Here is a 56636-nt window from a genome sequence, read left to right on the forward strand (position 1 = left end):
GGTATATGATGCCTAGTACCATGCGCTTAATAAGTACGCTAAGAAGCACGTTATGCGTGATCATAGCACCGGCTGAGCAACGGCGTCATGCCGCAAGCGTTCGAGACTGATAGAATCACGCTTTTCAGCCGAGTAATGGCATGCAGCATACTTCTCGACCAGTGGTTTCTAATCAGCCAGGCCCACATCAGGATCTCGCCCGACGAGTGAGCCGAGCGTTAACGCATCCGCTACGTAAACCAATCGCCGAACACACGCAGCGCAGTTTCGCCCTGGCGGCAGAGTGGTTCGTGGGCCGTCAGGCACCGTTGATACTCGATTCGGGCTGTGGCGTGGGGATATCGACCCGCCAACTGGCGGTGCAGTTCCCTGCCCATGCGGTAATCGGCGTGGATCGCAGCGAGGATCGTTTGGGGCGCGATCACGGCCAGTTGCCTGACAATGCGCTGCTGGTAAGAGCGGATCTGGTCGACTTTTGGCGCTTGGCCTATCAGGCTGGCTGGGCGCCAGAGTATCACTTTCTCCTTTATCCGAACCCTTACCCCAAGGCGGGGCACCTAAAAATGCGCTGGCATGGCCATGCGGTTTTACCCACACTGTTGGCGCTTGGCGGGTGTCTTGAGTTGCGCTCCAACTGGTTCCTCTACGTTGAAGAGTTTGCTTTGGCAGTGGCACAGGTAACCGGCAAACAGGCAGCGGTGACTGAAATTGCGCCTAAAGGGGACTATTTAACCCCTTTCGAAGCTAAGTATGCTCAGAGTGGTCAGGTTCTGTGGCGTTTATGCGTTGAGTTGGAGCGAACATGACGTTTGTCTATTTGGTGTTGGCGATTGTGGCCGAAGTGATCGCCACGAGCGCCTTAAAAGCCTCCATGGGCTTCACGCGCCCGCTACCCAGCGTGGTGGTGGTAGTGGGTTACGGGTTAGCTTTTTATTTGCTCAGCCTGGTGCTGCGCACGCTGCCGGTAGGGGTTGCCTATGCGATTTGGGCAGGCCTGGGCATTGTGCTGGTCACCTTGGTCGGCATAGTGGTATTCGGTGAAAAGCCTGATTTGCCGGCGGTGATAGGAATTAGTTTGATAGTAGCAGGCGTGGTCATGCTGCAAATGTTTTCAAAAATGAATGTGCATTGAGGAGCTGTAATGGGGTGTTTTTTTGCTGTTAAGCGCATGCAGCGCTGGTCGCTGGTGACAGGTGTAGCCACACTGGCGCTGTGTGCCAGCACCAGTCTGTTCGCCGATTTCAATCGCCTGGGCCAACTGCAGAGCAAAGGCTTTTCGATTAGCGCGGAAGCACGCCTTTTGGATGCCGATGCAGGCGCCAATGCGTTGTTGGGCAGCATCACCCCGGATCGACAGCTGTCGCCCGCTTCGGTCACTAAAGCCTACTTGTCGGCGGCGGCGCTAAACCGTTTTGGCCCCCAGCACCGCTTTACCAGCCAACTGGTCAGCTCCGCTAGCATTGAAAATGGGGTGTTACGCGGTGACTTGGTGTTTGAGGGCGGCGGGGACCCGGGCCTAACCACTGAGAACCTTTGGCGCTTGGTGCAGCGTTTGCACTTAGCCGGGGTGCGTGAGGTAGAGGGGGCGTTGGTGGTCAGCCAGTGGCGCTTTGGGTCAGTGGACTGTATTACCACGGACCGCTGTAATGCCCTGACTCGGGTTGCCAATGCCTATAGCGCGCCGCTCTCCTCAGCTGGCGTTAACTTTGGTAGCTGGTGCGTTAATGTCGCACCAGCGACGAACGCGGGTGAGCCCGCCCAAGTGGGGCTATGCGATAGCCAGACGTCGCTGATCACCATTGATAACCAAGTAATCACCCGCCCCGCCAATAGCGGTACTGAGATTAGCGCTGAACGAATTACCGATGAGCGTGGCGACGTGATGCGCTTGACGGGGCAGATCTCCACCAATGCCACTGCACGCGATGTCTACCGTGGCGCAGGGGATGCCGCCGAAACAACCGCGCAAGTCCTAATGGGCATGTTGAACCAGGCGGGTATACAGGTGCGCGAAGCGTGGCGCGTTAGCTCGTCTCAGCCGCCTAGCAGCGCCCAGCGTCTGGCGGCGGTGGACAGCCAGCCACTGCAAGAGCTATTGCTGCGCATCATGAACTACTCCAATAACTATATGGCCGATGTGCTGGCGCTGGATCTCGTCGAGACACCCCAGGCACAGCTACGCCAGGCGGGCCAGGCGATTGAAACTTACGCCCACAGCCTGCCCGGGCACGGGCCGTTAACATTGTATAGTGGTAGCGGACTGACCACTGAAAACCGCACATCGGCCCAGGGCGTTAACGTAATGCTGGAGGACATGTTTCGTCAAAGTAGCCTGTTTCCCAGCTTTGTGGCGGCCTTTCAGTCACCCGCTAACGGGGTAATGCGCTTCATTCGGCGAGGTTCCTCCACGTTTCAAAACAATGTCATGATCAAAACCGGCACGCTTAACCAACCTTTTGCAGTACGCGCCGCGGCGGGCTATTTTCGCACTGCGCAAGGGCGCTGGGGGGTGTTTAGTGTCATGGTCAATGGTAACGGCAGTACGCCTTATTTAAGCTGGACTGAAGTGCTGGATCCGTTGTCACAGGATCTAGAAGCAATGATGTTAGCGAATTGAACAAACTCTACGCTCACAAGGTGAGGCGATCTGCATGAAACCTGGGCATACCGGTTTAACACATTTGGTTCACTCCACACGCTATTCGTGGAAAGGCCTGAAAGCGGCGTTCAGAAACGAGGCGGCTTTCCGTCAAGAGGTCGGCATTACGGTAGTACTGCTGCCGCTTGCCTGGTGGATCGGTGAAGGACCTATCAGTTGGCTACTGCTAGTGGGTAGTCTGTTTTTTGTACTGATAGTGGAGCTGCTTAATAGTGCGATTGAGAACGTGGTGGATCGGATTGGTACCGAGCACCATGAGCTTTCAGGGCGGGCCAAGGATATTGGTTCGGCGGCGGTGATGCTGTCGCTGATCATGGCCGGGCTTACCTGGGGGCTATTGGGCTGGGAAAAATTCTTTAGCTAAGCAGGTAATTGAAAGCGAACGTTTTTGACGCGCTGTCAGCGAGGTAGTTATGCAAGTGAACGACGATTTCTTACCGTTGTCGACGCTGCCAGCGTCGTTACATACCGCCACCCAATCCGCCTGGAAGCGGCTACGCGAGGCGCTTGCTCAAGCCGATAATGTCGCCGAGATGACCAAGCAGGAATTGCCTTCCAGTAATTGGCAAGGGCTTTCGGAGCAGCGTCGCGAGGCGCTTGCTAAAGTATTGACCATCTCGACCTTCGCGCTGGATACCTTGGTTCGCTACCCCCAGTGGTTGGCCGAGTTGGATATTGCCGGTGAGTTGGACGTAAACCCAGGTCGAGATGAGCTTGCTAGCTGGCTGAGTGAGTCACTTGAGAGTGCCGAAGACGAAGAGGCGATGCAGCGGGTAATCCGCCGTTTTCGTCGCAAGCGTATGCTGGGGATTATCTGGCGTGACCTTAACCGTGCCTCTGGCCATAGCATGTGGAGTACCGCCACGGCGGTGTCTGAGCTTGCCGAAATATGCTTGGAAGCGGCATTAACCTGGCTTGAACGTTTTTACGCGCCGCGTTGGGGCTTACCTGCCCCACGTAAAGACGGCACGCCCCAGCGTCTGGTGATTCTGGGTATGGGCAAACTAGGTGCTGGGGAGCTGAACCTCTCTTCCGATATCGATCTGATCTTTGCCTTCCCTGAAAAAGGTGAGACGCAAGGTGGGCGCAAACCGTTAGAGCACCAGGAATACTTTACCAAGCTGGGGCAAAAGCTGATTGCCGCCCTGGATGCCATGACCGCCGATGGCTTCGCCTTCCGTGTCGATATGCGCTTGCGGCCTTTGGGCGACGGCGGGCCGCTGGTGGGCTGTTTTGCCATGCTCTCTAGCTACTACCAGGATCAAGGCCGCGAATGGGAGCGTTACGCCATGCTCAAGGCGCGCCCGGTCGCGGGGGATCTGGACGCGGGCGATGAGCTGTTGGCCGGGCTGCGCCCCTTTGTGTATCGCAAATACCTGGATTTTGGCGCCATTGAGTCGCTGCGTGAACTGAAAGCGATGATCAACCGCGAAGTGAAGCGCAAAGGCATGCAGAGCAATATCAAACTTGGCTCCGGCGGCATTCGTGAGGTTGAGTTCGTCGTGCAGGCGTTCCAACTGATTCGCGGCGGCCGCGATACGGAGCTGCAGGTGACATCGCTAAAAACGGCGCTCAATCGTTTGCCCGAGCTGGGCCTGTTGCCGCAGGAAGTGGTCGATGAGCTGCTGCCTGATTATGCTTTTCTGCGCGATGTCGAACACGCTCTCCAAGCACTGGAAGACCGTCAGACACAGACCTTGCCCAGCGATGATGCTGATCGTGAACGGGTAGCCTTCGCCATGGGGCATGAAGATTGGCCGGGGTTGATAGCCCAGCTTGACGAAGTGCGCGAGCGGGTGCGCCAACACTTTGATGCCGTGATTGCCGACCCCGAAGAGGATGTCGATGAGGCCAACGATGATAGCCAGCTTGGCTTGGCTCAGTGGCGGCTTATTTGGCGCGGCGAGTTAGAAGTGCAGGAGGCCAGCGCGTACCTGGCCGAGGCGGGTTTTAACGAGCCAGAAAAAGCCTTGAAGCGGCTGCATAGCCTTTATCATTCTCGGCAAGTGCAAAGCATGCAGCGGATTGGCTTCGAGCGCTTGGATGCGTTAATGCCGCTGCTGTTGGATGCGGTGGCGGGCAATGAAGCACCGGATACCGCGCTTGAACGGGTACAGCCGCTGATTGAGGCCGTACTGCGGCGTACAGCTTACCTTGCGCTGCTGCGCGAAAACCCCCAGGCGCTCGAACACCTGATGCGCTTGTGCGCCGCGAGCCCCTGGATAGCTGAACAGCTGTCGCGTTATCCCATTCTGCTCGACGAGCTGCTGACGCCAGAAACGCTGTATACCCCCGCCGATAAAGCGCGCCTTGCCGATGAGCTGCGCCAAACGCTGAATCGTTTGCCAGAGGATGATGAAGAGGCACAGCTAGAGGCATTGCGCGTTTTTAAACACGCTCAAACCCTGCACATAGCGGCGTCGGATATCGTGGGTACTCGGCATCTAATGAAAGTAAGCGATTACTTAACCTATATCGCCGAAGTCATTCTCGATGCCGTGTTGGCGATGGCGTGGAAGCATATTACCCGCAAGCACGGTGTTCCTGAGGGGCTGAATGCCGGGGAAGCGGCTTTTCTGATCGTTGGTTACGGCAAACTGGGCGGCATTGAGCTGGGCTACAGCTCCGATTTAGATCTTGTTTTCCTTCACGATAGCGATGGTCAGGGCACAACTGATGGTCCACGACCCATTGATACGCCAGTGTTTTTTACCCGTCTGGGACAGCGTATTATTCACCTGCTCACCGCGGTAACGCCCACCGGCACGCTGTATGAAGTGGATATGCGCCTGCGGCCTTCGGGTAATTCAGGACTATTGGTGACATCGCTTAAAGCCTTTGCCGAGTATCAGCGTCAGAATGCCTGGACCTGGGAGCACCAGGCATTGGTGCGCGCCCGGGTGGTGGCGGGTAGCGATTCGCTGGCCGAGAAATTCAGTCAGTTACGGGGCGATATTCTAGGTGGTGAGCGAGATAAAGCTGCACTGCGCGAAGAGGTGGTCAAGATGCGTCAGAAAATGCGCGACCATCTGGGCAGTAAAACCACCAGCAATACCTTTAACGTCAAACACGATGCGGGCGGTATGGTGGATATCGAGTTTCTCTGCCAATACGCGGTGTTAGCGCTTGCTCACCAAACGCCTGCGTTACTTACCTACAGCGATAATATCCGCATTCTAGAGAGCCTGACCGAGAGTGGGCACTTACCAGCTGAAGAGGCAGAGCGTCTTCGCGAGGCTTATCTGGCTTATCGCAGCGCTACGCACCGAGCGGCGCTCACCGGTCAGAAAGCACTCAGCGATGGTGAGGAATTCCGTGCGCATCGCGATATAGTCACCGCGCTCTGGCAGCGCTTTCTTGAACCTTCCACCGCCGATAACCGCTAGTCAGACGGTAACCAGGACGCAACAGTGATAACAAGGAATAGGGCTGGGCGGCCCGTATGATTGGACATATTCTGGCCACGCTATTGCCAGTATTTTTAATCGCTGGCTGTGGCGCAGCCTATGGGCGCTACCGTACACCGGATATTCGCAGTCTCAATACCCTCAACATGGAGCTGTTCGTTCCGCTATTGGTGTTCGCCGTGCTGGCTGACCGGCAAGCGCCGTTAGCTGAGTACGCCTGGCTGGCCACGGCAGCGATAGCAGTAGTGCTGGGGTCGGGGCTTGTACTTTGGCCGCTGGCAAAGTGGCTAAAGCTGGATAGCAAAATCTTCCTTCCGCCGATGATGTTCAACAATGCGGGCAATATGGGCGTACCGCTGCTGGTGTTGGCATTTGGTGCTGAGGCGCTTCCTGCGGCGGTGGTGGTGTTTATCGTTGAAATGCTGCTGCACTTTTCGGTGGGGCTTTACATGCTTAACCCGCGCACTTCGCTATGGCGAATGCTGCGCATGCCAATTGTACTCGCGAGTCTGGCGGGTTTAGCGGTGAATATCAGTGGCCTGCCGCTGCCTGGCTGGCTGCTGGAGGCGATGCATATGCTAGGCGGGGTATGTATTCCGCTAATGCTGTTTGCGTTAGGGGTGCGGCTCTTGGAGATCGACTTTAGCGATTGGCGTATGGGGATACTGGGGGCGGTGCTGTGTCCGATTTCCGGATTAGTAATTGCTTTGCCGTTGATGTGGCTACTGCCACTAAATGCGCTTCAGGCGGCGGTGCTGCTGGTATTTGCGGCACTGCCGCCTGCGGTGTTGAATTACTTGGTCGCAGAGCAGTATAAGCTGGCGCCACAAAAAGTGGCTTCGCTGGTGCTGATTGGTAACCTGGGCAGTCTGGTCGTTATGCCGCTGACCTTGGCCGCGGCATTTACCTGGGTTTACGCGCCGCTGTAACAAAGTATACGGCACTAGGTGGCGCGAAAAAGTGACTAACGGGTTAATTAACGATCATCTTTAACTTCATAGCTGCCTTCCAAGACATCCTGATGACCAGGACGGTTTTGCGCAGACGTATGCGGGGAAGCATGTCCGTGAGAATGCCCTTGAGAATATCCCCCACCTATATCCTGTGCCTGCTGGGCGCGCATCTGCTCCATACGCTTTTTCATTTTATGGCGCATAAACGGCATCATTGCCCAGCCAATCAGCAAGAAAAACAGGCCGAGTACCACGCCGACTATCATTAACGCGCCAAACGCCAGCCACGTGAGCAGCAGCTTCAAGCTGCCCGCCACTCCGCTGGGTTGAGTTTGCGCAGCACGGGCGCGCCATTGGTTAGCCGCTTGCCATGCAGCGTTGCGTTGGTCGCGATTCATCTGTGGCATGAGAGCCTCCATCGGTTATTCGCACCCATTGGAACACAGTAGCTCTAGCAAGTTCACTGCTTGGCCACAGTGCGATTAGATTTTTCAACTGTTACCATTAAGCTGTACAAGGCAGGTTTAGTTGTACAAGCATGCGCTTAATACGCAGTGCTTACCTAAACAGAGCTCATTTAACAGGACGGTTATATGGCTAATCATGGAGGCAAGTCGGTATTCATCGCATCGGTGGTGATTATTTTTGGCTTGGTAGTTGTTGGGGCGTCATTTCCTGAAGGATTTGCCAACGTTGCAGAGGGCGCACTGACTACTGTTACCGGGCTATTCGGGTGGTTTTATCTATTTTCGGTTTTTGGTTTTGTCATTTTTCTGTTTGGTCTGGCGCTAAGCAAGTATGGCAAGGTGCGCTTAGGCCCCCAGGACAGTCGACCCAACTATACATTCTTTTCGTGGATCAGCATGCTGCTGGCCGCAGGCTTTGGTGTCGGACTGGTCTTCTATGGCATGGCGGAACCCATGTTTCACTTCATTGAGCCGCCCTATGGCGACAGAACCGCCGAAACCGAAGCGGCCGCCCGCTACGCTATTCAATACAGCTACTTTAACTGGGGGATACACCAGTGGGCAGCTTTCTCGATTGTCGGTTTGATCATTGCCTATTTTCAGTTCCGCAAAGGGCAGGCAGGACTGGTGTCGTCCGTACTGTCATCGATAACGGCTAAGAATCCTAAAATTCGTCCTTACGCTTCCTGGCTGGATGTATTTGCCGTAGTCGCCACCGTAATGGGTGTGGCTACCTCGTTAGGGTTAGGTGTGCTGCAGATGAATGGCGGTTTAAACGCTGTGTTTGGCCTGCCGGAGAACGGTTTCTGGCAGTTTGTGATTCTTTTCGTGATGTTCTGCGCCTATATGGCTTCCACCTGGTCGGGTTTGGATAAAGGCATTAAACGCCTCTCTAACCTTAATATGATTTTATGCATCGGGTTGATGCTGTATGTGCTGTTCACTGGCCCAACCGTGGCGATATTAGAGACCATCACGGTGGGGATTGGTGACTATCTGCAGAACTTTATCGGCATGAGCCTGCGCATTTCTCCCTATGGTGATAATGAGTGGGCAAGCAACTGGACGATTTTCTACTGGGCCTGGGTGATTGCCTGGTCGCCGTTTGTAGGTACCTTTATTGCCCGGGTATCACGGGGGCGTACCATCAAAGAGTATGTGTTTGGGGTGCTGTTCGTACCGCCGCTGCTGGCCTGTTTATGGATTGGCGTATTCGGTGGCGCGGCGCTTCACATGGAGTTGAACGGTACCGATATCGGTCTTGCTGCCGCAACCCAGGATAATATAACCGTCGCACTGTTCGAGATGTTTGAGTTGATGCCCTTTACCGGCGTGCTGTCGGTCGTTGCGATGCTGCTGATCTTTATTTTCCTGGTCACCTCCGCTGACTCGGCCTCGTATATCGTGGCGCAAATGACCGATAATGGTTCGATCAATCCGCCGCTCTATAAGCGCGTCATTTGGGGTGTGCTGATCGCCGCTATTTGCCTGACGTTAATTGCCTCAGGTGGCTTAACGGGGCTGCAATCGGCTTCGGTGCTGTCGGCACTGCCGTTCACCTTTATCTTGTATATGATGGTGTTTGTATTAGTTCAGGAACTACGCGCCGACCGCAAGGCGATGCTAACGCAGCTTTATCGCCGCCATGGCGAAACGCCGGTGGGTGCGGACGCCTTTGAAGCCGAGCTGTTAGGTGAAGAAGAGCGCTTGCGCCGTGCACCGAGTGTGGTCAATCGGCGCATTAATAGTTAGCATCAGTCATCAGCACTAATAAAAAGTAACCAAGCCTTCGATTGCGGGGCAAGGTAGTTGGGGAGCAGCGACACATGAAGCGAAAATGCTGATGGCGCGGCAAGGGCGCCATGGAGCGACACGACGGCAGGCTAAAGGAGTTGCTTTCGATCGCTGGCTAGATAGGGTAGTCACAGTAGCGGTGCTAACGGCGATGATCATTGGTCTGGCTGCTGTGGCCGCTCACTGGCTGCTTTAAAGTACCAGCTCTGTGCAATATGTGTGCTTAACGCCCGGCTTTATGCCGGGCGTTTGCGTGTTTCGACCCGGTTTCGGCCCAGCCGTTTGGCGTGGTAAAGGTGCTGGTCGGCACGCTCAATCAGCGCTTCAGCACTAATTGATAAGCCGGGCGACATGCTGGCAACACCCATGCTAACGGTAAGCTCTGAATGGGTGCTTGAAAAAGCATGAGGAATGGCCAGTGACAGCACTGCTTCGCGCAAGCAGTTGGCAACGCCCACAGCGTCGTCATGATCCTGACCTGGCAGTACACAGACAAATTCTTCGCCGCCGTAGCGGGCGAGTAAATCCCTGGCGGGGGCAATGCACTGATTGAGCGCTTTTGCTACGGCGCGCAGGGTGTCGTCGCCCATGGCGTGCCCATAATGATCGTTAAACTCCTTAAAGTTATCGATATCGATAAAAATCACCGATAGCGGCTGCTGGGTTTGCTGCGCCAAGTGCCAGTGTTGTTGATAAAACTCATCGAAGTGGCGTCGGTTCGCCACGCCCGTCAAGCCATCCATATTAGAGAGATGATGGAGCTGGTCGCGCTGCTCCAAGCCTTGCTGAAACGCGTTTAACAAATGATCCAAACTATCCACCAGATGCCCTAACTCATCATGCTGATGTCCTCGCAACATTGGCTTGGGCCACTGGCCGGGACGATTGGGATCGGTTTGGGCAATAGCTGCGTGTACCTTGAGCAATGGGCGAGTAATAAATAGATGAAAAAAAGCGATCACCACTAGGCTTAAAATAAACGCCTCTAAAATACTCACCCCGACCACCGTGTAAATACGCGCGAGGAACTGCTGGGTTAAGTAGCTTTCTGCCAGCATCAGCTCAATCTCGCCGACGACCGCTTCCGGCATGTCGCTGCCCATGTAGTAGGCGAGGTCGGTTTGGTGGTGCAGTATATCGCCAAATAAATATTGGCTGAGCCAAGTCGAATCAGCCTGTTTTGGCCTCTCAAATTCAGCCAGAGCGCGCCCAAAATCGTCACGAATCGACACCCATGCGACCTCGTCAGCATTAAATAGCCCATAGGCGATTTGGTGGGCGAGGTCGGGGTTAAGCTGGAAAGCGGCCTCTGCTGCGGCGCCGTTAACGACCGCCAACTGTTGAGTAATGCGTTGCTCGGTTTCCTGGCGCATATTGGTAGCGTGGCTGAGAAGTTCAATACTTCCTGCTACACCACTAATCAGCATAGCAATGAGCAGGGTGAGTAGCGCTTGCTTAGTGGTCAGGCTGCCTTTTTTAGGCGCGACGCCAGTGGTCAACATAGGAAAGCGAGGGCGGGGACTTATCACTGGCTCTCCCCCTGCAGGGCATCCAGCTGGGCTTGCAGTCGCTCCAGCAGTGCTTTCGAAACGTTGAGGTGGCAGGCGAGATAAAGCGGTGCGCGATAAAAAGTAAATAAATGCGCTAGCGCGATGTCCTGTTCATGTGCCATAAATTCACCGGTTGCTTTGCCTGTCACAATCACATCTAGTAGCCCCGCCTTTAAACGCGCGATATTTTCTCGCTCCGAAGGAGCAAGTAGCACATTAATGCCGCTATCAGCGACGTAATCGCCTATGGCATCTTCCCTAAAACTGCCCACTCGCCAAGCGTTCAGCCCGGAAAGTGAATCAACATTGAGCCCACGCTCGGCTAAACTGAACGCTGCCCATTCATTGACGACCAGTGGCCCCACCCAGTGAAACAGCGCTTCACGCTCAAGGGTGCGGGTGGTGGAGTAGACGCAATGGTTCTCCCTTAAGCGTGCTTCGGTGTAAGCGCGTGCCCAAGGCAGCAGCCGAAAATTAGCCTCTATGTCAGCTTGGCGAAGCGCATCACGTAGCAGTCGCGTCGCACTACCGATTATTTGCCCTTGGTCGTCCGAATAATTGAACGGTGGATACTCTTCGGTATTGATCGTCAGCGGCATCGCATGAAGTGGCAGACTGCAGCTACCGATAACGGTGATCAGGGCAACGCCCATGCAGTATTGCCATCGGCGAGTTAGGTCGTTAGCCATCGTCAACTACCTCTCGACTCGTCCCGCTTGCACCCTGTTTAAGGCCTGCTGCATCAGCGCTACCAGACGTGGATCCGTGGCTTTGTTGATGGCAAAGTATAGCGAAGATTCGCTGAGGGTGTGTGTGGGGGTTAAAATATCTTTAGGATAACCTTCTGACTCCGCTATCCAGCCAGCCACATTCTGACTGTAAGCCCATAGGTCAACTCGCCCGCGGGTTAGCATATTGAGTGCGCTTCGGTTATCAATAGCGGATACGAGTAAGTGCTCAGGATAGCCAGCTTCCAACAGTGCCTGGGCACCGATATCTTCCCGAATGACCGCTACGGTCAGGCCGCGATCAATCGCTTGAGCCAAAGAATCAACCACAATCGGTGCGTCGCGGTGGGCTAGCAGTACGACCCGGTCTTGAGCAATCGGCCCCACCCAGTGGAAATTGACCTCTCTTGAGGGCGTACGCGTAGTGGAAAATAGCACCGTATTAGGTTGGCTGCGCGCTAGCTCATAGCCGCGAATCCAAGGGTAGTGACGGACGTCATTACGGCTTAATGGTGTTTCTGTCGCTGCAAAAATAGCCTCCAACAAATCAATCGATATCCCGGTTAATTGCTGATTATCGATATAGTTATAGGGCGGGTACTCTTCAGTAATAAAGGTTAATGCCGCCAAGGTGTCGGGCTCATCAGCCTGTCCGCTTGCGACGATTGCCAGCCAGAGGCATAGCGTGGCCATCAACCTGGTTAAGGGTTGTCGGTACACTGGCCGTAGAGATGGCTGGGCTAATCCCATCGCAGTTCTATCCGTATTACTGATCAATCAATCAAACTTAGAGCAACGCTGGTCGGCTGTCATCTCTAATCTGCCAACGCAAGCCGTGGCGCCTTGGCGGTTCTATCTGCTAGCCTTACGGCTTCCCCTGTGAGAGAAAACTAATGCTGCCTGCTAACACTGCTAAGGCGACGGATGGCTACGCATCGCGTCGAGAAATTTTCGGCTGGGCGATGTTTGATTTTGCCAACCAGGCCTACACGCTTTTGATTATTACCGTGGTATTTGGCGAGCTTTTCACCACAGTCATTGTGGGGGATCGGGGCGATAATTTCCGGTTGGCCAACTTTTTGTGGAGCCTGGCCCTGGCGATTAGTTATCTAATGGTGGTGATTACCGCGCCGTTGTGCGGAGCGGTGATGGATTACCGGGCGGAGAAAAAACGCTTTCTGCTGATTAGTTATCTCGCCACCGTGGTCACTACGGGCATGCTCTACTTCGTTGAGCCGGGCTATGTCGTTATCGGCTTGTTATTGATCGTGCTGTCTAACTACGCGTACTCCATGGGGGAGTCATTTATTGCTGCATTTTTACCTGAACTTGGGCCGCCGCAGTCGCTGGGCAAAATTTCTGGCTTTGGCTGGGCGCTCGGCTACATCGGTGGACTGTTTGCGGCAGGTTTTACCCTGGTGGTGCTAGGCGAGGCCAGCGCGGAAAACTTTGAGCGCATACGCTGGGTGGGGCCCTTTGCGGCCGGCTTTTTTCTGATTACCGCTATTCCTACGTTTTTATGGCTAAAAGAGCGTGGCACCCCTCAGCCCCGTGGCGTCTCTTATCGGCATATTGCCCTGAACCGCGTCACCACCACCCTTCACGAGCTGCGCTATTTTAAAGATCTGACGGTATTTTTGATTTCACTGCTGTTCTCGATGGCCGGCGTCTACATCATCATCGCGTTCGCCTTTATTTATGGTGCTCAAGTGATCGGCTGGGATGAAAGCGTACGTAATATCATGTTTATTATTGTCCAAGTGACCGCTGCAGCAGGGGCTCTGGGGTTTGGCTGGATACAGGATCAGCTAGGTGCCAAGCGAACGTACCAAATGACCCTGGCGCTATGGGTGTTGGCGATTATTGCTATCTGGGCAACGCCGGAGATGACGCAGTGGGTAAACGGGCAGTTTGACCTGCAGTGGCAGGCACAGTACGTATTTTTGATAGTCGGCTGCCTGGCGGGGCTTAGCCTGGGTTCCAGCCAATCTGCCAGCAGGGCTCTGGTGGGGCTATTTTCACCCTTGGAGAAATCAGCCGAGTTCTTCGGCTTCTGGGGGCTGGCGAATAAGTTGGCAGGGGTGTTGGGGATCGTCATGCTGGGGGTGTTGCAGACGCTGGTTGGTTTGCAAGCGTCTATTCTATTATGTGTTGCCCTGTTCGTTATCGCGATGCTGATTTGCGCCAGGGTCAACGAGCGCCGTGGTCGGGAGGCGGCGCTCGCCTGGGAAGCCAACAGCTATAGCAACACTAATAACGCTAACGAGGCATCCTTACCTCAGTGAGGTGGAGCATGGCAACGCACCTGGCAGGTCAAACAGCGCAACGCGGTGGTATCGTTATGATGCTGCTGTTTTGGGTGCTGTTAATGGCGGTGGGCACTTGGTGGATTCACGGTGGTCTCGAAGAGATGATGCGCCCGAACGCGAATATTGTGCATACGCTACCTGCAGGTGAGCCGGTTACCTTAAAACGTAACCGGGCAGGGCACTTTGAAGCGCCGGGACGCATCAACGGCACGCCGGTGACCTTTTTGCTCGATACTGGCGCCACCTATGTCGCCATACCGGTCGATTTGGCTAGCGAGTTAGGCCTAAAACCGGGACGCCGCGCTTGGTTCAATACCGCCAATGGTCGAGTTGAAGGTACTTTAACCGAACTCGATGAGGTTTCTCTGGGCGGTCTAAAAGTGCAGAATGTGCAGGGGTCTATCAGCCCCGGCATGGAGCGTGACACCGTTCTACTCGGCATGAGCTTTTTAAATTTATTGTCGATTGAAATACAGTCGGGTGAGATGGTGTTGAGCCTTCCCGAGCAGTGAGTTCGGCTTGTGAATGTGCCACTGATATGATTGTCTAAATTAATACGAGTGCCAACATGCTAAGGAGTTGCTATGGGCATTGAAGTAGGTGGTTTATTAGGGCTAATTTGGCTCATCATTGTGATCTGGGCCATTGTGAAAGTAGCCAAAAGCGGCGCGGGTGGTCTTGCTAAGCTGATATGGATCCTGGTGCTGCTGTTTTTCCCGTTAGTCGGCTTAATTGCATGGTTTCTGTTTGGGCCCAAAGGGTAGCCGCTGAAAAGCAAAGCTGTTGAAAAGCCCGCCTCGTGCAATTGCGTCAAAATGTGTAGTCGAAAAAAGTAGTTGTAAAAAAGTAGCTAAGTAAAAAAGGCAGGCCACTGGTGGTCTGCCTTTTTAAGTATGCTTTAGCAATAGATATACTTAACCAAACATTACTCAATGGTGTCGTTTTCTTCCCCTGGCGGCGCCTTGTAATGCCCTGGGATTTTTAACTTCTCCCCATTGGGCAGGTCGCGCACTTGGGCTGGAACGTAAACACGCTTAATGACACTTTTCGTTTTGCTACTTCCCATGGCAGGTTCCTCCTGTCAAATTGTCGACAGTTCGCGCCTTAACAGTAGCTTCCGCAGGTGCGAGAATCAAGTATCGGGCCTTGTCTACCGATCAATGCGCATGATTGTAACGACAGAAGCGGGTGTTTTGATAGTTTTGAGTTATCCTGAGTGCCAATCATAGGGCGCCTGCGTTGGTATTGGGTGAGCGGGTGAAAAAATAAACAGCCTAAGCGGAGTGCATAAAGAGGATGGTAGATCATTTGGAACAGCAATTTCAGGCGCTTGAGTCGCAAGAGTCTGTAATGCCTGACTATCCTGATCAAGATCATGTCCTGATCATTGAGGATGACCAGCGTTTAGCCGAGCTGACCCGTGATTACTTGGAAGCGAACGGCTTCCAAGTAACGCTGGAAGCTGACGGTGCGAAAGGGGTCGACCGTATTTTAACCCTACAGCCCGATCTGGTGATTTTAGACTTAATGCTGCCGGGGGAGGACGGCCTGGCGATTTGTCGTCGTGTTAGACCCAATTTTGCCGGCCCGATCATGATGCTGACCGCTCGCACCGATGATCTTGATCAGGTCTTGGGGCTCGAAATGGGCGCCGACGACTACGTGCCGAAGCCGGTTCAACCGCGGGTGCTATTGGCGCGTATGCGCGCGCTGCTGCGCCGTGCCGACGGGCCGGCACCAGACGGCGAAATGCGGCTGCGTTTTGAAAACCTGGAGATCGATAACGCCACTCGTGAAGCCTGGCTTTCAGGCGAGCGAATTGACTTAACCAGCGCTGAGTTTGACCTACTTTGGTTACTGGGCCGTAACGCTGGCCGAGTACTCACCCGCGAAGAGATATTCAGCGACTTACGGGGCATTAAGTACGACGGCCAAGACCGCTCGATTGATGTACGCGTATCGCGCATTCGACCCAAAATTGGCGATGATCCGAATCAGCCTCACCGGATCAAAACCGTGCGCAGCAAAGGTTATCTTTTCGTCAAAGACAGTTGATCATTCAGAGGGATGGCATCATGCGGCGGGTGCTCAGTAACGGCTCGTTTTTACGCTTCTATTTGCTGTTGGGCATCGCGCTATTAGTGGTTTTTGTGATCGCCTTAGCGGGGCGCTCCTTTATCGAACAGGTGCGCCGTGAAGACTATCGTGAGCAGCTCGCCGCGCTGCCTATGTCGTTGATGACGCAACAGCTCGCCGACGCACCGGTTGAACAGCGAAATGCTCTGCTTGAGCATTTTTCGGAACAGCTCGATTTACAGCTGACCCTGCAGCCTATCGGCGATGCGGATTTGGGATTTTTCGAACGGTCGCGCCTGGAGCAGGGCAAAATACTGGTCGCTGAAAGCCCCTGGCTACTGCAACAGCGTTTGCCCGGCGACACCTGGCTGCTGCAAGCACGACTCGATGACTGGAGTGAGCACCAGTGGCATGGCAGCATTGAGTTGCTTGGTGGGTGGCTCGCGGCAGCGCCCGCGGCAGAGCGTGATGGCCGCATTGCCCAATTGCGTCCAGGGAGTTGGCCGTTGCAGCTTTTGCCTTCGTTGCCTGCGGGACTAACGGCGGCGCAGCAGGCTCAGCTGGTCAGGGGCAACGTCATCACCCAACTCGTTTCTGATAAGCTTTCAATTACGCTGCTCTATCAGTTGCCAGGCGAGTCACAATGGCTGCAAGCGGGGCCTATTTCCCGCGGCGACACCTTACCGCTGAATTTGCACTTACCCCTTTTGATGGGGCTGATGATCGTTCTCAGCCTGATTATTTATTTGATTATGCGCAGTATCGAAGCCCGCATGGCGCGGCTGGAGCTGGCTGCCACGCGGATTGCCAGTGGCCGCCTGGAAACCCGGGTAAAGGTAGAGAGCGGCGACTTTTTAGGCCGCTTGGGGATGGCTTTTAATGGCATGGCCAATCAGGTGCAGAGCCTGCTGCGCGGTCAACAGGAGATGATTCGGGCGGTTTCCCACGAGCTGCGCACCCCGGTCGCGCGTATTCGCTTTGCCGTGCAGATGGTCGAGGATATGACCGATCAACCCGCCATTCGCCGCCAGCTTCAGGGGATCGATGCGGACATTGCCGAGCTCGATGAGTTAGTTGATGAAATTCTCACCTATGCACGACTGGGTGGAGAAACGGTTAACGGCGCTGAGCTTGAAACGGCGCTGGTAGAGTGTCGGGCCATGGCGGAACGGGTGATTGATACGCTGTCGCCGCTGCATAGGGGCTTAGCGTTGGCGCTTGCGCCTGGTCCTGAAATCGAGCTGCTGGCGGAGCCGCGCTATCTTCAGCGTGCGGTGCAGAATTTAGTCGGCAACGCCTGCCGCCATGCTAAGTCCCAGGTGATGATTCACCTCTGGGATGAACCCAATCTGGTGCGTATTGACGTTGAAGACGACGGCCCCGGCATTCCGCCGGAAGCGCGGGCGGATATTTTCAAGCCGTTTGCCCGTCTGGACGACAGCCGTGCTCGCAGCTCTGGTGGCTACGGGTTAGGGCTTTCGATTGTGCAGAAAATCATGGCCGGGCACGGTGGTAGCGTGACCATCGATACCAGTCCCACTTTGGGCGGCGCGCGCTTTACGCTGCTGGTTCCGCGTCGCGATCCGCAGGCTTGACCCCGGATAGCACTGCAAAGGAGGTCTCCCGCGCCGTGCGTAAAAAATCCTGCATCCATGGCGCTTCGCGGGTCTCTTCGCGAATCGCCGCATACAGCGTGCTCCATACCCCATGCTCGCCTAGCTTCACCGCGCTAACGTAATCGCGCTCTAAATACTCGGTGAGTGCCCAGTTGGGTAGTGCACACACGCCACGCCCGCTGGCCACCAGCTGCATCATCATAATCGTCAATTCGGCGGTACGAATCTCCTGAGGACGCACGTTCGCCGGTTGCAAAAACTGGGTGAAAATATCCAATCGCGACTGCTCAACGGGGTAGGTAATCAACGTTTCCTCAGCCAGTGCCTGGGGCTCTATAAACCCCCGGCCAGCAAAAGGGTGCTGGCGGGCGACGGCCAGTAACCCTTCATAGCGAAACAGCGGGGCGTAGTGAATGCCCTCAAGGGGTTGGGGGTCAGCGGTGATCACCAGATCCAGCTGCTCTCGGGCAAGCGCCGGAAGCGGGTCAAAGTGGTGTCCACTGGGAATGTCGATTTCCACTTCCGGCCAGTGATCGCGAAAATAGTCCACTGTGGGCATTAGCCACTGAAAGCAGCTGTGGCACTCAATGGCCATATGCAAACGCCCCTGCTCGGTGCCTGCCAGGCGCGCCAAATCACGCTCCGCCTTGCGTACTTCAGGCAGTACCTGGTCGGCTAGGGCGAGCAGCCGCAGCCCCGCGCGGGTGAATTCCACCGGGCGGGTTTTACGCACAAAAAGCGCGCTGTCCACGCGGCTCTCAAGATCTTTAAGCTGGTGCGAAAGCGCCGATTGGGTCAAATGCACGCGATCGGCAGCATCGACCAGGGAGCCGGTTTCGCGCAGAGCCAGCAGCGTGCGTAGGTGTCGTAACTCAATCATGTAGTGGCTCAATCATCGTGAGTTTTTTTCATCTTTGCTATTAGAAACTTTAGTTTGATTCATCAAGGCCTGGTGCCCAGACTGTGTGAATTATTTCACGTTGGTAGGGTTCATCATGACAGTTTCTCATATTCTCGGCTATCCCCGCATCGGCGCTCAGCGCGAGCTAAAAAAAGCCACTGAAGCATACTGGAAAGGCGAGTGTACGCGTAGCGAGCTGGAAAACACCGCTCGCGAGCTGCGTTTGCGCCACTGGCAGGCACAGCAGGACGCGGGTTTGGATTTCGTTAGCGTGGGCGATTTCGCATTTTACGACCAAGTGTTGAACGTTTCAGTGGCGCTGGGGGCTGTGCCTGCCCGCTTTAACGCCAATAATGAAGTGGCAGGTGGCGATATCGATCTCGACACCACCTTTCGTATGGCCCGCGGTAGAGCCCCCAGCGGTGAGCCCGCCGCAGCCTGTGAAATGACCAAATACTTCGATACCAACTACCACTACCTCGTCCCCGAACTGCACGAAGGGCAAACCTTTACTCTGGCATCCAACCGGCTGTTTGACGAAGTGGATGAAGCGTTACGTGCGGGTTTTACCCCGAAAGTAACGCTGACGGGGCCGCTGACTTGGCTATGGCTTGGCAAAACCAAGGGCGGTGATTTTGACCGCCTGACGCTGCTCGACAGCGTACTCGACGTGTATGGCGAAATATTAGCGCGGCTTGCCACCCAAGGCATTGAGTGGGTGCAACTGGATGAGCCTGCGCTGGTGCAGGATCTGCCGCTGGCATGGCAGCAGGCCTATGAGCGTGCCTATCATCGCCTTCAGTCTGCGCCGCTAAAACTATTGCTAGCCACTTACTTCGGCGGCTTGGGCGATAACCTATCATTGGCGACCCGTTTGCCCGTGGCAGGGTTGCACATTGATGCCGTGCGCGCCCCCCAGCAAGTCGAGGGTGTGATTGACCGCCTTGGCCCCCATCAGGTGCTATCGGTGGGGTTTGTCGATGGTCGCAATATCTGGCGGGCCGATTTGGCTGCCTTGCGAGAACGCCTGCTGCCGTTGAAAGTGCGCCTGGGGCAGCGGCTTTGGTTGGCACCCAGCTGCTCGCTGCTGCATGTGCCGGTGGATTTGGCCCAGGAGACGGAGCTTGGTGATGAGCTGATCAGCTGGCTGGCTTTCGCGCGGCAGAAACTTGACGAGGTGGTCACCTTGGCGCGCTTGATCGATAACCGCGCCACGCCTGCCGATGAGCAGCGACTGGATCAGGCCACACGGGCGCTGGATGCCCGGCGTGAATCAACGCGTATTCACCAAGCTGAGGTCAGTGAGCGTTTGGCGGCGGTTCGCCCCGCCGATAGCCAGCGCCGGGCGCCTTATGGTGTGCGTTCTGAGGCTCAGCGTCGCGCGCTTAAGCTGCCGCTATTCCCCACCACGACGATTGGTTCTTTCCCGCAAACCGATGCGATTCGTGCCGCCCGGCGCGCTTTTAAGGCTGGTGAGCTGGCGTTGGCCGACTACGAAGCCCGTATGCAGGTTGAAATTGCCTACGCCGTTGAACGCCAGCAGGCGCTGGGGATCGATGTGCCAGTGCATGGCGAAGCCGAACGTAACGATATGGTGGAGTACTTTGGCGAGCAGTTGGAAGGCTTTGCGTTTACCCGTTTTGGCTGGGTACAAAGTTACGGTTCACGCTGCGTGAAGCCGCCGGTGATCTTCGGTGACGTATCGCGCCCCGCCCCGATGACGGTGCGCTGGAGCGAGTACGCCCAAACTCTGACCGATAAGCCCATGAAGGGCATGTTGACAGGGCCGGTGACGATTCTACAGTGGTCGTTTGTGCGTGATGACCAGCCGCGGGAAACCACCTGCCGCCAGATTGCCTTGGCGCTGCGCGATGAGGTGTTGGATCTGGAAAAAGCCGGGATCAACATTATTCAAATCGATGAACCGGCGCTACGCGAAGGGTTACCGCTGCGCCAAGATGAGTGGCAATCATACCTTGATTGGGCGGTAGAGAGCTTCCAGCTAAGCGCTGCAGGTGCGGCCAACACCACCCAGATTCATACCCATATGTGCTACTCGGAATTCAACGACATCATTGGCGCGATTGCAGCACTTGATGCCGATGTCATCACCATCGAAACGTCGCGTTCGGATATGCACCTGCTGGATGCCTTCCAGGACTTCGCTTATCCCAATGAAATCGGCCCAGGGGTTTACGATATCCACACCCCCAATATTCCCGAGGTGAGCTGGATGGTCGATTTGATGGAGAAAGCCCTGGAAAAAATCCCCGTCGAACGGCTGTGGGTGAACCCGGACTGCGGCTTAAAAACCCGTGGTTGGACGGAAGTAGAGCCAGCGCTGGCCAATATGGTGGAAGCGGCTAAGGTGTTACGTCAACGCTATGCGTAAACGGGTAGAGGGCAGAATCCCTCCCGCTGCCCTAAGCAGCGGGGGAGTGCTGACTTTTCGATGCCTAGCTTTTTGATGCATAGGCGTAGAGCAGGGTTTCCTGGGCACTAATGGCATCGCTGTCGCCCGGATTCTGGAGTAGGTAGCTGCCGTCGGTCTGGAGCAGCCAGCTCTGGCAGTTATCCACCAGGTAGGTCTCCAGGTCTTTGCGTACCCGGGTGGCGAGCTTCTTATCCAGCAGCGGGAAGCACGTCTCCACACGGTGGAACATATTGCGCGCCATAAAGTCCGCGCTTGAGCACCAGGTCTCCGACTTGCCATCATTGTGGAAGTGGAACACCCGAGTATGCTCCAGCAGACGACCAATAATCGAGCGCACGCGAATGTTGTCGGAAACGCCCGGTACTCCTGGCTTCAAACAGCACATACCGCGAATAATCAAATCGCACTCTACCCCCGCCTGTGAGGCCCGGTAGAGCGCTTTGATAAGCTTGGGCTCGGTTAACGAGTTGCACTTAATAATGATGTGCCCGCGCTTACCCTTACGCGCTATCTGCGCTTCCCGATCGATCATTGCCACCAACCGTTCATGCAGCGTAAATGGCGCGTGCAACAGCGTGTCGATTTTGCGTGCGCGGCCCATTCCAGACAACTGTTGGAACACTTTATGAACATCGGCACACAACGCTTTGTTGGCAGTCAGCAGGCTGTAGTCGGTATATAGCTTGGCGGTTTTAGAGTGATAGTTACCGGTGCCCAGGTGCGCGTAGTAGCAAAGTTCACCTTTTTCGCGACGAACGATGTGCAGCATTTTGGCGTGGGTTTTGTACGCCATAATGCCGTAGACAACGATTGCCCCCGCTTCTTGCAAGCGTGAAGCCAGCTGTAGGTTGTCGGCCTCATCAAAGCGCGCGCGCAGTTCAATGACCACAGTGACTTCTTTGCCTTGGCTGGCCGCTTCCACCAGTGCGTTAACAATGGCCGAGTCTGCGCCGGTACGGTAAAGGGTCTGCTTCACTGCCAGTACATTTGGATCCCGGGCGGCTTCGCGCAGCAGGTCTTCAATCGGCGTAAACGACTGGAAAGGGTGATGGAGTAGAATGTCGTTCTTGGCGATGGCTTCAAACAGGCTACCCGCTTTGAGCGCTTTGGGAATGCTGGGGGTAAACGGCCGATAGAGTAGTTCGGGGCGATCCACGTCCCCCAGTACCGACATCATACGGGTTAAATTAACCGGCCCTTTGACGCGATATAAGTCGTCGCTTTCCAGTTCAAACTGGCGCAGTAAAAAGTTGGTCAAGTCATCAGGGCAACTGTCGGCAACTTCCAGGCGCACACCGCTGCCGTAGCGGCGTGCCAGCAGCTCACCGCGCAGCGCAGAGGCGAGATCCGAAACCTCCTCTGGGTCAACGCTCATATCCGCGTTGCGGGTCAGCCGGAATTGATAGCAGCCGCGTACGCTCATGCCAGGAAACAGCTCCTCGGCATGGGCATGAATCATCGAAGAGAGGAAAACATATTCCGAGAATCCCTCCTCGCAGAGCTCCTTGGGCAGTGCCATCAGACGCGGTAGCGAGCGCGGCGCGGGAAGAATCGCCATCCCCCCGGCGCGACCAAACGCATCTTTGCCTTCCAACTCAACAATAAAATTGAGGCTTTTATTCACTAAACGCGGGAAAGGGTGCGAGGGGTCGAGGCCGATCGGGCTAATGACCGGCATAATTTCATTATCGAAAAACGCCTTAACCCAGGCTTTCTGCTCATCAGTCCACTGATCGCGGCGACGAAAACGCAGCCCATGGGTTTCCAGCGCGGGTAACAAGGTGTCGTTGAGTATCTGATACTGGCGATCAATTTGCGCGTGGGCAAGCTGCGAGATCTCCGCCAACACCGCTTTGGGCAGGCGGCCATCGGCGGCGGTGGTGTCGTCGCCCAGGGCAATTTGATGCTTCAAGCCCGCCACTCGAATCTCGAAAAACTCATCCATATTGGAGGAGAAAATCAGCAGGAACATTAGCCGATTGAGCAGTGGGTGGGCGTCATCTAACGCCTGCTCCAACACGCGGATATTGAACTGTAGATGCGATAGCTCGCGGTTGAAGTAGAGCTGGGTATCGTCGAGGTCGGTTTCAGGCTGTGCTTCACGTGCCTGGACGCCGGTCGGGGTACGGTTAATCCGTAGCGGCGTATCGCCGTCGCTGCTGGTGTGATCGGTAGACGACAGTGGTAAGGAATCTGAAGCTTGCTCGTCCATAGTGGATCTCCCCGCGTTGATAGCTCGAAGGTATCATAGCCTGATACTTGTATATCAGTGCAGTATGCGGGGAGAAGATGACAAAAAGGTGTCACCAGGTTGTCATCTTAGCGTTGCTGAAGTAACCGCGCTGCATCTAGGGCGAAGTAGGTCAGAATGCCATCTGCGCCTGCCCGTTTGAAACACATCAACGACTCCAGTATTACCGGCTCCGCTTCTAACCAGCCGTTGTCGAAGGCCGCGCGGTGCATGGCGTACTCGCCGCTGACTTGGTAGGCGAAGGTGGGTACCTGTAGTTCGCTTTTTACCCGCCGCACGATATCTAGGTAGGGCATGCCGGGCTTGACCATCACCATGTCGGCGCCCTCGGCGATATCCATGGCCACTTCGTGGAGCGCTTCATCGCTGTTAGCGGGATCCATTTGATAGGTGCGCTTGTCCGCTTTGCCCAAGTTAGCAGCCGAACCGACCGCATCGCGAAAAGGCCCGTAGTAGTGCGAGGCGTACTTGGCGCTGTAGGCCATAATACGCACATTATGTAAATGTTCCTGCTCCAACACCTGGCGAATCGCACCAATCCGGCCATCCATCATATCGGAAGGGGCGACCACATCGGCCCCCGCTTCGGCATGGGAGAGCGCCTGCTTGAGCAGGGTATCCACTGTGCGGTCATTCTGGACATAGCCGTGTTCGTCAAGAATGCCGTCTTGACCGTGGCTGGTATAAGGATCCAGCGCCACGTCCGTGATAATGCCTAATTCGGGTAGCGCTTCTTTAAGGGCACGCACGCTGCGCTGAACTAAACCGCTAGCGCTATAGGCCTCTTCAGCAAACTCACTCTTGTGCTCGGAGCCAACCACAGGAAAGAGTGCCAGTGCTGGAATGCCCAGTTCATACGCTTCGCGAGCTTGCTCGATCAGCAGATCAATAGACAGCCGTTCAACGCCGGGCATGGAGGCGACGGCTTCGCGCTGATTGATACCTTCCAACACAAAAACGGGCAGAATCAGGTCGGATGGACTCAGGCTGTTTTCCTGCATCAATCGGCGTGAGAAATCGTCGCGGCGCATACGGCGCATGCGCGTGGCGGGAAAGTGGCGGGCAGTGGGTGTACTCAAGAGGGCTCTCCATTAGAGGTCGTAAAAATCAGTGATCGTGAACATTAAGGATCGCAAATCAACATGCCCGAAGGCCTGGAATCAGTATATCAGCCATGCCCTGCGGCGAAAGCCGTCTTGTGGCGACACGGCAGACTGACTAAAGTGAGCGACAGCTTTGCTGTATTGCGTTCGGCAGACCCTGGGATAAGGAGATAGGCATGACCAAACAGGTGGCAGTGATTTTAGCTGGCTGCGGCGTTTACGATGGCTCGGAAATATATGAGACCACGCTAACCCTGCTGCGCTTGGATCAGTTGGGCATTGGATACCGCTGTTTTGCCCCCGATATTGAGCAGCACCATGTGGTTAACCACCTCACCCAAGAAGTAGTGGAGGGCGAGCAGCGTAACGTGTTGCTGGAGTCCGCTCGCTTGGCGCGAGGGGAGATCAGCCCACTGAGTGAATTAGTGGCTAATGATTTTGACGCAGTGATTGTGCCCGGTGGTTTTGGCGTTGCCAAGAACCTTTCGGACTTTGCCAGTGCCAGCGACAATATGCAGGTGTTAGAAGCGCTAAAAGAGGCGCTGACGGGCTTTCACCAAGAGGCCAAGCCGATTGGTTTGATGTGTATTTCCCCCGTACTTGTGCCACGCCTATTGGATGAGGGCATTGCGGTAACGGTGGGCAATGACCCGGCGGTTTCCGGGGCGATAAGCGCCATGGGTGGGCTACACCGCACCTGTAGCGTAGAAGATATCGTGGTGGATTTTGAGCACCGGGTGGTCACCACACCCGCTTATATGCTGGCAACGCGGATCAGCGAAGCCGCAACTGGTATTTTTAAACTGGTGGATCGCATTGCAGAAATGATGGATTAAGCTCGCCACTGTGCTGATACAAAAGCCACCGCCATTGATCATGGCGGCGGCTTTTAAATATCTGGACGTTGATCCCAGTGCTTAGAGGTCTGCTTCTTGCTCTTCGGCAGTCTCTTTCTCCTCTTTGCGCTTGCGCACCAGGCGACCAAACAACAGCCCGACTTCATAAAGCAGATACATCGGTACCGCCAGTAGGCTCTGTGAAATCACATCCGGGGGCGTTAGCAGCATGCCGACAACAAAGCAGCCTAGTAGGATATACGGGCGCTTTTTAGACAAGCTTTCCACCGACGTAGCGCCAGATAAGATAAGCAAAAAGGTCGCAATAGGAATCTCAAACGCTACACCGAAGGCAAAGAACAGCTTAAGAACGAAGTTCAGATATTGGTTAATGTCGGTCATCACGGCGACGTTTTCCGGCCCGGTTTGGGTGAAAAACTCAAACAGCAGCGGAAAAACAACGTAATAGGCAAACGCCGCGCCGCCGTAGAAAAGCGCAATGCTCGAAACCAGAATCGGAATCGCCAGCGCTTTCTCATTGTCGTAAAGCCCCGGGGCGATAAACGCCCAGGCTTGGTGTAGCACAAACGGAATAGCGATAAATACCGCGACTACCAGAGTGAGCTTGAACGGCGCTAAGAATGGCGAAGCGACTTCCGTAGCGATCATCTGCGAGCCTTCGGGCAGCAGCGCCATCAACGGCTCGGCAACAAAGGTGTAGATATCATTGGCAAAGGAGTAGAGGCCCAAAAAGACCACCAGGATAACGATCACGGCGCGCATTAGCCGTGAGCGCAGCTCGATCAGGTGCTCAATCAGGGGGGCTTGGCTCTGCTCTTCCCGCGGCTCCTTTGAATCGCCAGACATGCTCATTGGTGATTACGATCCTTATTAAGTGCAGCCGACTCAGGGTTAGGCGTTTCAGGTTCGGCCTCGCGGGTGGGCGCAGTCGAGGCAGATGATGACGGAGGTGTTTCTTCACGCACCGTTTCCTCTCGCACCGTTTGCAGGGCGTCATCCAATCGAGAGCTGGCCTGGGCAACGCGCTGCTCAGTGTCACTCTTATCAGTGTCGCTCTGCTGCGCTGGTGCAGCGTCTGACGGGCTATCGGCAATGCTCTCTACGTCCAGCTTCGCTTTCTTCAAGCTGTCATCGAGCTTCTTTTGCTGTTCATTGAGCTTTTGGCGCAGCTCTTCTGCTTCCAGTTGGGCGCTGATTTCACGCTGCATACCGGATACCGTACGCTTGATTTTACCAATCCACATGCCCGTCGTACGGGCGGCGCGGGGCAGCCGCTCCGGGCCAAGCACCAACAGCCCGACGACGCCAATCAGCATCAGTTCAAGAAAGCCGATATCCAGCATGGTTTATTTGCGCTCTTCGTTGCGGTCGTGGGCGGCCTGTTTCTCTTCGGCTTGAACGTCGTAAGTGTTGCCCGGCTCTTCATGGCTCACTTTGGCATGGGGTTGGTCGGCGTCCTCTTTGTCCGCCTCTTTATTTTTCTCCTCGTCGTGCATGGCTTTCTTGAAGCCCTTGACCGCCCCGCCTAGGTCGGTGCCCACGTTACGCAGTTTTTTGGTGCCGAAAACCAGAATGATGATGCCCAGCACAATCAGCAACTGCCAAATACTAATACCACCTAACATATGCGTGTCCTCTTGCGAGCAGGTTAACTATCGATTGAGTGCTACCTATTTTAGCGCTATCTCTTTTACCACTGAGCCAATGAATACGAGCCCCATGGCTAGGAGCAGTACTACAGTACGCGCGTTACCACTATGCGACAGTCCTATGTGGCAACTATGGCTGGCGGGCGGCTTTTTCCTCGTGTCCGGAAATGCCGAAACGCCGTGCCAGTTCGTCTAAAACGGCCTGATGATCCATCCCCAGGTGTGACAGCATCACCAGGCTATGAAACCACAGGTCGGCGGTTTCAGAAATCAATGCTTGGCGTTCAGCCTCGCTACCATGCTCGGCATCTTTTGCCGCAAGCACTGTTTCTGTTGCTTCCTCGCCTACCTTTTCGAGTATCTTGTTCAAACCCTTATGATGCAAGGAGGCAACATAAGATTCTTCTGCCGCTGCATGGCGTCGCTGCTTTAGCACCTCATTGAGCGTATCCAGCACATCGGTATGGCTAGTCGAATTGTTAGGTGGTAATGCGTTGCTGTCCATGGGAATCCTCGTAAACGTTTAGTGCGTCACTCTATTGCCATACCAGCAGCAGTAGGCCAATGGCGGCGGCCGCTAGTATCGGCCACTCCTGAAGTGCAATCCAGCCGCTTAATGGCTGCCACGCCAGTGCCAACGCCAGCAGAATCAAGCCAAGCCGAAGGCGGTAGAGGCGTTTGCCCTGGCGCGCCATCTGCACCCGCATGTCGTTGATCGATTCGACTTGCTGGTGGCGCTGGCGATGCTCGTGCTCCATACGGCTTAGCGCCTGGTGAGCCAGTACGGGCAGTTCGGGCAACTGGTGCGAAAGCTCCGGCGCCTGGCGCTTCAGCGACTCCCATAAACCGCTGACCCCGGCACGCTCTTTCATCCACTGCTCTAAATAGGGCTTGGCGGTACTCCACAGATCTAGATCCGGATAGAGTTGGCGCCCCAGGCCTTCAATATTGAGCAGCGTTTTCTGCAACAGTACCAGCTGCGGCTGTACTTCCATATTAAAGCGCCGCGCGGTTTGAAACAGCCCCAATAGCACCTGGCCGAAGGAGATATCTTTCAACGGCTTCTCTAAAATGGGCTCACAAACGGTGCGAATCGCCGCCGCGAATTCGTTAGCGCGGGTGTTTTCGCCCACCCAGCCGGATTCGATGTGCAGCGCAGCGACTTCATAATAGTCCTGGTGGAAAAACGCCAGTAGGTTACGCGCTAAGTAGTCCTGATCTTCCCGGGTCAGGCTGCCGACGATGCCGCAATCGATGGCAATGTATTGGGGATCTTCGGGGTTGTCACAGTTGACGAAAATATTGCCTGGGTGCATATCCGCGTGAAAGAAGTTGTCACGGAATACCTGAGTAAAGAACAGCTCGACGCCGCGCTCTGCAAGCTTCTTCAAATTAGTGCCACGAGCAATCAGGGTATCTAAATCGGCGACCGGAATACCGCGAATGCGCTCTTGCACCATCACATGGCGGCGGGTGAAGGGCCAGTAGATGGTGGGCACAAACAGCAGCGGTGAGTCTTTGAAGTTGCGCTTGAGCTGCGAGGTGTTGGCGGCCTCTTTGTAGAGATCCAGCTCGTCAAACAGCGTGGCTTCGTAGTCGCGAATGACTTCCACCGGACGCAGGCGACGCGCCTCGGGGATTTTGGAGAATAGCTTGGCGACTTGGTACATCAGCGCCATATCCTGACGCATCACGCGATCAATGCCGGGGCGAATGATTTTCACCACCACGTCTTCACCGCCGTGCAGTCTTGCCGCGTGCACCTGGGCAATCGACGCCGAGGCCAATGGCACTCGGTCAAACTCAGCAAAGGCCTCTTCCAGCGACATTTCCAGCGCTTTCTCGACCCGGTCGGCGGCTTGATCACCGGGAAAGGGCGGCACCTGATCCTGCAGGCGTTTCAGCTCATCGGCGATATCCGCTGGCAGCAGGTCGCGACGGGTCGAGAGCATTTGGCCGAATTTAATAAAAATCGGCCCCAGTGCTTCCAGCGACAAGCGCAGACGTTCGCCCCGCGAGCGCTTGCCAACGGGGATCAAACGTAGCGGAGAAAACCATAGCAGCGCCCGGAGCCACCAGGGCAGCCGCTCTAGCGGCAGCAGTGTGTCAAGCCGGTGGCGGCTGATCACCCAGCTTATCCGCAGCAGACGCAGGCTCATGGGCGCGACTCCTGTGGCGCAAGCTGTAGCTGTTCTAGACGTCGCTGTAAGCGGTTTAGTCGCGCTTCCAGGCGATCGGTCGCCACCTCTAACTCGGTCAGATGCTCGCGCAGTAGGCTACGCTGCTGCCGCCCTGGCAGCAGGCGTGCCTCTTCAAAGACATATTCAGACACATCCTGCATCAGCTCGTCTTTGGCACGCAGCCCCCAGCGGGCAGCGCGGCGCAGTCCCTCGGCCAGGGAGTGGGCGGGCATATCGCCCAGCCAGCGGGCCAGCTCGCTCTCCCAGTCGATGTCCAGGTCGAAGAGCAGGTCTCGAGTGGCTTCAAGCAGATGGATACGCCCGCGCACCGCCAGCTTGCCGTCAAACATAAGGCGTTCAATCGAGGCGCCGCTGATCCACTCGGAAAACGTTTCCGGAGTGAGCTCTACCACTGCGTCTACGTCGGTTTCATCAACGTCATCGCCGCGCATCAGGTCGAGCCCGGCGTGATGGTAGTGAATGACCAACGCTAAGTGAGGCTGCTCAAGGCGCACCAGTAGACGGCTGCCCGCCAGTGCCGCTAGCCGTTCAGGAGCAGCGGGGTCACGGGAGAGCAGAGCGTTGAGCGTGCGTTCACAACCGGCCAGCAGCAGGGTCGGGGTTACCAGCATGCTGACCTCTTGGTAGATAGCGTCATCGGCCGCAGGGACGTTGTCTGACTTTTGGACGTCATGCTGTTTTGCAATGTCGCACTGCTTTGAAATGTCATAACTTAATGCCGCGGTGCAGCGCAACGATACCACCGGTCAGGTTGGTGTACTCAACCCGCTCAAGCCCCGCCTCTTCCATCATGGCTTTAAGCGTTTCCTGATCTGGGTGCATGCGAATCGACTCCGCCAGGTAGCGGTAGCTGTCGCCGTCCCCCGCCACCAGTTCACCCATTTTGGGCAGCAGGCGAAAAGAGTACTCATCGTAGGCCTTGGAGAGCAGCGGGTTGTTGGGTTTGGAGAACTCCAGCACCAAAAGACGGCCACCGGGCTTGAGCACACGGGCCATGGAGCGCAGCGCGGCGTCTTTGTCGGTGACGTTACGTAGGCCAAAGGCAATGGTGATGCAGTCGAAGCTGTTGTCGGGAAACGGCAGACTTTCGGCATTGGCTTGAACATACTCGACGTTGCCGCCTACACCGTTATCCATCAGTTTGTCGCGGCCCACTTTGAGCATGGAGGCGTTGATGTCGGCAAGTACGACTTTGCCCCGGGGGCCAACCAAACGGGAGAACTTAAGCGTTAAATCCCCTGTGCCGCCCGCGATATCCAGCACGTGGTGACCAGGCCGCACCCCTGCGCGTTCAATGGTAAGACGCTTCCAGACTCGGTGGATGCCCATGGACATCAGGTCGTTCATCACATCGTAGCGGGCAGCCACGGAGTGGAAAACATCGGCCACTCGTGAAGCTTTTTCATCAACTGGGACTTCCTGAAAACCAAAGTCAGTGGTGCGTTTTTCTGTGGGGCTCATTGGGCAGTAGCTCCCGAATTCGAGGCGATGGCAAATCGACCTTAGGTCTTTTGACCCTGAGATCGACGCGATTAAAAGTTAACGCCATTGTAGCCTTGTCCACCCTGGCTTGTCTGCCTGGCTTCTTGTATAGGATATGAGTTAGGTAGTCACAGTTGCTTGAATTGAATGCTGGCGGGCTCTCGCGAGGCACCGGCCTCTTTTAAACGCTGCAAGTAGTTGTTCCAGTAGGCTTCTTGGTGGGTCGCGAGGTCATACAGGTAGTTCCAGCTAAATAGCCCGCTGTCATGGCCATCATCGAAGTGCAGTTTCAGTGCATAGTTGCCCGCCTGAGTAATATTTTGCAGGCCGACATCTTTTTTACCCACTTGCAGTACCGCGGTGTCGCCGCCGTGGCCACGCACTTCGGCGGAAGGCGAATAGACGCGTAAAAACTCAACCGGGAGGTGAAAACTCTCCCCATTGGCGTAGCCAAGCTCCAGCTCGCGGGCCTGTTTATGGTAGTGAACCCTAGTGGGGGTGGGCGCATTCATGATGAAACCTCATCGCTAAGTGTCCATGGCTTATGAACATAGCAGCAAGCCCGCAAAGAGCGGGCTTGCTGTTGCTGACGGTACCAATGCAGATAATAACAGCAGACGCAGCTTACAAAATATACCGCGACAGGTCTTCGTCGACCGCCAGTTCGCCAAGCTGAGCATTGACATAGTCGCCGTCAATTACCAGCGGGCTCTCCATATCGCCGCCTCGGAAAGAGGCTTCTTCCAATAGCCGCTCCATCACTGTGTGTAGGCGGCGGGCGCCGATATTTTCAGTGCCTTCGTTGACCTGCCAGGAGATCTGAGCGATGCGCTCGATACCGTCGGGAGTAAACTCTACGTCCAGCCCTTCGGTGGCCAGCAGCGCTTGGTACTGCTTGGTCAGCGAGGCGGAGGGCTCGGTGAGAATGCGCTTAAAGTCGTTGGGCGTTAGCGCGTCAAGCTCAACCCGGATCGGCAAGCGGCCCTGTAGTTCAGGGATCAGATCCGATGGGCGCGACAGGTGGAAAGCACCGGAGGCGATAAACAGGATGTGATCGGTTTTAACCATGCCGTACTTGGTCGAGACGGTGGAACCCTCTATCAGCGGCAGCAGATCTCGTTGGACGCCCTCACGGGAGACTTCGCCACCGCTGGACTGGCCGCTACCCTTGGCGACTTTATCGATCTCATCCAGGAATACGATGCCGTGTTGCTCGACCGAGTAGACCGCGCGGGATTTGATCTCTTCCTCGTTGACCAGCTTGCCCGCTTCTTCATCGCGCAGCAGTACCAGCGCCTCTTTGACTGTTACGCGGCGGTTTTCACGCTTCTGCTGGCCCATGTTGGAGAACATGCTCTGCAGCTGGCTGGTCATCTCTTCCATACCTGGTGGCGTCATGATATCGATGCCTTGGCCCTGGGAAGAGATTTCGATATCGATCTCTTTATCGTCCAACTGCCCTTCGCGAAGCTTCTTGCGGAAGGTCTGGCGGGTGCCGCTGTCTTCCCGCGGCTTGTCTTCCTGGCCACGGGGCGGCGGCAGAAGGGCGTCTAGCACGCGGTCTTCTGCAGCATCTTCGGCGCGGTGGCTAACTTCTTCTTTGGCCTGTTCGCGCACCATCTTGATCGCCGCTTCCATTAAGTCGCGGATAATCGACTCTACATCACGGCCTACATAACCAACTTCAGTAAACTTGGTCGCCTCGACTTTAATAAACGGCGCTTTAGCCAGTTTGGCCAGGCGGCGGGCAATCTCGGTTTTACCCACACCGGTGGGGCCGATCATCAAAATATTTTTAGGAGTGACTTCTGGGCGCAGGTCGTCATCGAGCTGCATACGGCGCCAGCGGTTACGCAAAGCAATTGCCACGGCGCGTTTGGCATCCTGCTGGCCAATAATGTACTGGTCTAGAGCGTGAACAATTTCGCGGGGTGTCATCTGAGTCATATAAGTAACCTTAGTGTGCAGTGAGCGGCGCTTGGGGATCGCGTGAGTTGATTAGCGATCGTCAGTCGACAGCTCTTCGAGGGTCACGTGGTGGTTGGTGAATACACAGATATCACCAGCGATCGAAAGCGACTTCTCGGTGATTTCACGCGCCGACAGCTCGGTATTTTCCAGTAGCGCCCGGGCGCTGGCTTGGGCGAAGTTGCCGCCAGAGCCAATGGCAATAATGCCGCGCTCGGGTTCGACTACATCACCGTTACCGGTAATGATCAGCGAGGCGCTGTGGTCCGCAACGGCGAGCAGCGCTTCCAGGCGGCGCAGTGCCCGGTCAGTGCGCCAATCTTTGGCAAGCTCAACCGCTGCCTTGGTCAAATGGCCTTGGTACTTTTCCAACTGCGCTTCAAAGCGCTCAAACAGCGTGAACGCATCTGCCGTGCCACCCGCAAACCCGGCCAGTACCTTACCGCGGTAGAGGCGGCGTACTTTGCTGGCGTTACCTTTCATTACGGTATTGCCCAGCGATACTTGGCCGTCGCCAGCGAGGGCGACCTGATTACCACGACGGACGGAGACAATAGTGGTCATGGAGATAACTCCTTGGGGGAGGCGAGCTCCCGATGACTGGCAGGCCACTCAATAAGCGACCATTGTTTAAGCGTTCACAACAAAATGCGGGCGGCTGATAAAAAATCAACCGCCCGCAGGGTAATCCAGGAGGGATTATTAGTTTTGCAGTTGGATAAGCAGGGGCTCGATACCTTGGGTGTTCATTAAATCCTGGGCCCGGTTCAACTCACGGGTGTCCTCGTAAGGCCCCACTTGTACCCGGTGCCAGGTATTGCCATCCGCCTTTACTTCGCTGATTTCCGCCAGCAGGCTTAAATTGCGCAGTCGGCCACGCAGCTGTTCGGCGTCGCTGGCTTCACGAAACGAGGCCGCCTGAAGCATATAGCGCCCCGGGGTATTGGTGGCCGCTTCATTCTCCTGAGCCGCCGATACCTGATCTTCAGGTCGGGTGTTGGCGGCAATCACCTGGGCGATGGGGTCGTCGCCTGCAGTGCCAGAGGCCGCAGCACTATCGGCTGTCGGTTCGGGAGCCTCCGGGCGCACAACGCTTGAAGGCAGAGAGACGCCGGGGGCAATGACCTCGGTTTCCGGCAGCAGGGTATAAAATTCAAACGTCGGCATCGACGGTTCAGCGGCTTCCTCGGTTTCCCGAGCGGCGGCGCGCTCTTCGCTACCCGAGGGCTTGGGCAGTACCGTGGCTTGAGGCACTTCGTTCTGCTCTTGCCAGGGGGCGGTGCCGTGCTGGTGCTGAGCCAAAAAGAAGCCCGCCGCCATACCGGCAAGGCCCCACAGCCAGCCGGGTAGGCGGAAGCCGCCGCCTGAGCTGCGTTTGGACTTGCGCTGCGATGTGGCTCCGCGGCGGGGGGCGGGCTTTTTGCGCGGGCTAGCCATTGCTTACATCTCCTCTGGGGCGCTAACCCCCATTAAGTCAAGCCCGTTGCGCAGCACTTGACGGGTGGCGAGGCCTAGTGCCAGGCGCGTATTGCGCAGGGTGTCGTCTTCGACCATTACTTTGACGGCGTTGTAGCAGGTGTGGAAATCGCCGGAAAGGTCGAGCAAATACTGGGCAACCTGCTGTGGCTCGCGGTTTCTGGCGGCGGTTTCCACTACTTCAGGGAAGCGCGCTAGCCGGTTAAGTACGGCTTTCTCCTGGTCGCTGTCCAGCAGCGCTAGGTTGGCCAGTGCCAAGGCGTGATCAAACGGCTGGTCGGCATCCTGGGCTTTGCGCAGCATGCTGCAGACCCGGGCGTGGGCGTACTGGATGTAGTAGACCGGGTTGTCATTCGACTGGGAGCGGGCCAGGTCGATATCAAAGGTGAGCTGCGAGTCGGCGCGGCGGGCGGCGAGGAAGAAGCGCGTGGCGTCGCGGCCCACTTCGTCGATCAAGTCGCGCACAGTGACATAGCTGCCGGCGCGCTTGGAGAGTTTTACCTCGACGCCTGAGCGGGTAACCATGACCATCTGGTGGAGCACGTAGTCGGGCCAGCCTTTGGGAATGCCTACTTCCAGTGCCTGTAAACCGGCGCGTACGCGGGTGACGGTGGAGTGGTGGTCGGCACCCTGCTCGTTGATCACGGTTTTGAAACCGCGCTGCCACTTGTCCAGGTGGTAGGCCACATCAGGCAGGAAGTAGGTGTAGCCACCCTCGCGTTTGCGCATTACGCGGTCTTTGTCATCACCGAAGTCGGTGGTGCGTAGCCACATGGCACCATCTTCTTCATAGGTGTGGCCTGCGCTCACCAGTTTTTCAACAGTGGCGTCCACCTTGCCATCTTCATAGAGTGAGGACTCTAGGAAATAGACGTCAAACTCCACGCCGAAGGCTTTTAGATCCAGGTCCTGTTCGCGACGCAGCCACGCCACGGCAAACTCTTGAATCGCATCTAAATCGTCAGGGTCTTTTTTGGCGGTGACTTCACGGTCATCGGCACTGACCGTTTTGCCTGCCAGGTAGTCGTTGGCCACATCGACGATATACTCGCCGCGATAGCCGTCTTCGGGCCAGCTATCGTCGTCAGGGCCTAAGCCTTTCACCCGCGCTTGTACCGAACGCGCCAAGTTGGCGATCTGGGCGCCAGCGTCGTTGTAGTAGAACTCGCGGGTGACATCAAAACCGGTGGCTTCGAGAAGGCGGCATAGGCAGTCGCCAATCGCTGCGCCCCGACCGTGACCTACGTGCAGCGGGCCGGTGGGGTTGGCGGAAACGAACTCGACCTGCACTTTCTCGCCTTTGCCGACCATGCTGCGGCCAAAGGTGTCGCCGCAGTCGAGTACCTGGGCAACGATTTGCGCTGCGGCATCGGCGGCGGCGAAAAAGTTGATAAAGCCGGGGCCCGCAATCTCGGTTTTTTGGATAGCGTCGCTTTCGGGTAGCGCTGCAACCAGCGCGTTGGCTAATTCACGCGGATTTTTGCCTGCCGGCTTGGCTAACATCAGCGCCAAGTTGGTGGCGTAATCGCCGTGGGCCTTGTCTTTGGTAGGATCCACTTTGATGGTGGGCTGAAGGTCGTTTGGCAGCACGCCTTGGTGCTTGAGCGCGGTGATCGCGCCTTCGAGCAGAGAAACTATCGTATCTTTCATGTGGGTATCCGGTTACGTCTGTGGCGGCGTGTGCTAACGCGCAGCAGTAAAGGTGCGTCGGCAAAGCGGCTATTATCGGCAATTGAGCCGCAGTTTCAAAGGCGTGTTGCTAAACAAGTGCCAAGAGATAAGCGCTAAGCGAGGGTTTGTGGGTCGATATCAATCGACCAGCGTACCTTGCGGGCCTCTCGATTGGCTTCAAGCCACTGCACTAGCCAGCTAACGGCCAGGTGTAGTTGGCTGCGTTTATCGGCTGCCAGCATAACGTGTAAATGGTAGCGGTTCTGGCGTCTTTCCATCGGTGCGGGCACAGGTCCCAGGCAGCGGGTGGCTACGCCGCTCTCTTTTAACCATTGGCGCAGGGCTTGGGCGGCCTGCTGCGCCATGGCCAAAGCGGCCTCCTCTTTGGGGCTTTCGATGCGTAGCAGCGCCATAAAACAGAACGGGGGCAGCTGGGAAATGCGCCTTTCTTCCAGCATATTGCGCGCGAGGGCCCCGTAGCCATGTTCAGCCAATTGACCTAAGTGAGGGTCGTCGGGGTGTAGGGTTTGCACCAGTACTCGGCCTGGGTGGGCGGCGCGACCGGCACGGCCCGCTACCTGTTCAAGTAGTTGGGCGCTGTGCTCCAGAGCGCGAAAATCGGCGGCGTAGAGGCCGCCGTCGGCATTGACGACCACGACAAGTGTGACGTGGGGTAGGTGGTGCCCTTTGGCGAGCATTTGAGTACCGACCAACACGCAGGGTTCGCCGCGCTGAATCTCTTTGAGTACCTGTTCAAAACTGTCCCTGCGCCTAGTACTGTCGCGATCGATGCGGTGGATAGTGGTTTTCGGGAACAGCGTTTGCAGCGTTTCTTCAGTGCGTTCTGTACCACTACCCAAGGCGCGCAGATCGCCGCTGCCACACTCGGGGCAAGCGTCCGGTAGGGCGCGGCGGCTATCGCAGTGGTGGCAAGCCAGTAGGGGAGGCTGGCGGTGTAGCGTCATGCGTGCGTCGCACTGGCCACACTCTGCCATCCAGCCGCAGGCGTGGCAGGCAAGTGTTGGTGCAAAGCCGCGCCGGTTGATAAAAATCAGCACCTGCTTGCCAGCGCTCAAGGTGCTTTTAATCGCTTTGATGGCACCGGGTAACAGGCCGCCCTGGCGGCGTTGGTGGCGTAGATCAATCAGCTCCAGCTTGGCTGGCGGGTGCTGGCTGGGGCGCTGGGTCAGGCGTAGGTGGCGGTAAGCGCCGCTAAGCGCCTGGTGCAGACTCTCCAGGGAGGGTGTGGCACTGCCCATCAGTAGCGGGATTTTATGGTAGTGGGCCCGGGCCACGGCTAAATCGCGGGCGTGGTAGCGCAAACCGTCGTGCTGTTTGTAGGAGCCGTCGTGCTCTTCATCGACAATAATCGCGCCGGGGTTGGCCAGCGGGGTGAAAATCGCCGAGCGGGTGCCGATGATAATGAGCGCCCGGCCGCTGGCGGCGGCTTCCCACACATCTAGCCGTTCGGGGTCGGTGAGGCCTGAGTGCAGCGCCACCACGGGCACCCGGAAGCGGCTTCTAAAGCGGGCGAGTGTCTGTGGGGTTAAGCCAATTTCCGGTACCAGTACCAGCGACTGCTTGCCCTTGGCGGCGACGGCTTCAATAAGCTGCAGGTAGACTTCTGTTTTGCCGCTGCCGGTGACACCCTCGAGTAAGCAGGGGTGATAGCCATCGAGTTTTTCATGCAGTGTGGCCAGCGCCGTCGCCTGTTCACGGTTAAGCGGCAGGGCCGGTGTTGCCAGTAAGTTGCCGCTGGGTGGCGTTGGGGCAGTGAGGATGTGTTCCTGGCTGGATGCGAGGCCTTTCTTCTCCAGCGCTAATAGCTGGTCGCGGGCAAAGCCGTGGGCGCTAACCGCACGGCCAGGCAACCCATGAGGGTGTTGGCGCAGCAGCGCATACAGCTCGGCTTGCTTGGGCGCTCGGCTGAGTATTTCTTCTGCGCTTTCGCCTTGGGCAAGCCAAAGGGTCTGGGTGCGCCCAGCCATGGGGTGCCCCTGGCGTAGCCGCGCAGGCATGGCGTGGTGCAGAGTGTCGCCTAGGCTGTGCTGATAATAACGGGCGGCAAAACGGCATAGCCATAACCAATCCGCCGGCAACGGGGCATCATCCAGCGCTTCGCTGATGCTACGCAGTTGGCTGCGCGGAAGGTCGCTGTGGTCGGCTAATTCGACGACCACACCGACGACTTCGCGACGCCCAAAGGGCACCCGCACTCGTAGCCCCGGCTGCCAGCCGCAGGGGGGCGCTTCCCTGGAAGGCAGGTAGTCGAACAGGCGGCGCAGCGGCGAAGGCAGCGCTACCTTGAGCACCTGATCGAGTGCTTGGGAAGATCTTTGAGACGGCCTTTGGGACTGTCCTTGAAAGTATGCCTGCGAAGAAAAAGAGTCAGCCAATTGGCCTCCGGCGTTAGTTTTGCTAGAATATGCGACCGCTCTGAATCCCAACGATCTTTATCGATCTATTTGTAAAGACCTATCGTAACGACAGAGCGGCTAACCGGTTAGTCGTTTTTTCCAAACCCGTATGCGGTACCTGGCACGAGATCAGGTGGCGGCATATAGCTTAGTGAGGCTCGAAATGAGACAAGGTATTCACCCGAATTACAACACGGTCACCGCCAGCTGTTCTTGCGGCGCCACTTTCCAAGTAGGTACGACCTCTGGTCAGGACTTCTCCTTGGATGTGTGCTCTAACTGCCACCCGTTCTACACTGGTAAGCAGAAGCAAGCGACCACTGGTGGCCGCGTAGAGCGTTTCAACAAGCGTTTCGGCGCTGCTGTTAAGCGCGGCTAATCCCAGTCGGATAGCCATATCGCCAGCATGCCTGTTCATATCAGGCTATTCCTATAAGGCTATGCTCGCGCAAAACCCACGCCTCGGCGTGGGTTTTTTGTGAGCTGGATATGCTTGCTGCATGAGTTTTGTGTGGAAAAATTTTCCATAAATGCTGTTGTGCAGCGATAAGTAAAGCATTATGAGTAAAGCCTGTTTGCATAAGTTTCTGCAAATAGTGGCTAAAAGTGACGAATGTGAAGATAAAATTCAGTTAAACGAGCGTTTTGTCGTAAGTTGACAGCGCGCTTGAGGCGCTATGGTTTTTTCTATATTCTGAAACGACTTATCTACTTTATGTTAACTGGACTCTGACCATGACGGATGCAAATAAGCAGGCTGCTTTGGATTATCACGCGAAACCGATTCCCGGTAAGCTTTCGGTGGAGTTGACCAAACCCACCGCGACAGCACGGGATTTGGCATTGGCGTATAGCCCAGGCGTGGCTGAGCCAGTACTTGAAATCGCCAGGGATGCGGAAAATTCTTACCGCTATACCGGCAAGGGCAATCTGGTCGCCGTGATTACCGATGGCAGCGCTATTCTGGGGTTGGGTAATCTGGGCCCGCTGGCGAGCAAGCCAGTGATGGAAGGCAAGGGCGTGCTGTTTAAGTGCTTTGCAGGCATCAATTCGGTGGATATCGAAGTGGATGCGGAAAGCCCGCAGGCGTTTATCGATACCGTCGCGCGCATTGCCGACACCTGGGGCGGCATTAACCTTGAAGACATCAAGGCGCCGGAATGTTTTGAAATTGAGAAAGCACTGGTTGAGCGCTGCAGCATTCCGGTTTTCCACGATGACCAGCACGGCACCGCAATTGTGACAGCGGCCGGTATGCTTAATGCCTTGGATATCGCTGGCAAAAAAATTGAGAACGTCAAGATCGTTTGCATGGGCGCAGGGGCGGCGGCGATTGCCTGCATGCGGCTGCTGGTCTCCTGTGGTGCAAGTAAAGAGAACTTGGTAATGCTGGATCGGCGTGGCGTTATTCATACTGATCGCGAAGGTATCAACGAATATAAGGCTGAATTCGCCCGTGATACCGAGATGCGCACCTTGGATGATGCCATCGACAATGCTGACGTCTTTATCGGCCTGTCAGGCCCGGGGCTGCTGTCTGCTGATCAGGTGAAGAAAATGGCGCCAGATCCGGTGATTTTTGCCTGTACCAACCCGGATCCGGAGATCCATCCTGACGTTGCCCGGGAGGTGCGCCCGGATGTGATCATGGCGACCGGCCGTTCGGACTTCCCGAACCAGGTCAATAACGTGCTGGGCTTCCCGTTTATCTTCCGCGGTGCTTTGGATGTTCGCGCCACGCGCATTAATGAAGAGATGAAGCTGGCCGCGGTGCATGCCTTGAAAGACCTGGCCCGCGAGCCGGTTCCTCAGGAAGTGCTGGACGCCTACGAGCGCACCGAGATGAGTTTTGGCCGCGAGTACATCATCCCCACGCCGGTCGATATTCGCTTGCTGGCGCGGGTTTCCTCGGCGGTGGCGCAAGCCGCGGTTGATTCTGGTGTCGCCCGTAAGCCTTTCCCGGCGCACTACCCGCTGCAGTCAATTAATGATGTTTATGGCGGCTAAGGCACTGCGCCCTGGTTAGTCGATTTACGCCCGCTGCTTAGCGGGCGTAAATGTTTTGAGAGATTATTTATTTAGCTTTGAGTATAGCGCGTAAGCCCTTCCTGAGCGGTGGAGGCCACTAGGCGGCCATCGCGGCTGTAAATATGCCCCCGCGCCAGCCCGCGGGCGCCGCCTGCCCAGGGTGAGTCGATGACGTATAGCAGCCAATCGTCCAGGCGGGTGTCCTGGTGGAGCCACAGGGCATGGTCAAGGCTGGCGATGCGTAGCTTGGGGTCTCGGTACTCAATGCCATGGGGAATCAGGCTGGTGGTCAGCAGATTGAAGTCAGAGGCGTAAGAGAGCAAGTGGCGGTGCAACGCCGGGTCGTCTGGCAGCGTGCCGGAAAGACGAAACCATAAGCATTGGCCAGCAGGTGTACCGTTGTCGGGGTTGCCGGGTAGATGCACAAACTCAATCGGGTGACCGGGAAAGCGGTCATGCTTGGCCTCGCCGTTCTCGATTAACGCTTCGGGTGTCGGCACATCCGGCATGGTGCGCTGATGGCTAAAGCTCGCCTCAGCGCTTTGAAAGGAGGCGCTGCAGAAGAATATTGGCCGGCCTTTTTGAATGGCAGTGACACGACGGGTCGTGAAGCTGCCGCCATCGCGAATGGTATCCACTTGGTAGACAACGGGGCGATGTGGGTCACCAGGACGCAGAAAGTAGCCATGCTGAGAGTGCGGGCGGCGCTCAATGGGCACTGTGCGCGCAGCGGCTGCAAGCGCTTGGCCGAGTACCTGACCACCATAGAGCTGAGGAAAGCCTAGATCCTGACTCTGGCCACGATATAGCGTCTCTTCCAGCGTTTCTAGCTCCAGTAACGCTACCAGTTTGTTCAGCGCGTCTGTCATTCTCGGTATCCTTGCGGCTGTCTCAATCGAATGCTGTCGATGAAAGTGAGTTGCTACGACGGGGGACAACCCTTTCATACGATCGTTTAGCTACCTTAGCGGAGTTTACGTTTATGCGCAGCGATGAATTTTACATGCACCGGGCGCTTGACCAAGCACACTTGGCCGCTGCGGCAGGTGAGGTGCCCGTAGGGGCGGTTGTCGTCGATGCGCAGGGGGAGGTCATAGGCGTTGGCTGCAACGCCCCGGTAGCCAGTTGCGACCCCAGCGGCCATGCGGAAGTTCGTGCGCTGCGCGAGGCGGGGCAGCAGCAGGGGAACTATCGGCTTGAGGGCTGCACGCTGTTTGTCACCTTAGAGCCGTGCATGATGTGCGCAGGGGCGATGATACATGCTCGCCTAGCCCGTTTGGTTTACGGTGCTGCTGAGCCTCGGGCTGGCATGGTTGAATCAAAGGCTAACCTACTGGCGCAGCCGTGGTTCAACCATCAGGTCGCGGTGACTGGCGGTGTATTAGCAGCACCCTCGCAAAAATTACTGAAGCGTTTTTTCACCGCGCGACGCGATCAACTTAGCCAGAAATAGTTAAGAAGTGTTAATCAAGCGGCGGCACAAGTTCGAACAATAGCAGTGGATCATCGTTGACTGACGTTTGTTCTAGTTGGAAAAACTGCTGGCGGCTACGTTCAACATACTCAATCATTTCGTAGTAGCGACGGATATTGCGTACGTATATTACTGGCTCGCCACCACGGGCGTAGCCATGCCGCGTTTGGCTGTGCCATTCACGCTGCTGTAGTAGGGGCAGTGCGGCGCGTACATCCGTCCAGCTGTCGGGGTCACCGCCTCGCATCTCGGCAATCTTACGGGCGTCGTATAAATGCCCTAGCCCCACATTATAGGCAGCCATGGCCATAAAAAGCCGGTCATCACCGGTAATGCTTTCCGGTAGGCGGTCTTTGATGCTGCGCAAATAACGGGCACCGCCATCAATGCTTTGGGCCGGGTCGGTGCGGTCGCTGATGCCCATCTCGCTGGCAGTGGGGTTGGTTAGCATCATTAAACCACGCACCCCGGTCGGCGAGACCGCATCTGGATCCCAGTGCGACTCCTGGTAGCCCACGGCCGCGAGTAGCTTCCAATCAAAACCTGTTTCCTGGGCGGATTGCTGGAATAATTCAGTATAGCGGGGCAGGCGTGCATCCAGATGGTCAAGAAAGGTGCGGGTACCGACATACTCCAAGTAGTCGTCATGACCGAAGTAGCGGCTGACTAGCTGATCTAGCGTGCCGCTCTCCTGCAGGTCTTGGAGGAAGCGATTAGCGGCTTCGAGTAACCCCAAACCGCGACCGCTGGGCACTGCCCATGCCATGGAGAGCGGGTCGCCGAGGATAAAGCCACGCTCAACGTTGGGGAAAAACAGCCGGTTCAAGCGGAACTGATGCTCAAAAATAACCGCTGCGTCCAGGGTGCCGTTTTCAACCCGGGCCAGCAGTTCGGCGACCTCCAACTCATGGGACTCTTTCCAGCTTAGGGTGGGGTGGCGTTTCTGGAGATCGCGCAGTGCTTCGCTGGTACCCGCTTCGCTAAGCGTACCAAGCTCCAGGCCGACAAGGTCGCTTGGTTCACTAATACCATTAAGCCCGCGCCGGTATACCACTAGCGGCTGCATCTTGATAATCGGACGGGTGTAGTAAACACCAGAGGGGTTAGGCAGCAGGGGTAGCGCTGCCGCGCCCAGGTCGCCGCTCTCACGTACCGCCGGCAGCACGCTTTCAGGGTGATGGCGGGCGTTAAGGTTAAGACTCACCCCTAGATAGTCGGCAAAGCGGTGCATTAGCTCGTACTCAAAGCCGGTAGGGCCCTGGCGACCTTGGTAATAAGTGGTGGGTGTATTACGGGTGTGAACGGTAATAAAATCTTTTGCAGTGATCTGAGTCAGATGCTCGCCGGGAGGAACCAGGGAGAGGGTGGGCACCAGAGTCAGAAGCGTAATCGCTATTAGCGCATAATAAGCGCTGGCACGGGCTACAAAATGTCGGCAAATCAACGTCAGCATGGCGTCTTGTCGGCATGAAACAAGCTGCCACGATACCCAGCCAGGGGCAGGCTGTCACCTTGTTGATTTCGTGTGACGGCTGGTTTCCAGTATCATAGGCGTTTTCCGGTACCACATTATCTGTGTTTTCCGGCACCATAAAAGCACGGCCGCCTAGCGGCCCGGTGATTTCCCTGCTCGAATTTCCCTGCTCTAGAGGCTTCAGGATATGCTCGAACTGCGAGGCGCGCCCGCCCTTTCTGCCTTCCGTCATGCTCGGCTGTTAACGGTGCTGCGTGAACGTGTTCCCGAGGTGGAAGCGCTGTCTGCCCACTATGTTCATTTTATCGATGTTCACTCCCATGAGCGCCGCGAGGAACTGGATGACGCTGCCCGCGAGCGTTTGGTGCAGTTACTTGATTACGGTACTCACTCGAGCGTAGAGGTTCCTGAGCGCGCCCAGCGCTTTTTGGTGGTGCCGCGCCTAGGCACCCAGTCGCCCTGGTCATCCAAGGCGACTGATATCGCCCACAACTGCGGCTTGCGCCAAATTAGCCGCATCGAGCGCGGCATCGATTACCGGGTCAGCTTCACCGCGATGCCGGACGAAGAGAGTTTGAGCGCGCTGGCGGCACTGCTACACGACCGTATGACCGAAACCGTGCTAGCCGATGCCTCGGACGCCGCTAAGCTGTTTGCTCAACACGACCCGGCACCGCTGGGCAGTGTGGATATTCTTGAGGGTGGCCGGGATGCGTTGGCAACGGCCAACCAGGCGCTGGGGCTGGCGCTGGCAGAAGATGAAATCGACTACCTTGTCGATGCTTTCAATGAGTTGGGGCGTAACCCCAGCGACGTTGAGCTGATGATGTTTGCTCAGGCCAACTCTGAGCACTGCCGTCACAAAATCTTCAACGCCGATTGGATGATCGACGGCGAGCTGCAGAGCCACTCGCTGTTTAAGATGATCAAGAATACCTTTGCGTCGTCGCCGGACAATGTTCTCTCGGCTTACAGCGACAATGCCGCTGTGATCAAGGGCAGTCAGGCTGGGCGCTTCTTTGCCACGCCGCTGACAGGCGTTGACGACGAGCGCGCACTCTACGCCACTCATCAGGAACCCATTCATATCCTGATGAAGGTAGAGACCCATAACCACCCCACAGCGATTGCCCCTTTCCCAGGCGCGGCGACCGGCTCCGGTGGAGAAATCCGTGACGAAGGTGCTACCGGCATTGGGGGCAAGCCCAAAGCGGGTCTTTCAGGTTTTACGGTTTCCAACCTGCGCATTCCAGAATTCGTACAGCCCTGGGAAGCCTTTGATTACGGCAAGCCAGGGCGTATGGAGTCGGCGCTCAATATTATGCTCGAGGGCCCCATTGGGGGCGCCGCGTTCAACAATGAATTTGGCCGCCCCAATCTAACCGGCTATTTCCGCACCTACGAGCAGGAGTCACTTAACGACGGCGGCATCGAGCGGCGCGGTTTCCATAAGCCGATTATGCTCGCCGGTGGTTATGGCAATATCCGTGCCCACCATGTTCAGAAGGGTGATATCCCTGTCGGCGGCAAGCTGATTGTGATGGGTGGCCCGGCGATGTTGATTGGCCTGGGCGGCGGTGCAGCCTCCAGCATGGCCTCCGGCACTTCCAGTGCCGATTTGGATTTCGCTTCGGTGCAGCGTGAAAACCCTGAGATTGAGCGCCGTGCTCAAGAGGTGATCGACCGCTGCTGGGCGCTGGGGGATCACAACCCGATTCGCTTTATCCACGATGTTGGCGCGGGTGGGCTCTCCAATGCGTTGCCCGAGCTAGTAAAAGATGGCAACCGTGGTGGTCGTTTTGATCTGCGCGCGGTGCCCAACGCCGAGCCGGGTATGAGCCCGCTGGAGATTTGGTGTAATGAGGCCCAGGAGCGTTACGTGCTTGCGGTTGCACCAGAGGATTTGGATACATTTGATGCCCTGTGCAAGCGCGAGCGCTGCCCCTATGCGGTAGTCGGCGAAGCCTTGGAAGAGCACCATCTTGAAGTGCGCGACGGCCATTTTGAGAGTAAGCCGGTTGACCTACCGATGAGCGTGCTATTCGGCAAAGCACCCAAGATGCAGCGCGAATTTGAGCGTCGCAATCCGGAGCTCTCCGGCATGATGCTGGATAATCTTGACCTGCGCGAAGCACTTGATCGCGTACTGCGCTTACCTACCGTGGCCTCCAAAAGCTTCCTGATCACCATTGGTGACCGCTCGATCACCGGCCAGGTGGCTCGCGACCAAATGGTCGGCCCCTGGCAAGTGCCGGTAGCCGATGTAGCGGTGACCACGGCAAGCTTTGATACCCACACCGGTGAAGCCATGGCCATGGGGGAACGTCCCCCGGTAGCCTTGATCAACCCTGCTGCTAGCGCTCGCTTAGCGGTGGCCGAAGCGATTACCAATTTGGCGGCAGCACCGATTGCCAAACTGAGCGATATCAAGCTCTCCGCTAACTGGATGAGCGCGGCGGATCACCCAGGTGAAAATCAGGCGCTTTACGATGCGGTTTATGCGGTAGGTATGGAAATGTGTCCGGCGCTGGGCATTGCGATTCCGGTGGGCAAAGATTCGATGTCGATGCGTACCGCTTGGCAGGATGAGAACGAGCAGGGCGAATACGAAGAGAAGAGCGTGACGTCGCCCCTTTCGCTAGTGGTGACCGGTTTTGCTCCGGTGACCAACGGCCTGGCGACGCTCACGCCGCAGATCAATCTGGATCAAGACGAGTCGGATTTGATTTTGGTCGACCTGGGCAACGGTCAGAATCGGTTGGGCGGCTCCGCTTTGGCGCAGGTGTATGGCCAGGTGGGCAATGACTGCCCCGATGTGGACGACCCGGAAGATATCAAAGCGTTCTTCGAAGTCATTCAAGGCCTGAACCGCGACGGCAAGCTGCTGGCGTATCACGATCGTAGCGATGGTGGCCTGCTGGTCACGCTGCTGGAAATGGCCTTTGCTGCCCACGCCGGGCTTGAGATCAAGCTCGACTGGATGATCGACGAGCCAGTGGAGGCGTTGAACGCGCTGTTCTCGGAAGAGCTGGGTGCCGTGATTCAGGTCAATCGTGAACACACTGAAGAAGTGCTGGCGCAGTTTGCCGTGGCGGGTATCGAAACCTGTGGCGTCATCGCCCGCCCGCGTTACGATGACCAGGTGCGCGTCACGCTGTTTGAAGAGCCTTTGTTGGAAACCACTCGTCAGCTTACCCAGCGTACCTGGACAGAAACCAGTTACCGTATGCAGGCGCTGCGCGACAACCCCGAATGCGCCAAGAACGAATACGACAATCTGCTCGATGGCCGCGACCCGGGGCTATCTGCCACGCCCACCTTTGATATTAATGAAGATATCAGCGCGCCTTATGTCAACACAGCTAAGCCTGCCATGGCGGTGCTGCGTGAACAGGGCGTCAATGGCCAGGTAGAAATGGCCTGGGCTTTCGATAAGGCCGGGTTTGAGGCGGTGGATGTGCATATGAGCGACATCCTGGCGGGGCGTGTTTCGCTGGAAGAGTTCAAAGGGCTTGTGGCCTGCGGTGGCTTCTCCTACGGCGACGTGCTTGGTGCTGGCGGTGGCTGGGCCAAGTCGGTGCTGTTTAATGAGCGCGCCCAGGAGCAGTTTGCGGCGTTCTTCGCCCGCGACGATAGTTTCTCGCTGGGCGTATGTAACGGTTGCCAAATGCTCTCGCAGTTGAAATCGCTAATTCCTGGCGCTGAAAACTGGCCGACCTTTGTGCGCAATGAGTCCGAGCAATTTGAGGCCCGCGTTTCCATGGTGCGAGTCGAGAAAAGCCCCTCGATTCTGCTCGCCGGTATGGAGGGCTCAAAACTGCCCATCGCCGTTGCTCATGGTGAAGGGCAGGCGGAGTTCCGCGACAGCGCTCATCTGCGCAGCATGCAGTCGAGCAACCAAATTGCTCTGCGCTATATCGATAACTACGGCCAGGCGACCACGCGCTACCCGGCAAATCCCAACGGCTCACCGGCGGGCATTACCGGTCTGACCACGCCGGATGGCCGGGTGACCATTATGATGCCCCACCCTGAGCGCGTTGCTCGGGCGGTTACCAACTCCTGGCGCCCGGCAGAGTGGACTGAAGATGGCGCCTGGCTGCGACTATTCCGCAACGCTCGGGTTTGGCTCAACTGATTCCAGTAATGCTCCAGATAGTGCGTTGGGCATAGCGCCCATGTTAACGGCGGATTTTTTTCCGCCGTTAACAGTTACGCGAGTCGTGACAACAGTTATTAAGAGTGCCGCTCGGGAGCGCTAGCCGGTGTTTTATCAGCTCCTTCGGGCGGCAATCCTAGTTTGGCCTCCAGCGTTTCAAGCTCTAACCGGTAGCGCTCAACGAGGTATTCGAAGCGCCCAAAATCATGTCCGCAATCCATGCAGAACACATGGGCTTTACCACGCCGCGTGGCGGGAAGGCGTTTTAAACGACTGCTGCATTCCGGGCACTCAGGGCTGAAATGGTTGGTTGTCATTGCTCACCTCACTAGTATCTTCTCGCTGATAAACGTTGCGATTTCTGGGATTATTTAAACCATCACTACTACGATGCGACTAAAGTCGTAATGGTTCAATAGCGGGCTAATTAATTTGTCGATACCTAGCTCCTCACTAGCCAACTCACCAACGCCCCAGCTTCGCCCTTATCAGCAGGAAGCGGTCAAGCGCGTGGTGAGCCATTTCCGAGCCTCAAGCGAGCCTGCGCTGGTGGTGCTGCCCACGGGCAGTGGTAAATCCCTGGTGATCGCTGAGCTAGCGCGTTTGGCCCGTGGGCGGGTGCTGGTGCTGGCCCATGTGCGTGAGCTGGTGGAGCAGAACCATGCCAAGTACCAGGCTTATGGGCTTGAGGCGGATATTTTTAGCGCCGGTTTAAAGCGCAAAGAGGCGAGTCGCCAAGTGGTATTTGGCTCGGTGCAGTCGGTGGTGCGTAACCTGGAGAGTTTTAACGACGCTAATTTTACCTTGCTGGTCATCGACGAGAGCCATCGTGTATCACTCAACGAAGACGCTAGCTATCGTCAGGTGATTGAGCACCTGCGCCAGCACAATCCACAGCTTAAAATACTCGGCCTCACCGCGACGCCGTACCGTTTGGGGCAGGGGTTTATTTATTACCGCCACCATCACGGCATGGTGCGGGGCAGTGAAGAGAGTTTTTTTCGTGACTGCGTCTTCGAGCAGCCGCTGCGTCTGATGGTGAAGCAGGGCTATCTGGCTGCGCCCAAGCGCCTGGATATGGCGATTGAGGGCTATGACTTCTCCGCACTCAAACCCTCTTCAAGCGGTCTGTTCCAGGAGGAGGAGCTTAATCGCGTAGTGGCGGGCAGCCGGGCGACGCCGGGGATTATCGCGCAAATCGTCGAGCGCGCGGTTGATCGCCAGGGGGTGATGGTTTTTGCCGCCACCGTGGCCCACGCTGAAGAAATTATCGGTTATTTACCCCGGGCAGATGCCGCGTTAATCACAGGCGCAACTCCGTCTAAAGAGCGCACTGCGCTGATCGATGCCTTTAAAGCGCGGGAGTTGAAATACCTGGTGAACGTGGCGGTGTTGACCACTGGTTTCGATGCTCCCCACGTGGATTTGATCGCCATTTTGCGGCCCACTGAGTCGGTGAGTCTTTATCAGCAAATGGTGGGCAGAGGGCTGCGCTTGTCGCCGGGCAAGAGCGACTGCCTGATTCTGGATTACGCCGGGAACCCCTGGGATATCTACGCACCGGAAGTGGGTGAGCCGAAGCCGGATAGTGACAGCGAACCGGTTCAGGTAGAGTGCCCCGACTGCGGTCATGCCAATCTTTACTGGGGTAAGCGCGACGGTGATTTAGTGATTGAGCACTTTGGCCGTCGCTGTCAGGGGCTAATTGAAGATGATGAAGGAAAGCGGCGCCAGTGTGAGTTTCGGTTTCGTTTTAAAGTTTGCGAGGAGTGTGGCGCCGAGAATGATATTGCCGCCCGCCGCTGCCGCGGCTGCGAAAAACTACTGGTGGACGCGGATGATAAACTCAAGGACGCCCTAAAGCTGAAAGACGCCAAGGTATTGCGGGTAAGCGGTATGCAGCTGGAAGCGACCACTAACGGCCGTGGCCTGCCGCGCTTAAAAGTCACCTATCATGACGAAGATGGCACCCATCTTTCCGAGTGGTACGCGCTGGAAACCCCCGCTCAACGGCGCGCTTTTTATGCCGCCTTTCTGCGCTACCATCTGCGCGCACCGGGAGGTAAATGGCAGCCGCTAAGCGCCGAGGACGTCGTCGCCGAACAGCGCCGCCTACGCCACCCGGATTTTGTCGTAGGCCGCAAAGTGGGGCGCCATTTCCAAATCCGTGACAAGCTGTTTGACTATACTGGCCGCTACCGCAAAGCGGTGGAGGCGGGGTAGTACGCTTGTGCTTACTCTCTAATAGAGCAACGCGAATGCTGACGACTTTGCTAAACTGTTCGCTTGTGCCGATTTCCATTTTCCAAGAGAGCCGACCCGCGTGAGCGAGACGCCAAGCGTTACTGTTGATTTAGCAAGCCCTGATTCCGAACCCACCGAGCCAGTGGCAGCTTCGCTTGGGCGTCTGTTTAATGAGCCGATTACGCAAATGCCGGAGGATTTGTATATTCCCCCGGAAGCACTGCGTGTCTTTTTAGAGGCCTTTGAAGGCCCGCTGGATCTGCTGCTCTATCTGATTCGCCGCCAAAACCTGGATATTCTGACCATCAACGTGGCGACCATCACCCACCAGTACATCGAGTACGTGGAGCTGATGAAGGCCATGGAGATCGAGCTGGCGGGGGAATACCTGTTGATGGCCGCTATGCTGGCTGAGATCAAGTCGCGCACCTTGTTGCCCCGCCCGCCGAAGGCTGAGGGCGATGACGAGGAGGATCCCCGCGCTGAGCTTATCCGCCGTCTGCAAGAGTACGAACGCCTTAAAGAGGCAGCAGAGACGCTGGACACATTACCGCGTATGGGGCGTGACTGGTTCAGCGTGCAGGCGGGCTTACCGCCACTGGAATCCCGTGTGATTCACCCCGAGGTGGAATTGGATGAATTGCTCAGCGCGCTCTCCGATATCCTCAAGCGTGCCGAGCTGGTGCAGGCCCACCAGATCAGCCGCGAGGTTCTCTCTACCCGCGAGCGCATGCTCAAGATCATGGAGCAGCTAAGTTACGACGACGCCCATCAGCGCTATACCCCCTTTGAAGCGCTATTTACTTTAGAGGAGGGGCGCGCAGGCGTGGTGGTCACGTTTATGGCGATTCTTGAGCTGGCCAAAGAAGCCATGATTGAAATTGTCCAAAATGCGCCGCTGTCGCCAATTCACGTGCGCGCGCGACGCGCTGCCCTTGCTGACGGCGAGGAGAGCGCTTTTGATGAGGGCGAGATAGAAGATGATGCCTATGGCGAGTCCGCTTTTGAACCTGACGAGGAGACGCCATGAGTAACACCGTCACCGCGTTAGATGACATTGTTTTAGATGATATTGTTGAGGCCGCACTGCTGGCCGCTGGCGAACCCTTGCCCCTTGAGCGGTTGGAGACACTCTTTCTTGAGGGCGAATGCCCCCCGCGCAAAGAGCTTCGTGACGTCCTGGAACGTTTGCAGCAGCGACATTCTGGCGGTGCACTGGAGCTCCTGGAAACGGTCTCAGGCTACCAACTGCGCATTCGTCCGCGGCTTTCCCAGTGGGTGTCGCGGTTATGGGATGAACGCCCCCAGCGCTACTCGCGGGCGCTGCTGGAGACACTGGCATTAATTGCCTATCGGCAGCCGGTTACTCGTGGGGACATTGAGGAAGTGCGCGGTGTCAGCGTGAGTAGTTCCATTATGCGCACCTTGGCTGAGCGCGGCTGGATTCGGGTGGTCGGTCATCGTGATGTGCCTGGCCGACCAGCGGTATATGCCACCACACGCAGCTTTTTAGACGATTTTGGGTTAAAAACCCTCGATGCATTGCCGCCCATGCACACCCTGGCAAGCTGGGATGAAAACGAGATATCTGAAGAACCGGGGATGACGATGGATACTGACATTCAGGAAGAAAATGGCCCCGGTACAGACCATGAAGCACTGGACGAAACGATCAAAACGGTGCAGGATGCGCCACCTCAGAAAGAACAGATAACCTCGGCTGAGATAGCCGACACGCACGCCGAGACGGCGTTAACCCAGCCGCTGAGTTTTGCCGACCTACAGGCTCGGCTCGCGGCACGTGCCAAGCGCCAACAAGATGAGCGCGAAAGCACGGAGACTACCGATGTGAGGTCAGACGACCATGAGTCAGAGTAATAACACCACGCCCCCCACCAGCGAAAAGCTGCAAAAAGTCTTGGCCCGTGCAGGCCTTGGCTCGCGTCGTGAGATGGAAACGGCGATTTCCGCCGGCCGTGTTAAAGTGAATAGCCAGGTGGTTAAGCTGGGCGACCGCGTTGAAGCGCGGGATAAAGTCAGTTTTGATGACCGTCCGGTGGCATTGCGCCCAGAAGAAGAAGTGCCACGCCGAGTGATTATGTATAACAAGCCGGAAGGCGAGCTATGCACCCGTAAGGATCCAGAAGGTCGCCGCACGGTGTTTGACCGCTTGCCGCGCCTGAAAGGCGAACGTTGGATTGCGATCGGTCGCCTGGATATCAACACCAGTGGTTTGCTGCTGTTCACTACCGACGGTGAGCTGGCCAACCGTTTGATGCACCCCTCTACCCAGGTGGAGCGCGAGTACGCGGTTCGCGTGATGGGTGAAGTGAAGCGCGAGCATATCCTGGCCATGGTCGATGGGGTCATGCTTGAAGATGGCCCGGCGCGCTTTACCGATGTTCAGGAGTTTGGTGGCGAAGGCATCAACACCTGGTTCCACGTGGTGATTCTCGAAGGGCGCAACCGTGAAGTGCGTCGTCTTTGGGAATCCCAGGCGCTGACGGTTAGTCGTCTTAAACGCGTGCGCTACGGCAATATCTTCCTCGATAAGCGGGCGAAAGCCGGCGAATGGGTCGAACTTACCCAGGATGAGGTGGATGACTTGGCCACGCTGGCTAACTTGGAAACACGTAAAGTGCCCGCGTTGACACCGGATGAGAAGAATCGCTGGAACCGCGATAAGCACAAGCGTAAGCCGGTACAGGCACTGCGCAAACCGAAAAGCAAGGCTCGCTAAGCGCGGCTTGCAGAGCCCGTTGAACCTCTTGGTGGTCAGCCGTTAGCGGTTAGGCTGATAAGCGTGCCTGTCAGCATTGAGTGACGCCAGCGGGCACGCAAATGGTTCATTATTGTAGAGTGAAAGCGAAAAAACGCTTGCTATCAATAAGGTGTAAGCGTAGGATATGCATCCGTTCAGGCGGGTCGTTAGCTCAGTTGGTAGAGCAGTTGACTTTTAATCAATTGGTCGCAGGTTCGAATCCTGCACGACCCACCATTCAAACGACTGATCAGTTTGAATAAAGTCAGTTTGAATGCAGTGGTGAACGTTTAAAGTATGTGTAGTAACGCTGGAAAGTGATCAGCACAGCAAGTTTGGGTCGTTAGCTCAGTTGGTAGAGCAGTTGACTTTTAATCAATTGGTCGCAGGTTCGAATCCTGCACGACCCACCAAATTCAACGCCCCTGGCAGTTTAGCTGCCAGGGGCGTTTTGCTATGTGTCTAGAAAGAACTCTATGTGTGACAATCTGTTTGCAGTCAAACGCTATTTCCCGCCAAAATGGTTTAGAATAAATCTGTCTAGAATAGATTTTAAGCGATGGCCATCGCGAGAGACGCAGCGGCTCATCGCTCCAACGAGCGGTGCATGTGCAAGACGCACTGCGCCGTAGCCCAGTGTTTAACAGGGGGATTCCCTGTTCGTCACAGTGGTAGACACAATGACTATTATGACTACTCAAGCGAAGCTTGAGGCCCCGCTACCCACAGCCTACTGCCCGACCCGCATTCCGGCGGAAGATCAGGCACGGGTTGAAGAGATCAAACGACTGTTGAAGGCCCATAACGCCGTTTTGGTCGCACACTACTACACCGATGATGCCATTCAGCAACTGGCGGAAGAGACCGGTGGCTGTGTCGCTGACTCGCTGGAGATGGCACGCTTTGGTGCTCGCCACGAAGCCACCACGCTGGTCGTCGCCGGTGTCCGCTTTATGGGCGAAACCGCCAAGATCCTTTCGCCTGAAAAACGCGTGCTGATGCCCACCTTGGAAGCCACCTGCTCGCTGGATATTGGCTGCCCCGCCGATGAGTTCAGCGCCTTCTGTGATGCCCATCCTGACCGCACCGTAGTGGTGTATGCCAACACCTCTGCAGCCGTTAAGGCGCGGGCAGACTGGGTGGTGACTTCGTCGATTGCAGTCGAGGTGATTGAGCACCTGCAGGCCAAAGGCGAGAAAATTCTCTGGGCGCCCGATAAGCATTTGGGCGGCTATATCCAAAACAAAACCGGCGCCGATATGCTGATGTGGGACGGCGCCTGTATCGTCCATGAAGAGTTTAAGGCCAAGGGCGTTGAAGATCTGAAGCGCATCTATCCAGATGCCGCGGTACTGGTGCATCCCGAATCGCCTGAGCCAGTAGTGAAGCTGGCGGACGTGGCAGGCTCCACCTCGCAGTTGATCAAGGCCGCGAAAGAGCTGCCCAACGATAAGCTGATCGTGGCAACTGATCGTGGCATCTTCTTCAAGATGCAGCAGGCAGTGCCGGATAAAACGCTGTTTGAAGCGCCGACGGCAGGCAACGGCGCCACTTGTCGTAGCTGTGCACACTGCCCCTGGATGGCCATGAACGCGCTGGATAATCTAGCCGGTGCGTTGCGTGAGGGAAGTGGAGAAATTCAGGTGGATGAAGCGCTGCGTCTGCAGGCTTTAAAGCCCCTTGAGCGCATGCTTAACTTCAATGCTTAGCGAGAAAAGATTAACCGAATGTCATTGCGAACAAAGTGAAGCAATCTCGGGGTGACTGCCACCGCTGGTTAAGATTGCCGCGTCGCTGCGCTCCTCGCAATGACATGTGGTGTGTCATTGCGAACGAAGTGAAGCAATCTCGGGGGTACTGCCACCGCTGGCTGAGATTGCCGCGTCGCTGCGCTCCTCGCAATGACATGTGGTGTGTCATTGCGAACGAAGTGAAGCAATCTCGGGGGTACTGCCACCGCAGGTTGAAATTGCCGCGTCGCTGCGCTCCTCGCAATGACATGTGGTGTGTCATTGCGAACGAAGTGAAGCAATCTCGGGGGTACTGCCACCGCAGGTTGAAATTGCCGCGTCGCTGCGCTCCTCGCAATGACATGTGGTGTGTCATTGCGAACGAAGTGAAGCAATCTCGGGGGTACTGCCACCGCAGGTTGAAATTGCCGCGTCGCTGCGCTCCTAGCAATGACATGTGGTGTGTCATTGCGAACGAAGTGAAGCAATCTCGGGGTGACTGCCACCGCAGGTTGAGATTGCCGCGTCGCTGCGCTCCTCGCAATGACACAGGTTTAGTTAAAATCATCCAGCGCTTCGCGATACTCAATGAAGTCCTCGCGGTGCTGCTCGATTCTTGCCAGCGCCTGCTGATCATTTTCCCGCTCAGCGGCATCCCGAGCGATAGAAAGTTGGCGAATGCCGCGATCGACGCGGCCGGTCAGTTGAAGATACTCTGCGCGGGCTAAATGCCCCCAGCTATCATGCCCACTGCGCCCGGCGGCTTCGGCCAGCAGGTTAAAGACCTGCGGGTTTTCCAGGTTTTGGGAAGTGATGTCGCGCAGCAGGTCATAGGCCGCCTGCGGGTCGCGCTGCAGCTGTGCTTCGGCCAAGATCAGTTGGGCAGGTAGGTAGTTGGGCATAAAACGTAGCAATTGCTGACTGCGCTGAATGGCCTGATCGTAGCGGCCAGCTTCCAGGGCGACGCTAGCCGAAGAGGCGGGCAGCATGGCAAAGTCGGGATGCTCGTTGGCAAGCCTATCCAGTTGCTCCAGGGCGCTATCGGTTTGGCCGTTGCGAGCATCGATCAGTGCCGCTAAGTAGTCCTGAGCGGCTTGTTCGGCGCCTTCCTGAGCAAGGCGCGAAGCAGCTTGCTGCGGCGTATTAGTGTAAATGCTTAGCAGCGCCCGGGCGCGCATCATGTCGTAGAGGGTGTCGCTGGTATATGCATCGGCAACATTGAGCTGGGCAGCGCGGGCTTGTGCGGCGCTTAAACGATTGTCGGTGACCGGGTGGGTCAGCAGGAACTCGAGGGGTGTATCGCCCTGAAGGCGCGCCATACGCTGCATGGCCGAGAACATGCGCACCATTGCCTCGGGGTCATAGCCCGCATCGGCCATGGCCTGAAGACCGATATTGTCGGCTTCCTGCTCAAACAGCCGTGAGTAGCTGAGCTGATCCTGGATCAGCGCCGCCTGTGAGCCCATGGCGGCCGCCATTCCAGCGTCGCCGCCGCCACTGGCGGCAATCAGCATACCCGCCAGCATGGCCGCCATAGCGGGCAGTTGGGTCTGAGCCGCGCGGGCGCTGCCACGGGCATAGTGGCGTTGGGAGAGGTGGCCCAGCTCGTGAGCTAGCACCGAGACAAAGGCACCTTCATCTTCGGCAAACGCGAATAGCCCAGAGTTGATCCCTACCACGCCGCCTGGGACGGCAAAGGCATTCAGTGACGCGTTATCGACCATCACGGTGATCGTGCGCAGGCCGTTAATATCACTATGCGGGGCCAGTCGGGCAATTAGGCTTTGCAAATAATCATTGGTTATAGGGTCTTGCCACTGGGGGGCTTGGGCACGAAACTGGCGCAACCAGGCGCGGCCCAAGCGGTACTCTTCATTGCTGACGGAGGTAGACGCTGCCCCTAAGCTTGGCAAGCCGTAATCATTGGTAGCAACGCTTGGCGGACTAAACAGTAGGCTGCCACAAGCACAAGCGAACGCACATATCCAGCCTGGGTAAGTGGTACGAAGGGTCGGCATGGCATCCTCATAAATAATAGTTAAGCAAAGTGGTCTGGGTGTGGCATTGGTTAAAAGTGTGACATTGATAAAGACTGGGAAGTGCCGTTAAATCGACAGCCTAGTGAAATCAATCGCTAAAGACAGTTTATGCCGCAGCGTTTATTAAACAATGTTTATGCAACGACGTGTATAAATCTACGCCGTGAAATAGGCAGGTCATCTTGAGGGAGTATGTATGTCTGAGCAAACCGGGGGCTTTCAACCCGACACGGTGCTTGACGCTTGTGGGCTGCACTGCCCATTGCCACTGCTAAAAGCTAAGCAGGCCCTGTCAGGCTTGGCGGCAGGCCAGTTGCTTGAAGTACGTTCAACGGATGCTGGGTCGTGGCGGGATATGGCATCGTTTACCGATCAGAGTGCGCATGCCCTTGAGGGACGGGAACAGCGCGGCGATGTTTATGTGTATTGGATTAGAAAAGCGGGAGATGCGCACTCATGACCCTGCGCACGATTCTGAAAAGCTGGGTTGAGCGCTACTTCTCGGATGAGGAAGCACTCATCCTACTGGTAGTACTGGTGGCGGGTTTCGCCGCGATCATCTGGTTTGGTCGCATGTTGGCGCCATTTTTTACCGCACTGGTGATCGCGTTTCTGTTGCAGGGCGTAGTAAGCGCGTTTACCCGGCGGGGGGTGCCGCATTTGCTGGCGGTGATCCTGGTCTTTTTAGCCTTTATCAGTGTGCTGCTCACCCTGGCGTTTATTCTTATGCCGTTGATCTGGAACCAGCTAGTGGGGCT

Annotated in this window: 50 protein-coding genes and 2 tRNA genes (1 of these 52 cut by a window edge); 27 read left to right on the forward strand and 25 right to left on the reverse strand. The window is 56.4% G+C overall.

All coding sequences use genetic code 11. From position 1 onward, the window contains the following. Nucleotides 1-140 precede the first annotated feature (140 nt). The 6 genes from trmB to AC4EYZ_RS17345 are packed head-to-tail and all read left to right on the forward strand — an operon-like array spanning nucleotide 141 to nucleotide 6995. Complete coding sequence (trmB, locus tag AC4EYZ_RS17320) at nucleotides 141-806, forward strand: tRNA (guanine(46)-N(7))-methyltransferase TrmB (RefSeq protein WP_022522080.1); 666 nt, start codon at nucleotides 141-143, stop codon at nucleotides 804-806. Continuing rightward, nucleotides 803-1132 (forward strand): DMT family transporter, encoded by a 330-nt coding sequence (locus AC4EYZ_RS17325; protein ID WP_022522081.1) that lies wholly within the window; start codon nucleotides 803-805, stop codon nucleotides 1130-1132. The genes trmB and AC4EYZ_RS17325 overlap by 4 nt, the downstream gene beginning before the upstream one ends. A gap of 9 nt (nucleotides 1133-1141) precedes the next feature. Then, nucleotides 1142-2617 carry a D-alanyl-D-alanine carboxypeptidase/D-alanyl-D-alanine endopeptidase gene (gene dacB, locus AC4EYZ_RS17330; RefSeq protein WP_027958632.1) on the forward strand — a complete coding sequence of 492 codons (1476 nt, stop codon included), beginning with the start codon at nucleotides 1142-1144 and terminating at the stop codon, nucleotides 2615-2617. 34 nt (nucleotides 2618-2651) lie between these two features. After that, the gene (locus tag AC4EYZ_RS17335; RefSeq protein ID WP_022522083.1) at nucleotides 2652-3023 is read left to right on the forward strand and encodes a diacylglycerol kinase; all 372 of its coding nucleotides are present in this window, start codon (nucleotides 2652-2654) and stop codon (nucleotides 3021-3023) included. Nucleotides 3024-3072: 49 nt separating this feature from the next. After that, on the forward strand, nucleotides 3073-6045 hold the full coding sequence (glnE, locus tag AC4EYZ_RS17340) for a bifunctional [glutamate--ammonia ligase]-adenylyl-L-tyrosine phosphorylase/[glutamate--ammonia-ligase] adenylyltransferase (RefSeq protein ID WP_474192457.1): 2973 nt from the start codon (nucleotides 3073-3075) through the stop codon (nucleotides 6043-6045). A 56-nt stretch (nucleotides 6046-6101) separates the two neighbouring features. Continuing rightward, nucleotides 6102-6995: an AEC family transporter gene (locus AC4EYZ_RS17345; RefSeq protein WP_022522084.1), complete on the forward strand. Its 894-nt coding sequence runs from the start codon at nucleotides 6102-6104 to the stop codon at nucleotides 6993-6995. Nucleotides 6996-7042: 47 nt separating this feature from the next. Here the strand turns inward: AC4EYZ_RS17345 and AC4EYZ_RS17350 are convergent, their stop codons facing one another. Beyond that, the gene (locus tag AC4EYZ_RS17350; RefSeq protein WP_041159402.1) at nucleotides 7043-7426 is read right to left on the reverse strand and encodes a hypothetical protein; all 384 of its coding nucleotides are present in this window, start codon (nucleotides 7424-7426) and stop codon (nucleotides 7043-7045) included. Between the two features lie 186 nt (nucleotides 7427-7612). Between AC4EYZ_RS17350 and AC4EYZ_RS17355 the strand changes: the two genes are divergently transcribed. After that, nucleotides 7613-9238, forward strand: a complete 1626-nt coding sequence (locus AC4EYZ_RS17355) for a BCCT family transporter (protein ID WP_009287453.1) — start codon at nucleotides 7613-7615, stop codon at nucleotides 9236-9238. Between the two features lie 278 nt (nucleotides 9239-9516). On the opposite strand, the gene AC4EYZ_RS17360 is transcribed toward AC4EYZ_RS17355, so the two are convergent. Genes AC4EYZ_RS17360 through AC4EYZ_RS17370 form a run of 3 tightly spaced genes read right to left on the reverse strand, consistent with a single transcriptional unit; the run spans nucleotide 9517 to nucleotide 12251 of the window. After that, nucleotides 9517-10809 (reverse strand): diguanylate cyclase, encoded by a 1293-nt coding sequence (locus AC4EYZ_RS17360; RefSeq protein WP_161463194.1) that lies wholly within the window; start codon nucleotides 10807-10809, stop codon nucleotides 9517-9519. Continuing rightward, complete coding sequence (locus tag AC4EYZ_RS17365) at nucleotides 10806-11519, reverse strand: substrate-binding periplasmic protein (RefSeq protein WP_230804808.1); 714 nt, start codon at nucleotides 11517-11519, stop codon at nucleotides 10806-10808. Before AC4EYZ_RS17365 ends, AC4EYZ_RS17360 begins: the two co-directional genes overlap by 4 nt. Nucleotides 11520-11525: 6 nt before the next feature. Continuing rightward, nucleotides 11526-12251: a substrate-binding periplasmic protein gene (locus tag AC4EYZ_RS17370; RefSeq protein WP_223828111.1), complete on the reverse strand. Its 726-nt coding sequence runs from the start codon at nucleotides 12249-12251 to the stop codon at nucleotides 11526-11528. Between the two features lie 200 nt (nucleotides 12252-12451). On the opposite strand from AC4EYZ_RS17370, the gene AC4EYZ_RS17375 reads away from it, so the two are divergent. From AC4EYZ_RS17375 to AC4EYZ_RS17385, 3 genes are all read left to right on the forward strand, one after another. Beyond that, the gene (locus tag AC4EYZ_RS17375; protein ID WP_022522090.1) at nucleotides 12452-13843 is read left to right on the forward strand and encodes an MFS transporter; all 1392 of its coding nucleotides are present in this window, start codon (nucleotides 12452-12454) and stop codon (nucleotides 13841-13843) included. A gap of 8 nt (nucleotides 13844-13851) precedes the next feature. Continuing rightward, the gene (locus AC4EYZ_RS17380; protein WP_022522091.1) at nucleotides 13852-14379 is read left to right on the forward strand and encodes a retropepsin-like aspartic protease family protein; all 528 of its coding nucleotides are present in this window, start codon (nucleotides 13852-13854) and stop codon (nucleotides 14377-14379) included. 72 nt (nucleotides 14380-14451) lie between these two features. Beyond that, the gene (locus AC4EYZ_RS17385) at nucleotides 14452-14631 is read left to right on the forward strand and encodes a PLDc N-terminal domain-containing protein (protein WP_022522092.1); all 180 of its coding nucleotides are present in this window, start codon (nucleotides 14452-14454) and stop codon (nucleotides 14629-14631) included. A 161-nt stretch (nucleotides 14632-14792) separates the two neighbouring features. Here the strand turns inward: AC4EYZ_RS17385 and AC4EYZ_RS17390 are convergent, their stop codons facing one another. After that, nucleotides 14793-14933 carry a hypothetical protein gene (locus tag AC4EYZ_RS17390; protein WP_162836279.1) on the reverse strand — a complete coding sequence of 47 codons (141 nt, stop codon included), beginning with the start codon at nucleotides 14931-14933 and terminating at the stop codon, nucleotides 14793-14795. Nucleotides 14934-15163: 230 nt separating this feature from the next. Between AC4EYZ_RS17390 and AC4EYZ_RS17395 the strand changes: the two genes are divergently transcribed. Further along, complete coding sequence (locus AC4EYZ_RS17395; protein ID WP_007113866.1) at nucleotides 15164-15922, forward strand: winged helix-turn-helix domain-containing protein; 759 nt, start codon at nucleotides 15164-15166, stop codon at nucleotides 15920-15922. Nucleotides 15923-15942: 20 nt separating this feature from the next. After that, nucleotides 15943-17538 (forward strand): ATP-binding protein, encoded by a 1596-nt coding sequence (locus AC4EYZ_RS17400; RefSeq protein WP_427770536.1) that lies wholly within the window; start codon nucleotides 15943-15945, stop codon nucleotides 17536-17538. On the opposite strand, the gene AC4EYZ_RS17405 is transcribed toward AC4EYZ_RS17400, so the two are convergent. Next, nucleotides 17501-18439 (reverse strand): LysR family transcriptional regulator, encoded by a 939-nt coding sequence (locus tag AC4EYZ_RS17405; RefSeq protein WP_022522094.1) that lies wholly within the window; start codon nucleotides 18437-18439, stop codon nucleotides 17501-17503. The genes AC4EYZ_RS17400 and AC4EYZ_RS17405 overlap by 38 nt on opposite strands. Before the next feature lie 115 nt (nucleotides 18440-18554). On the opposite strand from AC4EYZ_RS17405, the gene metE reads away from it, so the two are divergent. Continuing rightward, on the forward strand, nucleotides 18555-20852 hold the full coding sequence (gene metE, locus AC4EYZ_RS17410) for a 5-methyltetrahydropteroyltriglutamate--homocysteine S-methyltransferase (protein ID WP_474192082.1): 2298 nt from the start codon (nucleotides 18555-18557) through the stop codon (nucleotides 20850-20852). 64 nt (nucleotides 20853-20916) lie between these two features. Here the strand turns inward: metE and ppk1 are convergent, their stop codons facing one another. After that, nucleotides 20917-23106: a polyphosphate kinase 1 gene (gene ppk1, locus AC4EYZ_RS17415; protein WP_027958639.1), complete on the reverse strand. Its 2190-nt coding sequence runs from the start codon at nucleotides 23104-23106 to the stop codon at nucleotides 20917-20919. 107 nt (nucleotides 23107-23213) lie between these two features. After that, entirely contained in the window at nucleotides 23214-24224 is a 1011-nt protein-coding gene (hemB, locus tag AC4EYZ_RS17420) for a porphobilinogen synthase (protein WP_022522097.1), read from the reverse strand. Between the two features lie 200 nt (nucleotides 24225-24424). On the opposite strand from hemB, the gene elbB reads away from it, so the two are divergent. Beyond that, complete coding sequence (gene elbB / locus AC4EYZ_RS17425; protein WP_009287444.1) at nucleotides 24425-25084, forward strand: isoprenoid biosynthesis glyoxalase ElbB; 660 nt, start codon at nucleotides 24425-24427, stop codon at nucleotides 25082-25084. Between the two features lie 81 nt (nucleotides 25085-25165). Here the strand turns inward: elbB and tatC are convergent, their stop codons facing one another. From tatC to AC4EYZ_RS17490, 13 genes are all read right to left on the reverse strand, one after another. Then, nucleotides 25166-25957 (reverse strand): twin-arginine translocase subunit TatC, encoded by a 792-nt coding sequence (tatC, locus tag AC4EYZ_RS17430; protein ID WP_009287443.1) that lies wholly within the window; start codon nucleotides 25955-25957, stop codon nucleotides 25166-25168. Next, nucleotides 25954-26448, reverse strand: a complete 495-nt coding sequence (gene tatB, locus AC4EYZ_RS17435; RefSeq protein ID WP_022522098.1) for a Sec-independent protein translocase protein TatB — start codon at nucleotides 26446-26448, stop codon at nucleotides 25954-25956. The genes tatC and tatB overlap by 4 nt, the downstream gene beginning before the upstream one ends. 3 nt (nucleotides 26449-26451) lie before the next feature. Beyond that, nucleotides 26452-26730 carry a Sec-independent protein translocase subunit TatA gene (gene tatA, locus AC4EYZ_RS17440; RefSeq protein WP_022522099.1) on the reverse strand — a complete coding sequence of 93 codons (279 nt, stop codon included), beginning with the start codon at nucleotides 26728-26730 and terminating at the stop codon, nucleotides 26452-26454. Between the two features lie 154 nt (nucleotides 26731-26884). Beyond that, on the reverse strand, nucleotides 26885-27259 hold the full coding sequence (locus AC4EYZ_RS17445) for a phosphoribosyl-ATP diphosphatase (RefSeq protein WP_474192776.1): 375 nt from the start codon (nucleotides 27257-27259) through the stop codon (nucleotides 26885-26887). A gap of 31 nt (nucleotides 27260-27290) precedes the next feature. After that, nucleotides 27291-28913 (reverse strand): ubiquinone biosynthesis regulatory protein kinase UbiB, encoded by a 1623-nt coding sequence (gene ubiB, locus AC4EYZ_RS17450; RefSeq protein WP_027958643.1) that lies wholly within the window; start codon nucleotides 28911-28913, stop codon nucleotides 27291-27293. Further along, the gene (locus AC4EYZ_RS17455) at nucleotides 28910-29566 is read right to left on the reverse strand and encodes a ubiquinone biosynthesis accessory factor UbiJ (protein ID WP_027958644.1); all 657 of its coding nucleotides are present in this window, start codon (nucleotides 29564-29566) and stop codon (nucleotides 28910-28912) included. Before AC4EYZ_RS17455 ends, ubiB begins: the two co-directional genes overlap by 4 nt. 94 nt (nucleotides 29567-29660) lie before the next feature. Then, nucleotides 29661-30416, reverse strand: coding sequence for a bifunctional demethylmenaquinone methyltransferase/2-methoxy-6-polyprenyl-1,4-benzoquinol methylase UbiE (ubiE, locus tag AC4EYZ_RS17460; protein ID WP_009287442.1), 756 nt, complete (start codon nucleotides 30414-30416; stop codon nucleotides 29661-29663). A gap of 149 nt (nucleotides 30417-30565) precedes the next feature. After that, nucleotides 30566-30949 (reverse strand): gamma-butyrobetaine hydroxylase family protein, encoded by a 384-nt coding sequence (locus AC4EYZ_RS17465; RefSeq protein WP_027958645.1) that lies wholly within the window; start codon nucleotides 30947-30949, stop codon nucleotides 30566-30568. Between the two features lie 112 nt (nucleotides 30950-31061). Then, complete coding sequence (gene hslU, locus AC4EYZ_RS17470; protein ID WP_009287441.1) at nucleotides 31062-32384, reverse strand: ATP-dependent protease ATPase subunit HslU; 1323 nt, start codon at nucleotides 32382-32384, stop codon at nucleotides 31062-31064. 51 nt (nucleotides 32385-32435) lie between these two features. Further along, the gene (gene hslV / locus AC4EYZ_RS17475) at nucleotides 32436-32969 is read right to left on the reverse strand and encodes an ATP-dependent protease subunit HslV (protein WP_039859441.1); all 534 of its coding nucleotides are present in this window, start codon (nucleotides 32967-32969) and stop codon (nucleotides 32436-32438) included. Between the two features lie 138 nt (nucleotides 32970-33107). Further along, nucleotides 33108-33842 (reverse strand): SPOR domain-containing protein, encoded by a 735-nt coding sequence (locus tag AC4EYZ_RS17480; protein WP_474192406.1) that lies wholly within the window; start codon nucleotides 33840-33842, stop codon nucleotides 33108-33110. 3 nt (nucleotides 33843-33845) lie between these two features. Further along, nucleotides 33846-35531, reverse strand: a complete 1686-nt coding sequence (gene argS, locus AC4EYZ_RS17485) for an arginine--tRNA ligase (RefSeq protein ID WP_009287439.1) — start codon at nucleotides 35529-35531, stop codon at nucleotides 33846-33848. A 134-nt stretch (nucleotides 35532-35665) separates the two neighbouring features. After that, entirely contained in the window at nucleotides 35666-37864 is a 2199-nt protein-coding gene (locus AC4EYZ_RS17490) for a primosomal protein N' (protein WP_161463222.1), read from the reverse strand. Between the two features lie 268 nt (nucleotides 37865-38132). On the opposite strand from AC4EYZ_RS17490, the gene rpmE reads away from it, so the two are divergent. Beyond that, complete coding sequence (rpmE, locus tag AC4EYZ_RS17495; RefSeq protein ID WP_081742600.1) at nucleotides 38133-38348, forward strand: 50S ribosomal protein L31; 216 nt, start codon at nucleotides 38133-38135, stop codon at nucleotides 38346-38348. 356 nt (nucleotides 38349-38704) lie between these two features. Continuing rightward, the gene (locus tag AC4EYZ_RS17500) at nucleotides 38705-39976 is read left to right on the forward strand and encodes a malic enzyme-like NAD(P)-binding protein (RefSeq protein ID WP_027958649.1); all 1272 of its coding nucleotides are present in this window, start codon (nucleotides 38705-38707) and stop codon (nucleotides 39974-39976) included. Nucleotides 39977-40047: 71 nt separating this feature from the next. Here the strand turns inward: AC4EYZ_RS17500 and AC4EYZ_RS17505 are convergent, their stop codons facing one another. Next, entirely contained in the window at nucleotides 40048-40866 is an 819-nt protein-coding gene (locus AC4EYZ_RS17505; protein WP_027958650.1) for an acyl-CoA thioesterase, read from the reverse strand. A 113-nt stretch (nucleotides 40867-40979) separates the two neighbouring features. Between AC4EYZ_RS17505 and tadA the strand changes: the two genes are divergently transcribed. Next, on the forward strand, nucleotides 40980-41450 hold the full coding sequence (gene tadA / locus AC4EYZ_RS17510; protein ID WP_027958651.1) for a tRNA adenosine(34) deaminase TadA: 471 nt from the start codon (nucleotides 40980-40982) through the stop codon (nucleotides 41448-41450). Between the two features lie 10 nt (nucleotides 41451-41460). Here the strand turns inward: tadA and mltF are convergent, their stop codons facing one another. After that, nucleotides 41461-42924, reverse strand: coding sequence for a membrane-bound lytic murein transglycosylase MltF (gene mltF / locus AC4EYZ_RS17515; RefSeq protein WP_009287436.1), 1464 nt, complete (start codon nucleotides 42922-42924; stop codon nucleotides 41461-41463). A 208-nt stretch (nucleotides 42925-43132) separates the two neighbouring features. Here mltF and purL point away from each other — a divergent pair, with 208 nt between their 5' ends. Continuing rightward, nucleotides 43133-47083 carry a phosphoribosylformylglycinamidine synthase gene (gene purL, locus AC4EYZ_RS17520; RefSeq protein ID WP_474192206.1) on the forward strand — a complete coding sequence of 1317 codons (3951 nt, stop codon included), beginning with the start codon at nucleotides 43133-43135 and terminating at the stop codon, nucleotides 47081-47083. Nucleotides 47084-47181: 98 nt separating this feature from the next. Here purL and AC4EYZ_RS17525 read toward each other — a convergent pair whose 3' ends face one another. Then, complete coding sequence (locus tag AC4EYZ_RS17525; RefSeq protein WP_027958654.1) at nucleotides 47182-47421, reverse strand: hypothetical protein; 240 nt, start codon at nucleotides 47419-47421, stop codon at nucleotides 47182-47184. A gap of 115 nt (nucleotides 47422-47536) precedes the next feature. On the opposite strand from AC4EYZ_RS17525, the gene radD reads away from it, so the two are divergent. The 7 genes from radD (at nucleotide 47537) to nadA (ending at nucleotide 53818) form a co-directional block, all read left to right on the forward strand. Continuing rightward, nucleotides 47537-49327 carry a DNA repair helicase RadD gene (gene radD, locus AC4EYZ_RS17530; protein WP_490203935.1) on the forward strand — a complete coding sequence of 597 codons (1791 nt, stop codon included), beginning with the start codon at nucleotides 47537-47539 and terminating at the stop codon, nucleotides 49325-49327. 100 nt (nucleotides 49328-49427) lie between these two features. After that, nucleotides 49428-50378 carry a segregation and condensation protein A gene (locus AC4EYZ_RS17535; protein ID WP_141440699.1) on the forward strand — a complete coding sequence of 317 codons (951 nt, stop codon included), beginning with the start codon at nucleotides 49428-49430 and terminating at the stop codon, nucleotides 50376-50378. Continuing rightward, nucleotides 50375-51226, forward strand: a complete 852-nt coding sequence (gene scpB / locus AC4EYZ_RS17540; protein WP_009287432.1) for an SMC-Scp complex subunit ScpB — start codon at nucleotides 50375-50377, stop codon at nucleotides 51224-51226. The genes AC4EYZ_RS17535 and scpB overlap by 4 nt, the downstream gene beginning before the upstream one ends. Next, the gene (gene rluB / locus AC4EYZ_RS17545) at nucleotides 51213-52088 is read left to right on the forward strand and encodes a 23S rRNA pseudouridine(2605) synthase RluB (RefSeq protein WP_474191320.1); all 876 of its coding nucleotides are present in this window, start codon (nucleotides 51213-51215) and stop codon (nucleotides 52086-52088) included. Before scpB ends, rluB begins: the two co-directional genes overlap by 14 nt. Before the next feature lie 182 nt (nucleotides 52089-52270). Beyond that, a tRNA-Lys gene (locus tag AC4EYZ_RS17550) sits at nucleotides 52271-52346 on the forward strand. Between the two features lie 100 nt (nucleotides 52347-52446). Beyond that, a tRNA-Lys gene (locus AC4EYZ_RS17555) sits at nucleotides 52447-52522 on the forward strand. Between the two features lie 267 nt (nucleotides 52523-52789). Continuing rightward, on the forward strand, nucleotides 52790-53818 hold the full coding sequence (nadA, locus tag AC4EYZ_RS17560) for a quinolinate synthase NadA (RefSeq protein WP_027958657.1): 1029 nt from the start codon (nucleotides 52790-52792) through the stop codon (nucleotides 53816-53818). Between the two features lie 575 nt (nucleotides 53819-54393). On the opposite strand, the gene AC4EYZ_RS17565 is transcribed toward nadA, so the two are convergent. Beyond that, nucleotides 54394-55857 (reverse strand): M48 family metalloprotease, encoded by a 1464-nt coding sequence (locus tag AC4EYZ_RS17565; protein WP_474191319.1) that lies wholly within the window; start codon nucleotides 55855-55857, stop codon nucleotides 54394-54396. A 217-nt stretch (nucleotides 55858-56074) separates the two neighbouring features. Between AC4EYZ_RS17565 and AC4EYZ_RS17570 the strand changes: the two genes are divergently transcribed. Together AC4EYZ_RS17570 and AC4EYZ_RS17575 are read left to right on the forward strand one after the other, a co-directional pair. Next, nucleotides 56075-56338, forward strand: a complete 264-nt coding sequence (locus AC4EYZ_RS17570) for a sulfurtransferase TusA family protein (RefSeq protein WP_133732127.1) — start codon at nucleotides 56075-56077, stop codon at nucleotides 56336-56338. Further along, nucleotides 56335-56636, forward strand: the 5' portion of a protein-coding gene (locus AC4EYZ_RS17575) for an AI-2E family transporter (protein ID WP_474191318.1). 808 nt of this gene lie beyond the right edge of the window; the window shows 302 of its 1110 coding nt (coding positions 1-302); its start codon is at nucleotides 56335-56337; its stop codon lies beyond the right edge, outside the window. The genes AC4EYZ_RS17570 and AC4EYZ_RS17575 overlap by 4 nt, the downstream gene beginning before the upstream one ends.

The sequence above is a fragment of the Vreelandella sp. 162(4c) genome (assembly GCF_058152265.1).

What these genes read in the sequence shown, in the direction of transcription:
- trmB (WP_022522080.1), top strand. Translation starts at nt 141, where the DNA reads ATGCAGCATACTTCTCGACCAGTGGTTTCTAATCAGCCAGGCCCACAT.
- AC4EYZ_RS17325 (WP_022522081.1), top strand. Translation starts at nt 803, where the DNA reads ATGACGTTTGTCTATTTGGTGTTGGCGATTGTGGCCGAAGTGATCGCC.
- dacB (WP_027958632.1), top strand. Translation starts at nt 1,142, where the DNA reads ATGGGGTGTTTTTTTGCTGTTAAGCGCATGCAGCGCTGGTCGCTGGTG.
- AC4EYZ_RS17335 (WP_022522083.1), top strand. Translation starts at nt 2,652, where the DNA reads ATGAAACCTGGGCATACCGGTTTAACACATTTGGTTCACTCCACACGC.
- glnE (WP_474192457.1), top strand. Translation starts at nt 3,073, where the DNA reads ATGCAAGTGAACGACGATTTCTTACCGTTGTCGACGCTGCCAGCGTCG.
- AC4EYZ_RS17345 (WP_022522084.1), top strand. Translation starts at nt 6,102, where the DNA reads ATGATTGGACATATTCTGGCCACGCTATTGCCAGTATTTTTAATCGCT.
- AC4EYZ_RS17350 (WP_041159402.1), bottom strand. Translation starts at nt 7,426, where the DNA reads ATGCCACAGATGAATCGCGACCAACGCAACGCTGCATGGCAAGCGGCT.
- AC4EYZ_RS17355 (WP_009287453.1), top strand. Translation starts at nt 7,613, where the DNA reads ATGGCTAATCATGGAGGCAAGTCGGTATTCATCGCATCGGTGGTGATT.
- AC4EYZ_RS17365 (WP_230804808.1), bottom strand. Translation starts at nt 11,519, where the DNA reads ATGGCTAACGACCTAACTCGCCGATGGCAATACTGCATGGGCGTTGCC.
- AC4EYZ_RS17370 (WP_223828111.1), bottom strand. Translation starts at nt 12,251, where the DNA reads ATGGCCACGCTATGCCTCTGGCTGGCAATCGTCGCAAGCGGACAGGCT.
- AC4EYZ_RS17375 (WP_022522090.1), top strand. Translation starts at nt 12,452, where the DNA reads ATGCTGCCTGCTAACACTGCTAAGGCGACGGATGGCTACGCATCGCGT.
- AC4EYZ_RS17380 (WP_022522091.1), top strand. Translation starts at nt 13,852, where the DNA reads ATGGCAACGCACCTGGCAGGTCAAACAGCGCAACGCGGTGGTATCGTT.
- AC4EYZ_RS17385 (WP_022522092.1), top strand. Translation starts at nt 14,452, where the DNA reads ATGGGCATTGAAGTAGGTGGTTTATTAGGGCTAATTTGGCTCATCATT.
- AC4EYZ_RS17390 (WP_162836279.1), bottom strand. Translation starts at nt 14,933, where the DNA reads ATGGGAAGTAGCAAAACGAAAAGTGTCATTAAGCGTGTTTACGTTCCA.
- AC4EYZ_RS17395 (WP_007113866.1), top strand. Translation starts at nt 15,164, where the DNA reads ATGGTAGATCATTTGGAACAGCAATTTCAGGCGCTTGAGTCGCAAGAG.
- AC4EYZ_RS17400 (WP_427770536.1), top strand. Translation starts at nt 15,943, where the DNA reads ATGCGGCGGGTGCTCAGTAACGGCTCGTTTTTACGCTTCTATTTGCTG.
- AC4EYZ_RS17405 (WP_022522094.1), bottom strand. Translation starts at nt 18,439, where the DNA reads ATGATTGAGTTACGACACCTACGCACGCTGCTGGCTCTGCGCGAAACC.
- metE (WP_474192082.1), top strand. Translation starts at nt 18,555, where the DNA reads ATGACAGTTTCTCATATTCTCGGCTATCCCCGCATCGGCGCTCAGCGC.
- ppk1 (WP_027958639.1), bottom strand. Translation starts at nt 23,106, where the DNA reads ATGGACGAGCAAGCTTCAGATTCCTTACCACTGTCGTCTACCGATCAC.
- elbB (WP_009287444.1), top strand. Translation starts at nt 24,425, where the DNA reads ATGACCAAACAGGTGGCAGTGATTTTAGCTGGCTGCGGCGTTTACGAT.
- tatC (WP_009287443.1), bottom strand. Translation starts at nt 25,957, where the DNA reads ATGAGCATGTCTGGCGATTCAAAGGAGCCGCGGGAAGAGCAGAGCCAA.
- tatB (WP_022522098.1), bottom strand. Translation starts at nt 26,448, where the DNA reads ATGCTGGATATCGGCTTTCTTGAACTGATGCTGATTGGCGTCGTCGGG.
- tatA (WP_022522099.1), bottom strand. Translation starts at nt 26,730, where the DNA reads ATGTTAGGTGGTATTAGTATTTGGCAGTTGCTGATTGTGCTGGGCATC.
- AC4EYZ_RS17445 (WP_474192776.1), bottom strand. Translation starts at nt 27,259, where the DNA reads ATGGACAGCAACGCATTACCACCTAACAATTCGACTAGCCATACCGAT.
- ubiB (WP_027958643.1), bottom strand. Translation starts at nt 28,913, where the DNA reads ATGAGCCTGCGTCTGCTGCGGATAAGCTGGGTGATCAGCCGCCACCGG.
- AC4EYZ_RS17455 (WP_027958644.1), bottom strand. Translation starts at nt 29,566, where the DNA reads ATGCTGGTAACCCCGACCCTGCTGCTGGCCGGTTGTGAACGCACGCTC.
- ubiE (WP_009287442.1), bottom strand. Translation starts at nt 30,416, where the DNA reads ATGAGCCCCACAGAAAAACGCACCACTGACTTTGGTTTTCAGGAAGTC.
- AC4EYZ_RS17465 (WP_027958645.1), bottom strand. Translation starts at nt 30,949, where the DNA reads ATGAATGCGCCCACCCCCACTAGGGTTCACTACCATAAACAGGCCCGC.
- hslU (WP_009287441.1), bottom strand. Translation starts at nt 32,384, where the DNA reads ATGACTCAGATGACACCCCGCGAAATTGTTCACGCTCTAGACCAGTAC.
- hslV (WP_039859441.1), bottom strand. Translation starts at nt 32,969, where the DNA reads ATGACCACTATTGTCTCCGTCCGTCGTGGTAATCAGGTCGCCCTCGCT.
- AC4EYZ_RS17480 (WP_474192406.1), bottom strand. Translation starts at nt 33,842, where the DNA reads ATGGCTAGCCCGCGCAAAAAGCCCGCCCCCCGCCGCGGAGCCACATCG.
- argS (WP_009287439.1), bottom strand. Translation starts at nt 35,531, where the DNA reads ATGAAAGATACGATAGTTTCTCTGCTCGAAGGCGCGATCACCGCGCTC.
- rpmE (WP_081742600.1), top strand. Translation starts at nt 38,133, where the DNA reads ATGAGACAAGGTATTCACCCGAATTACAACACGGTCACCGCCAGCTGT.
- AC4EYZ_RS17500 (WP_027958649.1), top strand. Translation starts at nt 38,705, where the DNA reads ATGACGGATGCAAATAAGCAGGCTGCTTTGGATTATCACGCGAAACCG.
- AC4EYZ_RS17505 (WP_027958650.1), bottom strand. Translation starts at nt 40,866, where the DNA reads ATGACAGACGCGCTGAACAAACTGGTAGCGTTACTGGAGCTAGAAACG.
- tadA (WP_027958651.1), top strand. Translation starts at nt 40,980, where the DNA reads ATGCGCAGCGATGAATTTTACATGCACCGGGCGCTTGACCAAGCACAC.
- mltF (WP_009287436.1), bottom strand. Translation starts at nt 42,924, where the DNA reads ATGCTGACGTTGATTTGCCGACATTTTGTAGCCCGTGCCAGCGCTTAT.
- purL (WP_474192206.1), top strand. Translation starts at nt 43,133, where the DNA reads ATGCTCGAACTGCGAGGCGCGCCCGCCCTTTCTGCCTTCCGTCATGCT.
- AC4EYZ_RS17525 (WP_027958654.1), bottom strand. Translation starts at nt 47,421, where the DNA reads ATGACAACCAACCATTTCAGCCCTGAGTGCCCGGAATGCAGCAGTCGT.
- scpB (WP_009287432.1), top strand. Translation starts at nt 50,375, where the DNA reads ATGAGTAACACCGTCACCGCGTTAGATGACATTGTTTTAGATGATATT.
- rluB (WP_474191320.1), top strand. Translation starts at nt 51,213, where the DNA reads ATGAGTCAGAGTAATAACACCACGCCCCCCACCAGCGAAAAGCTGCAA.
- nadA (WP_027958657.1), top strand. Translation starts at nt 52,790, where the DNA reads ATGACTATTATGACTACTCAAGCGAAGCTTGAGGCCCCGCTACCCACA.
- AC4EYZ_RS17565 (WP_474191319.1), bottom strand. Translation starts at nt 55,857, where the DNA reads ATGCCGACCCTTCGTACCACTTACCCAGGCTGGATATGTGCGTTCGCT.
- AC4EYZ_RS17570 (WP_133732127.1), top strand. Translation starts at nt 56,075, where the DNA reads ATGTCTGAGCAAACCGGGGGCTTTCAACCCGACACGGTGCTTGACGCT.